The organism is Streptomyces sp. NPDC055099 (assembly GCF_053607685.1).
Genome location: NZ_JBSGUA010000014.1, coordinates 92679 through 148771 on the forward strand (window position 1 = coordinate 92679; position 56093 = coordinate 148771).

Here is a 56093-nt window from a genome sequence, read left to right on the forward strand (position 1 = left end):
CCCCTCGGTGCTGGGGTGGGGCTTTCTTACTGTCCCGGACCTGGCTTGCACCGGATTTTGCACGTTTGGGCCCATTTTTTTACACGGATTGCCCCCCCCCCCCCCCCCGCGGCGGACCAGGGTGGCGCTACCCGCTGCACGCACTTGCTGCAAGCACTTGCCAACCCATATGTGGCGGTGCCACCCTGACCGCCACCGACAACCGTGCAGCGGCAGGCGGGGCTTACTGACCCCAGGGGTGACGTGCGCCCGCACACGGACAAGCCCCCTTTCTCTTCAGCGTGTCCGCTTTAGCCATAATTGCAACTTAAGCCCCCTTCCCCTTTTCGCTCGGACCGTGAGGATTTCAGTGCCCTTACCCTCTTTCGACCACGATGGCCCACTGACCGACGTGCTCCGCGTCGTGGTCACTCAGTCCGAGCGAAGTGTCGCCACCTACCGCAGCGATCCGGGCCGCATTCAGGAAGACGCCAACGGGGAGCGCCGGATTACTCAAGGTGGCTACGGGGAACGGCAGTTGTACGAGCTGGTGCAGAACGGAGCGGACGAACTCCGTGACGGCCGGTCGCCCGGCCGCATCCACGTACTGCTCACGCAGAACCATCTGTACTGCGCCAACGAAGGCAACCCGATATCCCCCGAGGGCGCCGAGACCATTCTGCGTATGGGCGTCTCTCGTAAGCGCTCCGGGCAGATCGGTCGCTTCGGTGTGGGTGTCAAGTCCGTCCTGTCGGTGAGCGACACGCCTGAGTTCTTCAGCGTCACCGGAAGCTTCGGGTTCGATCGCGCATGGTCGGAACGTCTTATCCACGAGGTGCAACCGCAGGCGGCCGAGACGCCCGTCCTGCGCATGGCTCGCCCACTCGATGCGACCAAGGAGCGCCTGGCGGATCCGGTTCTCGACGACCTGCTCGGATGGGCAAGCACCGTGGTCCGACTGCCCTTGCTACCGGGCGCCGCACTGCGTCTGTCCAAGGACATTCGTGAATTCCCCAATGAGTTCCCCCTGTTCTCCCCGCATGTCAGCACCGTCGCCCTGGAGGACCGCCGAAGCACACCGGTCTACCACCGCCAGCTCCACGGTGCGCGTTCGGAACCGACCCACCACGAACTGCGCGTCGTCGACGGCCGCAGGGAAACCGGTCACGAGACCTGGCGTGTCTTCACCACCGATCACCCGCTCCCTGATCACGCCCGTGAGGCGGCCGGAGAGCTGCACGATCGTGCGGTCATCGAGATCGCGTGGGCAGTCCCCGCCACGCCCAGGCACGAACTCGGGAAGTTCTGGGCGTACTTCCCGACCAACTACCCGACGACGCTGCGGGGCATCCTGAATGCGGCCTGGAAGACCAACGAGGACCGCCAGCACCTGCTCGACAAAAGCCCGCTCAACAACGAGCTTCTCGCCGAAGCCGCACGCCTCGTCGTCACGTCACTTCCCGAGCTCACGACGCCCGGCGACCCCGCCTCCTACCTTCCCCTGCTGCCGGGGCGTTCCAAGGAACAGCGGAACTGGGCCGACGGAAAGATCATCGAGAACATCTGGAAGTCCGCCGCCGTCCTGCCCTCACTCCCCGACCAGAAGGGCTCGTTGCGGGTCCCCGCGGACCTACGCGTACATCCCGACGAGGTGCAGCCCGAGTGGCTCGACATCTGGGCGTCCCATGCCGGATGCCCGACACACTGGGTGCACAGGTCAGTGGAGGCGGACCGCGATCGGCGCGGCAAGATGGCCCACATCCTCGGCGCGGCGAAAGTCCAACGTGCCTCTTGTCAGGAATGGTTGGAAGCTCTTGTCGCGGATGGCTCCGCAGAGGCCTCCGTTCGCGCGCTTCGCATTCTGGCCGAAATGCTCCGGGCCGGAAGTCCGTACGCCGCCGAGGCACGTCGCGCCAAAATCCTCCTCACCGAGCAGCACGGGTTGGTGGCCCCCCGAGCCAACACTGTTTTCCGCCGAGTCATCGGGGACAGCCTCCCCAACGAGATGGTTTACCTCCACCCGACTCTCGCCGACGACCCGGCACTGTCGCGTGACTTGGACATCATCGGCATTCATGAGGCGGATGCACTCGGCCGCTTCGAGGCCGTTGTCGACCAAGGCTTCTTTGGCTACACCGACGCGTCCTGGGAAGAGTTCTGGGCTTTGGCCCGGCGCGCCGGCTCGGGGCAGGCGGCCCGCATTCTCACCGCCAAAGTAGGAGATGCCCCGAACAAGCTCAAGGTGCGAACAACCGGTGGCGCCTATCGATTCGTCGCGGACTGCCTGTTGCCCGGTCCCGTCGTCCCGTCCGATGGCTCGCGCGACAAGTTTGTCGCCATCGACACAACCTTCCACAGGGACGATCGCACCCTGTTGAAGGACCTCGGCGCCCTTGACGGCCCCGTTCTCGATCAGGATCCCAGGAGCGAGCCGTGGTACGACGAGTACCTCGACGCGATCCACAAGTGGTACTGCAAGCAACTGCCGGCCGACGCCAAGCGCCCCGCCAAGAGCACTTTGCGACTTGAGGGCGCCAAACCCGCCGGCCCCCTCGGCTTCCTCCCTCGGCTTAGTCAAGAGGGGCGCGCCGCATTCGTCACCGCGTTGCCCGAGCGCGCCATGGTCCGCAATTGGACGCTACAGATAGGGCAACAGGTCCGCACTCAGCAGCCGGTGATGTCACCTCTGCGCTGGATGGTGATGCGCGAGGGCAGGGCCATGACCAATCAAGGTGTCACCGACCTCCGCCTCTGTGTTGGCCCTCAACTGGACCGATACGCCAGGTTGCTCCCAGTGGCACACATGGGCGCACAGCACGCCCAGGCCCTCGAACTCCCCACCACGCTTCAGGAGATCCCGGCCCGAATCCTGGTCGCCCTTTTCAAGGAGATCACGGGAAGCGAGGACGACAAAACGGTCGGCTCCGGGTACGCGCTGCTGGCCCGAGCAGCCTTCGAGTTCCCGCCGGAGGCGGATTCCGGGACGCGGTGCCGAGTCGGGACCGAATGGACGTCACAGCCCGACAGCGAGATCGCGGTCACCGCGAGCGAGGAGGAATATTGTTCGCTGATCCGTGAGTCCGTTCCCGCCCTGTTGGTGGAAAGCGGCGAGGACGCCGACCTGATGATCGATCTCTGGCACATGCGCAGGCCGGACGAGATGATCGAGAAGGAGATCTGGTCGGCCTCGGAGACCGAACCCGAGCTACTGCTCAACCGGTTCCCCGCCCTAACCGTCCGAGTCGGGCAGCAAGCCAACGACTGCTGGTTCAGGCCTTGCACCGCGATCGAAGAGCGAACCCGTACGGCCAACGGAACCAGACCGGCTTCCCGCAAGAGCGCTCTCCAGGACCGCACTGCCCTCATTCTCAATCCAGAGGACGACCTGGAGATCCTTTTCGAGTCCGCCAAGGTCTTCCGTTGGAACCTCGACATCGACGCTTGCAAGCGCATCATCTCGCTGCGGGAACAGCAGAAGGCGAACGAGGAACTCCAGCGCATCGTCCACACCGACAGTGTCATCGACAAATTGCTGCTGCTCGTTGGCGCTGAGGACCTTCGAGCTGGCCTTGACCCCAGCCTGCTCGAGGACGAGTGGCTGACCCACGGAGCAGAACCGACCGACCGACGCATTGCGGAGATCGCCCACAACGCGTTCAAGGACGAAGTACTCCAGGAATACGCGAAGGTGATCTCGGCCCGCTGGACGGAGGCTCCGGGCAGCTTCCGTGGGGATTCCAACGCCCGACGTTTCGTCAATCAGCTTGGATTCCCGGAGTCGTACGCCGGTGTGCGCGCAGTCAATCCTGATCCGATGGAGACGGTCGGTGGGCCTACCGACTTCCCTCAACTACACCCATATCAGGAGCGGTTGGCGACAAACATGTACCTCCTGCTTACCGATCCGGAGCCGCGGAGGGCCATGCTCAGCCTGCCTACGGGGGCGGGAAAGACGCGCGTCGCCGCCGAGGCCGTAATCCGCACGATCAAGGAGAAACGCCCCGAGGGCCCCATCCTTTGGATCGCCCAGACCGAGGAGCTGTGCGAACAAGCTGTCCAGAGTTGGAGGTTCGTATGGTCGATGGTGGGGGCAAAGAACGAAAGCCTCACCATCAGCCGTCTGTGGAGCACGAATTCTGTGACTGATGTGCGGGCGAACACCCATCTGGTGGTGGCCACGGACGCCAAGTTGGAGAGGTGCTTGGCGACAGAAGACTACGACTGGCTCCGCGAGGCTGCCATGGTCATCGTCGACGAGGCGCACACTTCGCTCTCGCCCCGCTACACGGATATCTTCACCCAGCTGGGCATTGCTCGTGGCAGAACCGCTCGACCGTTGGTAGGTCTGACGGCCACTCCTTTCCGGGGCACCAGCACAGAGGAGACCCAGCGGCTCGTTAGCCGATACGGCGGCACGCGTCTGGATCGCGGCGTACTCGCCGAGTACCCCTACCCCGAGCTTCAAAGACTCAGGGTCCTGGCTCAGGTCGAACAGCGTGAACTGCCAGGGATGACACTCCAACTGACCGAGGACGAACGGCTATCGGCCGAGGCTTCCAGAAAGCTACCGGGTTCCGTGGAGCAGCGTATCGCGGACAACCGCGAGCGCAATCGCATGTTGGTCGAAGAGATCGCCGCGTTGCCGCCGGCGTGGCCCGTGCTGCTCTTTGCCACTTCGGTCGCCCATGCCCGCCTCATGTCGGTGAAACTCTCAGACGTAGGGATCCACTCCGAGTCGATTGATGCTTCTACTCCGACCCCGGTCCGACGAAAGCGCGTAAACGAGTTCCGTGAGGGACGTATCCGCGTACTCTCGAACTACGGCGTTCTGGCCCAGGGATTCGACGCCCCCGCGACTCGTGCCGTCGTCGTTGCCCGCCCGACGTACAGCCCCAACGTCTACCAGCAGATGATCGGGCGCGGTCTACGCGGACCACTCAACGGCGGCAAAGAGGAGTGCTTGATCCTCAACGTGCGCGACAACATCCAGAACTACGGACACGAACTGGCTTTCACGGAATTCGAGGAACTGTGGGGGAACAAGTGACCACCGCGTCGTTCACACCCACCGGCAGCTCTCCTCCGCACAGTCACCCACCCCTGACAGCGGAGCAGCGAGCCGTCGTGGACCTGCCCTGGAGCGCGAAGACATTGGTGCTGGCAGGGGCCGGTACAGGCAAGACGCACACCCTCGTGCAGCGCCTCGACACACTCGTCGACCGAGATGAACTGATACCGGGCGAAATCCTCGTCCTGAGCTTCTCGCGCGCCGCGGTGAAGGAGCTCCGCTCCCGCGTCGTAGGCCAAGCGCGGGCCGCACGGCGCATCCAGGTAAAGACGTTCGACGGCTGGGCGACGGGCATCGTACACGACCTCGACCCCGAAGGGGGTTGGCGCGCGGCGCCCTTCGACGATCGCATCAAAGGGGCGACCCTCGCCATCGAGTCCGGCCGTCTTGAGGAACTGTACGAGGACGGCATCAGTCATGTCGTCGTCGATGAGGTGCAGGATCTCGTCGGCGTTCGATGTCGGATGGTCGAGGCGCTGCTGGAGCATCTGCCCCGAGCTGGCTTCACCATGGTCGGTGACCCGGCACAGGCGATCTACGGATTCCAGCTCCCGGTGGAGAAACGCCCCGAAGAGGTCAACGCCTTTTTTCCCTGGCTGCGGAATACATGCTGCGACGACCTCACCGAGCTGCGCCTCACCCGTAACTTCCGAGCAAGCACGTCGACGGCACGACTCGCTCTGAACGAGGGCCCGTTGCTTCAGGCCGACAACCTCTCGGCAGCCGCTTACACGGAGATTCACGACAGGCTGCAGGGGACTCTCGCCCGCACCACCTTCAACTTCGGGCACCTCGACGACGACTTCGCGCTCGGCTCGCTCCGGGAGTTCACCGGGTCCTGCGCCGTGCTGTGCCAAAACAACGCGCAGGCACTCCAGGTGTCGGAGGATCTCTACACGGGCCGTGTTCCCCACCGGCTCCAGCGCTCCGCGCAAGAACGCGTAGTGCCCGCGTGGCTGGCCCTCCTGTTCGGCCTGTCGGAGGGCTCGGCGCTGAGTCGAGGCCGCTTCGAGGAGCTGCTGCCCCGGCTGGGCCTACCGGCCGGAAACGAGGCCGCGATAGTGTGGTCGGCTCTGCTTCGGGCCGACGGCCGTGGCGGTGACCGCAGGGGCATCGACCTCAATCGGGTCCGCAGGGCATTGATGGAGAGGCGGGTCCCGGACGAGCTCGCCGCACAGCCTCCCTCATCCTTGGTGGTGTCCACCGTCCACCGCGCCAAGGGCCTGGAGTTCGACCGCGTTGTCGTGACCGTCCCGAGCACGATCTCGGACCGCAAGAACGGGTGCGCCGACCCGGCCGGCGAAGCGAGGGCCCTGTACGTCGGCATGACCCGCCCGCGCAGCGATCTCTATCATCTCGACCTCCGCCCGGACTGGTACCTCGACAAGGACACGAAAGGCCCCTTTGCCACCAACCGTTGGTATCGAAGGGGCAAGGGTCACGACTCCAAGGGGCAGCGCTACGGGATGGAGGTGCTCGGCGGAGATGTCCTTCGGGAGCGTCCGGCCGGAGCCGACGACGCAAACGCCGACCCGGCGGTGCTCCAGGGCTACTTGGCCGATCGGGTCCGGACAGGGGACGCCGTGGAGCTGGCCCGCCTGGGGACCTTCACATCCTCCGATGGTGAGAGCCCGCGCTACGCCGTCCTCCACGAGGGACGCTGTATCGGTGAGGTCTCCGAGCAGTTCCGCCGTGCCCTATACAGCATCCGCCACGTCTCTCGTAGTTCCCAGGACATGAAGTGGCCGGTCCGGATGCGGCGGCTGCGCATCGACACGGTGGAGACTGTCGCGGGCAGCGACGCCGCAGCCGAGGCTGCGGGCCTGGGAGAACGCGGCATTTGGTTGGCCCCCCGGCTCATCGGCATGGCGAAATTCGAGTGGGAACGCAAGGACGCGGGGGAAGAGAAGAAGTGACCGACAGCCGCCACGAGGCCCACTACACGTTTCGCGGAGAACTGGAACAGCGCGTCGTACGCGATTTGTTCGGACCCACCGACAGCTCCGAGGAGCTGCTGGTCGACCCTCCTGTCACCACGTACCCGATCGGTGTTCTCTTCCCCAAGGAACAGCCCGAGGCGATGGCCGACGAGCCGGACGAGGATCAGGACGTCGACGAGACACTGGTCTCCGACGTCGTCAAGGCTCGTGCGAAGGACGAGGAGAACAACGAAGCCGGTGTGCCGCTGGCCAACCGTCACAAGCCGTCGGCCGCCGGCATCACCTTTGCCGTCGACACCCACCGTGTCGCCGAACTGAGCATCGACGTAGCGGCCGCCCGCTACGAGCCGGTCGACGAGCAGGGCAACAGGACAGAGGCGAAGCGTGCGCAGACGCGCACCACCGGCGACACGGGTGTGCGTTGGAAACGCAGTTACGCCCGGACGACAAGCATCCGCCTGCCTGTCGCCGAGCCCGACCCCCGGTGGCACCATCCAGTCATGAAGGGCCTGGAGCTCCAGGCCGTCATACGACCTGCCGATGCGTCCGGTGTGGCCGCGGTAACCCTCACCCTGGTCAACAAGGAAGACGCTCCTGCCGAGGGCATGCAGGACGAGTACTGCTTCTTCCAGCCCCGCCTGGTCGTCCGAGCACCGGAGGGTTCGCACGCCCTCGTCGAGCGTCGCCGACGGGGCAGGCATCACGACGCGGAGCTCGACGTAATGCGGCTCCTCTATCGCTACGCTCCCGCGTTCGCCACGGGACACGGTTGTGCGGCCGACTGGACGTGGCAGCCCCCGACCCCGAACCGAATGCCCGACCCTGAGGAGCGCACCGGTATCGACGAGGTGCGGATCGCTTTCGTCCCCTCGTACGAGGTGCTACTCACCGACTCCAATCCGCACATCGATACGGGTTCGCTCGGCATGCTGCGCCTCTCCGAGGCCACGTCGCATGATGTGGTCGCCACCCTGCGCACGCTGCTCGGCGGCTATGAGAAGTGGATCGGCGAGCGGGAGCGGGATGCCGAAGAACTGGCTGCCACCGAATTCGGCGACATGGCCCGGGAGCAGATCGCACTGTGCAAGCAGGTGCTGAAGCGCATGCACAGCGGCGTCGACCGCCTCGCCACCGACGCGACGTGCATGGAGGCGTTTCAGTTCGCCAATCGGGCCATGGCCGACCAGCGGGCACGAAGCGACTGGATCAAAGGCGATCGTCAGGGCACGCCGCAGCCCGAGAAGGGCGAGTGGCGTCCCTTCCAGATCTGTTTCGTGCTGCTCTGCCTCGACGGTGTGGCCGATCCCACCCACTCCGACCGCGAGGTCGCTGACCTGCTCTGGTTCCCGACCGGTGGTGGCAAGACCGAGGCATACCTCGGTCTGATGGCCTTCACGATCTTCCTGCGACGGCTGCGCCTGGGCCCGGCAGGTGGCGGTGTCACGGTCCTGATGCGCTACACCCTGCGGCTGCTCACCCTACAACAGTTCGAGCGCGCGACAGCCCTGATGTGTGCCATGGAGATGATCCGGCTGCGGGTGGGGCACCGACTGGGCACCGAGAAGATCACGATCGGTATGTGGGTCGGGCAGTCCGCCACTCCCAATCACCTCAAGGACGCCAGAAAGAACCTGAACAAGCTGCAAAACGGCCAGCCCGTCCCCAAGGAGAACCCCGTACAGCTGCGTGCCTGCCCGTGGTGCGGCACCGGTCTCGGGCCCGAGCACTACTCGGTCACCCACGTCGCGATGAGTGTCGAGTGCCCCAATACAACCTGCGATTTCCACTTCGGGCTACCGGTCCACGTGATTGACGAGACGGTTTACGCGGCACGCCCCACCCTCGTCATCGCCACCGTCGACAAGTACGCGATGGTGCCGTGGCAGGAGAGGGCCGCCGCCCTCTTCAATCGCAACCGTCCGGCGGACGACACCCCGCCGCCGGAGCTGATCATCCAGGACGAGTTGCACCTGATCTCCGGTCCCCTCGGTACCTTGACCGGTCTGTACGAGACCATGGTAGACCTCGCCGCGAACACGCCGAAGGTCATTGCCTCCACTGCGACCATCCGTCGCGCCAAGCAGCAGGGCCAGGCGCTGTTCCGCCGCGAGGTGCAGCAGTTCCCGCCCACCGGCCTCGACGCCCGCGACTCGTGGTTCTCCGTGGAGACCCCCAGCAAGGACAAGGCCTCGCGGAGATACGTCGGTCTGCTCGCGCCCGCCACCAGCCAGTCGAGCCTGCTGGTACGCGCCTATGCCGCACTGCTCCACAACGCCGCCGGTATCGAGGGCAACGAGGAGGTTCGCGACGCCTATCTGACTCTGGTCGGCTACTTCAACAGTCTCCGCATTCTGGCCGCCGCCGAACTCCAGGTCAGGGACGACGTCGACGACCGGCTGAAGCTGTTGGCCGAACGCGACGGGTGTGATCAGCGCGAACTCGACGAACCGACCGAGCTCACCAGCCGGGTGGACGCCAGCGACATCCCTACGTACCTCAAGGACCTGGAACGCGCCCACCCGCTCCGGAGTGTGGTGGACGTGCTGCTCGCCACGAACATGATCTCGGTGGGCGTCGACGTCGACCGCCTGGGCCTGATGGCCATCATGGGCCAGCCGCAGACGACCGCCGAGTACATCCAGTCCAGCAGCCGTGTGGGCCGAAAGCACCCCGGCCTGGTCGTGACCCTCTACAACTCGTCCCGATCCCGCGACCGTTCGCACTACGAGAACTTCACCGCGTACCACTCGGCGCTCTACCGGCAGGTGGAATCCACGAGCGTCACCCCGTTCTCCCCCCGAGCACGCGACCGGGCACTTCACGCGGTACTGATCGGTCTGGCCCGCGTCATGATCGAGAAGGCGCGCCCCAAGAGCGCCGCCGGCAAGGTGGAGCAGTTCGTCGACGCCCTGTACGAGTTGGCCGCCAGGATCGTCGACCGCGCCCGGGACATCGCTCTGGCAGAGTTCGACACTCCGGAGGACTCGAAAGCCGTGGAGGCCGCCGACGCGCTCGCAGCCGATGTCGAGTCCGAACTGCAGGCCATTATCGAAGCCTGGCGGGACTACGCCGAAGAGCAGAACGACTACTCCGAGGGCTTCGTCTACGAAGGGTGGCGGGGCGCACGCCCCGCGCTCCTCGCCCCCTATGCCGAAGCCGAGGAGGGCCAACTCCCCTTCGCCACGCTGACCAGCATGCGCGCCGTGGACGCCGAGTCCGACCTGTTCGAGGAGAAGTGAGATGACCAGCACCTCCCGCCCCGGTGACGGGGACTCCCGCTTCGCGCGCCTAGCCCGCCCCGCCGCCCCGCGGAGACGTGGATCCGCCCGCCGGTCCCAGGTGATCACGACGTACGGCGTCGGCTCGATGATCGCCATCGAGAGCGAGTCCTTCATCGTGCGCGGCATCGACTCCTGGCACGTGCCCGAGGAGTTCGGGCTGACCGAACCCCGTCTCCAACACGCGCTCCGCGTCGACGGCTTCCACCTTCCGCCGGCCTCGGCGGACAGCCATCCCCGCACAGACGGCGTACACATCGCGCGTTTCCCCCGGTGGTACTCCTGCCCCAAGTGCAAGGTGCTTGCCGAGCACGCGAAGCTCAAGGCGGACCGCAACAGCAACAAATGCTCCGGGGACGCATGCGGCCTGGCCGAGCTGACACCCTCCCGATTCGTGGCCGTTTGCGAGAACGGCCACCTCGACGACTTCCCTTACTGGAAGTGGGTCCACAAGGGAACCGGGCCCTCTTCTTCCGGCACGAGGCACGAGCTGACCCTCCATGCCACCGGCCGCACCGCCGCACTCCGCTCCATCGAGGTCCACTGTTCCTGCGGGAAGAAGCAGTCCATGGAGGGTGCTCTCGGCCGTGCGGCCCTCGAGTCCCTGGGTATCAAGTGCTCCGGAGCGCGCCCCTGGCTCAAGGGTGCCGACGCCGAGGACTGCCTCGCCAAAACTCGGGCCATCCAACGCGGTTCGTCAACGGCCTGGTTCCCCCAGGTCGCCTCTGCCCTGACGATCCCGCCGTGGTCCGAGGGCGCGAACAAGGTGATACGCCCGTACGTGTCCAGCCTCCTGGGACGCGGCGACGAGTTCATCCTCGAGTACGTCGACGCCACCACGCCGCTCCGCAAGAGCGGATACGAGGCGGCCGATCTGCTCGCCGCCCTACGCATCGCACAGCGCTCCATGGAGAAGAAGGACGCAGACGAGAACGACGCCGCTGTCGTATCGGAGGACCCGATACGCCGGGACGAGTACGAGCAGCTCCAGCGGGCCACTCGACCCGACCCTCACGGCGTCAAGCCCGACTTCGAATGCCTGGAGGCCGGCGAACTCGACAAGGTCACGAAGGATTTGGGCATCGAACAGGTCATGCTCGTCCCGCGTCTGAGGGAGGTCCGCGCGATGACTGCGTTCACCCGCCTCGACCCGCCGAACCGGGCCGCCCCCGAGAAAATGGCGAGCCTGGCCAAGAACCCCCAGGGATGGCTGCCCGCGATCGAGGTTATCGGTGAGGGTGTCTTCTTCCGCCTGTCGAGCGAGCAGGTCAAGACGTGGGAGGAGCGGGCCGCCGTGGCTGAGCGCGCGGAGAGCGTCCTGAAACACCACCAAGCACTCCTCGCGAAGCAGGCGGGTCCGGACGGCACGCCGGACGAATCCCCGGTAAGCGCACGGCTGCTGCTCCTGCACACTCTCGCGCACGTACTGATCAACGAGTGGAGCCTCGACAGCGGCTACCCTGCCGCGTCCCTGCGTGAGCGGCTCTACGTGGACGACGACATGCTGGGCGTTCTGATCTATACGGCAACCAGTGACTCCGCCGGAAGCCTGGGCGGCCTTGTGAAGCAGGGAGAGCCTGCTTCCTTCGCCGCATCGTTGGATGCGGCGCTGGCTCGATCGAGCTGGTGCTCCGCCGACCCTCTGTGCATCGAATCGACTGTTTCAGGTGCTGACAACGTAAATATCGCCGCCTGCCACTGTTGTGTGCTACTGCCCGAAACGAGCTGTGAGTCTTTCAATCGCTTTCTCGACCGGGTCATGCTGATCGGAACTCCGGCGAACCCTGAGTTGGGGCTCTTCAACACTCATTCCTGAGTCCACTCGCTGGACGCCCAGCGAGCCTGAAAGAGGGCCCGCTCCAGGCGGGCCCTCCTGAGGTGTGGCATGTGTCGCCAGTGCGTCAGTCCTCGTCGTGGTCGCCCTCGAAGTCGTGGTCGCCCTCGAAGTGGCCCGCGGCGTCGGTGATGCCCGCCGGGCCGCCCAGGTTTTCGTAGGCGAAGGCGCCGCGCATGCCGCCGTCGTGGTGGTCGCTGTCGAAGTGGCCTGCGGCCTCGGTGATGCCGGCGGGGCCGCCGAGGTTCTCGTAGGCGAAGCCGGCCCGCACGCCCTCGTGGTCGTCGTCGGCGAGGGCGGTGCCGCTGGCGCCCAACACGGCGGCGGCGGTGAGGGCGGTGACAGCCAGGGCGGTACGGATACGCATGGGGTCCCTTTCGGTGCGCGATCACGGGGTGTGTTCACTGCGGTCAGTGGTCCCGCAGTGGTCTGCGTGTTCAGTGTGTTCAGGTTTGCCCTATTTACTGATCGCGCAGACGTGGTCCGTCTCAATTCACTCGCACAGCGGCGGGCGCCCATGGACCTGCGCCCGCCTAACCCACCCGTTCGTCCCAGTCGATCCGGTGCTCGAACTGCCACGCACCCCACACCGCTCCCCCGCCCCCGCCCACCTTCGTCGCCACCGGCAGGACCGCGTCCCGCAGCGCGCGGCTCAAGGGCCCCGCCGGCTTTGGGGTGGCCGTGCGGGCCGCGGCTGACGTGGCCGTCGATGTCGCCGTCGCGTGTTTGAGGATGCGGTCCACCCTGGGGCGGCGCAGGGTCTCGTACGCCTTGAAGGCCTTGCCCGGGGGCAAGTCCCGTAGGCAGCGGGCCAGTTCGAATGCGCTTTCCGTGGCCAGCGAGACTCCCTGGCCCGATGTCGCCGGTGTCGCGTGCGCCGCGTCGCCGATCAGGATCATTCGGCCCCTGCTCCAGGAGGTCACCGGGGGCATCGTTTCTGTGGGGCCCGTGATCAGCAGGTCCTCGGGGGCCGTGTCCCGGACCAGGTCCGGTGCCGGAGTGCGGTCGTCCGCGAACGCCTCGCCCAGGCGCCGCAGCCACTCCCCCGCGCCCACCGCCTGCGCCTCCGCCGACGTCATCGGCTCGCGGTGCGGCAGGTTCACGAACCAGGCCGCCGAACCGTCGTCGAAGATCTGGTAGCCGAAGTAGGCCTTCTTGCCGTAGCACATGTACAACACCCCCTCGGTGGAGGGGAGTTGCGTCGCGCTTACGCGTGCCGTGAACGTCAGCACTCCCGCGTAGTGCGGCTTCGGCGTCGTCGGGTCGATGAGCGCGCGCACCGTCGAGCGCAGGCCGTCCGCGCCGATCAGGATGTCCGCCTTCGCCAGGGAGCCGTCCGAGAAACGCGCCGTCACCCCCGCGCCCGTGTCGGTCGCGTCCAGCAGGCGCTTGCCCCGGTGGAGAGGGACACCTCGGCGCGACGCCTCCGCGGTCAGCACCTCACCCAGTTCCGTGCGCCAGACGAAGCGCGTCGTCGGGAGGTCGGCGGGCGGGGTCAGCTGCGCCAGGTGCCTGCCCGTCCAGCTGCGCAGGCCGAGCGACGTCACCGGGGTGCCGATCGCGCTCACCGTCTCCGCCGCGTCGATCGCCTCCAGCGCCTGCATGCCGTTCGGGGCGATCGTCATCCCGCCGCCACGGCCACCGGACTTGGTGTTGTACGCGGCGTGCGCCTCACCCGCCCTCGCCTCGCCCGCCCGAGCCTCGCCGGCCCTCGTCTCGCCCGCCGTCGCCTCGTACACCGCCGCCTCGATGCCCGCCTTGCGCAGCGCCATCGCCGCCACCGGGCCCGCGACACCACCCCCGATGACCAGGGCTGTTCGGGTGCGGCGGTCAGTGGTGGCGGGCGTGGTTCGCGCGGTCATCTCTACTATCGGTCCCTCGTCGGCTGAGCCTTCGAGCGCGCCGCGGAGGCGCAGCGCACACCCTCACCAACCTACGCGGCACAGACCCCCTCGCCGCAAGGCTTTCCCGGCGCGTTAGCCTCGGGAGACCCGGGCCGAAAGCCCATAAAGAACGTTTCGGCCGGAAGCATTCACTGCAGGCCGGGGAAGCGAGGCAGGCATGGCCGGCGAGGCAACCATGGCGAAGGTACCGGCAGCCGTCGTGGCCGCGAGCGGACTCGTCGGCGGGTACGCCGTCGCCCGCTGGACCAAGAAGCGGCCCCTCGGCGGCCTCGTCCTCGCCGCCGCGGGAACCGCCGCCGCTCAGCAGTGGCGCGCCACGGCCGGGGGCAAGACCGCTGCCGCGCTCACCGCCACGTACGTCGCCGCCTTCGCCGGGTCCCACCCGCTCGCCAAGAAGGTCGGCGCCTGGCCCGCCGTCTTCAGCGTCGCGGGCGGGGTCGGTCTCGCGTCGTGGGTACTCGCCGACCGACGCAAGTAACCCCCCGGGCCGACCGACACAAGTAACCCCCGCCCGGACCCCCCAAACCCCCCAAACCGCCCGGACCGCCCGGACCGACCGGACCGACCGCACGCGGTGGTTCAGTCCTCGTCGGCCCTGAACAGCCGCGCGAAGCCCGCCACCGCGAGCACCCCCGCCCCCATCACGAGCACGAAGAACCCCCACGCCAGCGGCCACACCGCCGCGTCCGGCTCCGGATGGCTGTCAAAGGAGACGTACATCAGCGTCGCCGGCGGGCCCGCCACGAGGAGCAGCGCCCACGCCAGGCGGTCCCGGAAGCCGAAGTAGGCCGCCAGGGCCAGCATCGAGACGGTCAGGGCGGCTATCCCGAGCGCCGTCACCGGCGATGTCTCGTTGAGCGCGCCGGGCGTCTCGGGGCGGTTGCGCAGGTCCCAGGGCAGGCACAGGAGGTACGCCGCCGCCGCGAGGCCCGCGCCCAGCAAGCGCGTCACCCAGCGCCGCAGCGGCGGGCTGCCGGGCAGGGACGTCAGCAGGTTCCGCGGAGTCATGAAGCTCAGTTCATGTCCGGAGCCGCGCGGGCTCATCTTCATGCCCATGCGCGCCCTCACGCCGCGCGGGCTCATCCGCACGCCCACGCGCCGGCTCATCCGCGGGCTCATGTTCATCGACTTTGCCGTCATGCGTACGAGCCTGTCGACCTCCCCGGGGGCGCGACAGAGTACGCGTACTCAGACCGGCCCCTGGGGAAGTCAGCCCCTCAGGCAGGCCCATCCCTCTGCCCCCGCCCCCTGAACGTCACCCGATAGGCCCCCGGCGACACCCCGACCCCCGCCTGGAAGTGCTGCCTCAGCGACGCGCCCGTGCCGAAGCCCGCCTCCGTCGCGATGCGGTCGACCGTGCGGTCCGTCTCCTCCAGGAGCTCCCGCGCCCGGTCCACGCGGCGCTGCGTCAGCCACTGCATCGGCGTCAGGCCCGTCTCCTCGCGGAAGCGGCGGCTGAAGGTGCGCACGCTCATCGACTCCTGCCCGGCAAGATCGGCCAGCGTCAGGGGCTCCCCCAACCGCTTCTGGGCCCACTCCCTGGCCCGGCCCGTGGACGTCAGCCGCGGCTCGGCCACCGGGCGGCGGATGTACTGGGCCTGGCCGCCCTCGCGGTGCGGGGGTACGACGGTGCGGCGGGCCACCTCCGCCGCCACCGCCGCGCCGTGGTCGCCGCGGATCATGTGCAGGCACAGGTCGATGCCCGCGGCCTCGCCCGCGGAGGTGAGGACCTGGCCCTCGTCGACGTACAGGACGTCGGGATCGACCGTCACGGCAGGGAACGTACGGGCGAAGAGGTCCGCCGACAGCCAGTGCGTCGTCGCCCTGCGGCCGTCCAGGAGGCCCGCTGCCGCGAGGACGAAGGCGCCGGTGCAGATGGAGGCGATACGGGCATCGGCGGCGGATCGCAGCACGTCCGCCAGGGCCGGCGGCAGCCCGCCCGGCGCCAGCGACTCGTCCTCCTCGTGCGAGGCGGGGACGATCACCGTGTCCGCGGCGGCCACCGCCTCGGGGCCGTGCTCGGCGAGGACGGGGAAGTCCGCGTCCGTGCGGACGAGGCCGGGGGTCAGGGCGCAGGTCGTCAGGTCGTAGAGGCGCGCGCCCCGTGCCGAGCGCGCGTTGCCGAACAGCTGGTGGACCAGGCCGAGTTCCATGGGCAGCACGCCGTCGCGCACGAGCACGGCCACCCGGTGGACACCCACGACACTCACGCCTCCCTCTCCGCTCATGCCCCGGATCTTCCCACCCGGCTCAGCCGCTCAGCCGCTCAGCCGGAGGCCTTCGCCTCCGACAGCGGGCTCGCGATGTCCTCCAGGGAGCGCCGTTCCGCCTTCACCGCGAACACCGCTGCCACCAGACCCGCCGCGCACATCAGCCCCGCGCCGATCTGGAAGGCGAGGACCGTGTCGCCGACGACGCCCGACTCGGTCAGCTTGGCGAAGATCAGCGGACCGCTGATGCCGCCGGCCGCCGTGCCGATGGCGTAGAAGAAGGCGATCGCCATGGCGCGGGTCTCCATGGGGAAGATCTCGGAGACCGTGAGGTAGGCGCTGCTCGCGCCCGCCGAAGCGAAGAACAGGACCACGCACCAGCAGGCCGTGAGCGTCGCCGCGCTGAGCGAACCGCGGTCGAAGAGCCAGGCCGTGCCGAAGAGCAGGACGCCCGAGATGATGTACGTCGACGAGATCATGATCCGGCGGCCGACCGTGTCGAAGAGCTTGCCGAGGAAGAGCGGGCCCAGGAAGTTGCCCGCGGCGATGACGGCGAAGTAGTAACCCGTGTTGCCCGAGGGGACGTCGAAGAACTTGGTGAGGATCGCGCCGAAGCCGAAGGTGATCGCGTTGTAGAGGAACGCCTGGCCGATGAAGAGGGACAGGCCGAGCACCGCGCGCTTGGGGTAGTCGCGGAAGACGGTCTTGGCGATGAGTCCGAAGCCGATGCTCTTGCGCTGGTGGATGGTGATCTCGCGCTCGGGCGGCGGCAGGCGTTCGCCCTTCTCCTCCTCGATCTCCCGCTCCACCGACGTGACGAGGGCGTCCGCCTCCTCGCCGCGGCCGTGGATGAACTGCCAGCGCGGGCTCTCCGGGACGTGCCGGCGTACGAGGAGGATCACCAGGCCGAGTACGACGCCGAGGGCGAAGGTGAGCCGCCAGCCGAGGTCCTTGGGGAAGATGCTGGTGTTCAGCATGACGACCGAGAGCAGCGAGCCGCCGATCGCGCCCAGCCAGTAGCTGCCGTTGATGATCAGGTCCACGCGCCCGCGGTACTTGGACGGGATGAGTTCGTCGATGGCCGAGTTGATGGCCGCGTACTCGCCGCCGATGCCGAAGCCGGTGAGGAAGCGGAAGAGGAAGAACCACCAGGCGTCGAAGGACAGCGCGGTGAGGGCGGTGGCGCCGAGGTACACCGCGAGGGTGACCATGAAGAGCTTCTTCCGGCCGAATTTGTCCGTGAGGCGGCCGAAGAAGAGGGCGCCCGCGCAGGCTCCCGCGACATACAGGGCCGCCGCGGTGCCGGTCACCTGGGCGGAGCTGATGGCGAGGCCGCTGCCCTCCTCGGAGAGGCGGCTCGCGATGTTGCCGACGGTGGTGACTTCCAGGCCGTCGAGAATCCAGACCGTGCCGAGGCCGATCACGATCATCCAGTGCCAGCGGGACCAGGGCAGCCGGTCCAGGCGGGCGGGCACGGCCGTGGTGACGGTGCCGGTCCCGCCGTCGGCGCGCTCGGGGTCGGGGGGCGGCGGCGAGGCGGGCGTGGACGACGCGGTCATGGCGGGCGGCTCCTTCCGCTGCTCCCACGTCGCCGGGTTGCTGCCGCGGTCTGCTCCCGCGGCTCGGGCGACGGCCCTCTCGGCGTCGGGAGAGCTCCTCCAGAGTGCCCGGCAAAGGCGCCTTCACGCGCGTTGGAACCACCGGAAGGCCCCCCGGCCGGGAGCCATCCCTCTACGCCCCCAGCAGCCGCGACACCGAATAGATCGCGAGTCCCGCCAGCGCCCCCACCACCGTGCCGTTGATCCGGATGAACTGGAGGTCGCGGCCGATGTGGGCCTCGATCTTCTTCGACGTGTGCTCGGCGTCCCAGCCCGCGACCGTGTCGGTGATGAGGGAGGTGATCTCGTCGCGGTACGTCGTCACCACGTACACCGCGGCGCCCTCGACCCAGCCGTCGACCTTCTGCTGGAGCCGTCCGTCCGTCGCCATCCGCGAGCCGAGCGAGAGCAGCGCGGCCCGCACCCGCAGGCGCAGCTCGCTGCGCTCGTCCTCGGCGGCGGCCACGATCATCCCTCGTACGGCCGACCAGGCGGAGGCGATCAGGTCCTGCACCTCGCCGCGGCCGAGGACCTCGCGCTTGAGGCGCTCCACGCGCTCGCGGGTGTCCGAGTCGGACTGGAGGTCGGCGGCGAAGTCCGCGAGGAAGCGGTCGACGGCTCCGCGCGCGGGGTGCTCGGGCATGTCCCGCATCTCGGTGAGGAAGCGCAGGAGCTCCTTGTAGACCCGCTCGCCGACCTTCTTGTCGACGAACCGCGGGGTCCAGCCGGGGGCACCGCCCTGCACGGCGTCCATGACCGACTCGTCGTGCTCGACCAGCCAGTCGTGGGCGCGTACGCAGACCAGGTCCACGACTCGTTTGTGGCCGCCGTCCGCGACGACCTTCTCCAGCATCTTTCCGATGCCGGGAGCGATCTCCTGGGCGTCGGCACGGCGCGTGATGGCCTCGCCGACAACCGCCTGGACGTCGGAGTCGCGCAGGACCGTCAGGGCGCCGCGCAGGGCCGTGGCCAGCTCGGCGGTCACCCGGTCGGCGTGATCGGGGTCCGCGAGCCAGGTGCCGAGGCGGCTGCCGATGCCCACCGCGCGCAGCCGTCCCCGTACGACATCCGATGAGAGAAAGTTCTCGCCCACGAAGTCGCCCAGGGAGGCGCCCAGTTGATCCTTCTTGTTCGGGATGATCGCCGTGTGCGGGATGGGCAGGCCCAGCGGGTGGCGGAAGAGCGCCGTCACGGCGAACCAGTCGGCGAGCGCGCCGACCATGCCTGCCTCGGCCGCCGCGGCGACATAGCCCGCCCAGGCTCCGGCGCCGGAGTTCTGGGCCCATTTGGCGAGGACGTAGACGAGGGCGACGAAGACGAGGAGGCCCGTCGCGGTGATCTTCATCCGGCGGACGCCGCGCCGCTTCTCCTCGTCGGCGGGGCTGTACGTGAACCCGCCCCCGCCGCCGGCCGGAGCGGAGCCGCCGGAGCCCGTCAGGACGCCGCTTGAAGGGCCCTGCTCACGGGAATGCTGCCCGGAAGCACCCCCTTCGGACGCATCCTCCGGAATTGAACGATTCGTACGTTCCACTCACTCCACCTGACCCGTTCGCGTGGTTCGCGGCGTCCTCATACGTATTGTCCCTGCCGCTCTGCGTCCCTTCCTGACCGACTCCTGGAACGGACCACAAGTTCCCGGCGTCTCAATGGTCGGAGGGGGGCAGTGTCGGCCGCCTCACGGCCCATGACGCATCATGGGGTGATCACATCGGAGCCTCGATCAGGCTCCCCCTGCTCGAGGAGACACAGCCCGCATGACCAAGCGTCACGGTTATGCCCTGCTTGCCGCGGTCCTCGCGGTAATAGTGGTGATTTCCGCCGCCATATACCTCGGTGTATCCACGGACGACGGATCTCAGGACACCATCAGCGCGGGGCCCCGAGGCCCGCGCAACTCCGCGGCGCCCGCATCGGCCGGCACCTGGGTCGGCTCATGGGCCGCATCCCCCGCGGCAGCCGAACCAAACACGCACCGCAACGGCTTCGCGGGCCGCTCCATCCGCAATGTCGTGCACACCAGTGTCGGCGGCGACAGCGCCCGCATCACCCTGTCGAACCTGTACGGGCAGCAGCCGCTGAGCATCACCCACGCCTCCATCGCCGTCGCCGCGGGGTCGAACAACCCGGCGGCCGCACCGGGCACCCTGCGCCGCCTGGCCTTCAACGGCAACACCTCCGTGGTGATCCCCGCCGGTCAGCAGGTCATGAGCGACGCGGTCCGGCTGCGCGTGCCCCACGACGGCGACCTCCTGGTCTCGACGTACTCGCCGACCCCTTCGGGCCCGGTCACCTTCCACCCGCACGCCCGCCAGGTCAGCTACGTCGCCGAGGGTGACCGCACCGAGGACCCGAACGGCGCCGCGTACACCCAGCAGAGCACCTCCTGGCGCTACCTCTCGGCCGTGGACGTGCTGAGCAACGAGTCGGACGGCACCGTCGTCGTCTTCGGTGACTCGCTCACCGACGGCATCTCCTCCACGATGGGCGCCAACGCCCGCTGGACCGACACCCTGGCCGACCGCCTGCGCGACGAGTCGGGCGCCCCGCGCTACGGCGTCGTGAACGCGGGGATCAGCGGCAACCGCGTCCTCTCGGACGGCAACGGCACACCCGCGGACAACCCGAGCGGCCTCTCGCGCTTCGACCGCGACGTGCTCGACCGGACGGGCGTCAAGGCCGTCGTCGTCGCCCTCGGCGTGAACGACATCCTGCGCAACCCGCACCAGAACGACCCCGACCGCATCGTGGAGGGCCTGCGCGAACTGACGCGCCAGGCGCACACGCGCGGCCTGCGGGTCGTCGGGGCGACGCTGATGCCGTTCGGCGGCCACCGGGGGTACGAACCGGCGCTGGAGAACGTGCGCCAGGCGGTGAACGAGCAGATCCGCGACGGCAAGGTCTTCGACGAGTTCGTCGACTTCGACAAGGCCCTGCGCGACCCGTACGACCCCCGCAAGCTGCGCGGTGCGTACGACTCGGGCGACCACCTGCACCCGAGCGACCTGGGCTACCGCAAGATGGCCGAGACGTTCAACCTGACGCACCTGCGGGGCTCCGCGGCCGCCGAGCTGTAGCGGCAGCCCACACCACCGGGGGCGGGCGCTAGTCGGCGCCCCCGGGGCCGTAGTCCCCCGGCGCCGGGTGCGAGGAGTCCGAACCCCGGTGGTGTCCCCCGTGGCCCCCGTGCCGCCCCCGGAGCCGCTCGCCGCGCTCAAGCTGCGCCGCACGCCGTTCCTCGCGCCGCTCCAGCTTCTCGCGGCGGCGCTCCTCCTTGATCCGCAGGCGCTCCGCCCGCGGCAGCTTGCGGTCCACGCCGACCCCGCCCATCAGGGCGAACCCCGTGACCGTCACGCGCGGGGAGCCGGGCGTGCCCTCGCCGGTGGCCTTGTCCTCGAAGCCGCCCATGATCCCGAAGCCCTTGACCCGGACGTCCAGTTCGGGCGGCACGGTCACCTGGATCCCGCCCATGATCGTGAAGCAGCGGATCTCGACGTCACGGTCCGCGAACCGCGCCTCGCGCAGGTCGATCTCGCCGCCGCCCATCAGCGCGAACGCGGTGAACCGCGAGCCCACCGTCCAGGTGCCCTTGCGCATGAACCCGCTCCAGAACGCGAAGCCGCCCGTGGAGGTCGGCTCGCCGCCCATGCGGGACGGCCAGTCGATGCCGCCCTCACCCGCGGCGCCCGGCTTCACCATGGACACCTTGGCGCCCACCGCCGGCAGATCCCGCGTGATCGGCTCCAACTCGCCGTACGTACGCGCCTTGTACGTCGCGTCCAGGCGCTCCTCGAACTCCGCCATGTCCAGTCGGCCCTCGGCCACGGCGTCACGGAGTCGTTCGGCGACACGTTCACGGTCGGCGTCGGCGGCCCGGAGATCCGGGAGATGAGGCTGCTCGTCGGTCATGTGAAGCAGCCTACGAGGTCGCCTTCTCCGCGTACATCTTGGCGATGACCGCCTCGATGTCGGGTTCCCTGACCGACAGGTCGACCATCGGATACCGGGCCGCGACCCGGGCGACAAGTGGAGCTGCCGACTCCGCGGCGGGGAAGGCGAGCCACTGCCGCGGCCCCTCCACCTTCACCACCCGCGCCGACTCCACCTCGATGGGCGGCAGTTCACGCTCCAGGTCCACGACCAGGGTCCGCTCGCTCTCGCCCACCTCGTGCAGCCCCGCCAGCGGCCCGTCGTACATCAGCCGCCCGTGGTCGATGACCATCACCCGCTTGCAGAGCTGCTCGATGTCGGTCAGGTCGTGCGTGGTGAGCAGGACCGTCGTCCCCGCCTCCGCGTTCAAGTCCCGCAGGAACTCCCGGACCTTGGCCTTGCTGATCACGTCGAGACCGATCGTCGGCTCGTCCAGGTAGAGCACCTCCGGATCGTGCAGAAGCGCCGCCGCGATGTCACCGCGCATCCGCTGGCCGAGCGAGAGCTGACGCACGGGGACGTCCAACAGTGCGCCCAGCTCCAGGAGTTCCACACAGCGCTCCAGGTTCTCCTTGAAGCGGGCGTCCGGGATGCGGTACATGCGGTGCATCAGGCGGTAGGAGTCGATCAGCGGCAGGTCCCACCACAGCGTGGTGCGCTGCCCGAAGACCACACCGATGCGCCGCGCGAGACGGGCCCGCTCGCGGGAGGGATCGATCCCCGCGACCCGCAGCCGGCCGCCGCTCGGCGTCAGGATGCCGGTCAGCATCTTGATCGTCGTCGACTTGCCGGCGCCGTTCGGGCCGATGTAGCCGACCATCTCGCCGCGTGGCACGGTGAAGCTGATGCCGTCGACGGCACGCACCTCGTGCCTCTCACGCCGCATGAAGCCGGTCTTCTTGCGTACGTCGAAGACTTTCTCGACCCCGTCCAGCTCGATGAGGTCCGGTCCCAGAGGTTCCATGGCGGTTCAGCTCCCTGTGCTGCGGTACGAACGAAGGCCCGTGCGCCAGGCGAAGCCCGCGAGCGCGAGTAGGAGGGCGGCCACGAGCGGCGGCGTGAACGCCACCCACGTCGGCAGGTCCAGCGGATAGGGGCGCCCCAGGACGTACAGCGCGGGAATCCAGTTCACGAAGGCCAGCGGCAGGATGAAGGTGACGCCCCGCACCAGGTCCTTGGCGAAGACGGTCGGCGGGAACTGGAGCAGCGTGGTCCCGCCGTACGTGAAGGCGTTCTGCACCTCGGCCGCGTCCTGCGCCACGAACTGGAAGGCCGCGCCGCCCACGAAGACGGCCGCGAAGATGCCCGCGCCGCAGAGCAGCATCAGCGGGACCATCAGCGCCTTCAACGGGGTCCAGGCGATGTCCAGAACCACCAGGGCGTACACGAGGACGAGCGCGCCCTGCAGCAGGCGTCCGACCCTGTGCAGCCCGAAGCGGTCGGCGGCGACCTGCGCGATCACCGGGGCGGGCCGCACCAGGAGCGTGTCGAGCGTGCCGTCGCGCACCCGCTTCCCGAGCCGGTCCATGGACCCCAGGGAGAGGTCGGCGAGCCCGAACGACGTGCACGTGGCCCCGTACAGGAAGGCGATCTCGGAGAGTGAGTAGCCGCCGAGGCGGTCCACCTGGGAGAACATCAGCAGGATCGCCGCGAAGTCGAAGGCGGTCACCGCGAAGTTGCCGAACGCGGTCATCACGAAGGACAGCCGGTAGGCCATCAGGGAGCGAATCCACATGGCGGAGATCAGCCGGTAGGCGCGCAGCCCGTCCCGCACCTGCGTAAGCCCTCCCCGCGCGCGCGTCAGGTCAGCCACCCTGGACCACCACCCGACGCGTGGCCACGGCCTGAAGGAGCCGCCCGGCCGTGAGCAGCGCCGCCGCCCAGCCGATCTGGAAGGCGTACGTCCGCAACAGGTCCACGCCCGTGTGCTTGCCGAGAAACACGTCGGCGGGCACCTGGAGCAGCGCCGACCAGGGCAGCGCGCGGGCGAACTCGCCGAGCGCGCCCGGGAAGACGTTCAGCGGGAGCAGCATCCCGGAGAAGAAGGTGCCCGCGAGCATCGCCACCTGGGTGGTGCCCGCGCCGTCCATCAGCCAGAACGCGGAGAGCGCCACCAGGAAGCGGATCGCGAAGCTGACCAGGGCGCCGAGGATCACGGCGAGCAGGAAGGCGAGCCAGCGCAGCGGTTCGGTGGGCAGGGCCAGGTCGAAGACGAGCGCGCCGACCACCATCGGCACGACACCGCGCCCGAGCAGCTGGAACAGGGCGCGGCCCAGGTCGGTCGCCAGCCACCAGAGCTGCAGGTCGGCGGGGCGGTACAGGTCGACGGCGATGTCCCCGGTGCGGATGCGCTCGATCAGCTCGCCCTCGAAGCCGCCGCCCATCAGCGCCATCACCGTGAGCAGCGCCTGCCCCAGCCAGACGAACGTCAACGCCTGGGACTGGTCGTAACCGCCGAGTCCCGGCCGCTCGTCCCACAGCGCGATATAGGTGTAGGCGAGGATCAGCCCGAAGACCGTGTTGGTGAACACTCCCGCCAGGGTCGCCGTCCGGTAGGTCGCGTACCGTCTGAAGCCTCCCTGGGCGACGGCCGCGTACAAGCGGAACCGTCCTGTACGCACACGCATCCCCTTTAACGAGAGCCTTGACGAATTTACGAGAGCCTTGACCGAAGCCCTGCCCGGCCTGGGCCAAAGGGACGGAGCCTAGTGCGGACGTCATCGCTCGTGCCAGGCATTTTCCGCACGCGGCGCGTGCCTGGCGGGGAACGCATGAAGCGACAGTGTGCAATGGGTCGTACGAGGCGTACGTGACGTGCGACGCGAACCGGGAGTTCCACGAGACATGAGCAGCGAAGAGCCGCAGCAGCAGGGCGCCGGGAAACCCGAGGGATGGGCGCCCCGCGAACCCGTGGACACCCCGGCCGACACGGCGTCCGACACCCCGGCAGGTGCCCCGGCCGGCACTCCGGAGGCCGCGGACGCCGAAGGCAGCACCGGCAAGAACGGCAAGAAGAAGCGCCCCAAGCGCAAGGGCTGGCGGCGGATCTTCCCCACCTGGCGCATGGTCCTCGGCGGTTTCATCCTGCTGATCCTGCTCTGCGTCGGCGGCTTCGTCGCCGGCTACATGATCGTCGAGATCCCGCCCGCCAACGCTGCGGCCACCGCCCAGAGCAACGTCTACCTCTACGCCGACGGCAGCCAACTGGCCCGCGACGGCGAGGTAAACCGCGAGAACGTCCCGCTGAGCCAGATCCCCAAGGAAGTCCAGCACGCCGCGCTCGCCGCCGAGGACCGCGACTTCTACAGCGAGTCCGCGGTCGACCCCAAGGCGATGATCCGCGCCGCCTACAACACCGTCACCGGCAAGGGGAAGCAGTCCGGTTCGACGATCACCCAGCAGTTCGTGAAGAACTACTACCTCGGCCAGGAACAGACGATCACCCGTAAGGCCAAGGAGTTCTTCATCTCCATCAAGCTGGACCGCGAGGTGAGCAAGGACGACATCCTCGCCGGATATCTGAACACCAGCTACTTCGGGCGCAACGCGTACGGCGTCCAGGCCGCGGCCCAGGCCTACTTCGGCGAGGACGTCAAGGACCTCGACACCGCCCAGGGCGCCTACCTCGCGACGCTCCTCAACTCCCCCAACGCCTACGACGTGGCCACCCACCCGGAGAACAAGCAGCGCGCCGAGGGCCGCTGGAACTACGTCCTGGACGGCATGGTCAAGGAGGGCTGGCTCAGCGCCGCCGAACGGGCGAAGACCAAGTTCCCCGCACCCAAGGAGGCCAAGGGCGCCTCCGGCCTCTCCGGCCAGCGCGGCTACCTCGTACAAGCCGTCGAGGACTACCTCACGTCCAACGACATCGTCGACGAGGACACCCTGGCCAAGGGCGGCTACCGCATCACCACGACCCTTCAGAAGGACCGCCAGGACGCCTTCAAGGAAGCCGTCGACGAGCAGGTGATGTCCAAGATCGACAAGAAGGCCCGCAAGGTCGACCGCAACGTACGCGCGGGCGGCGCCTCGATCGACCCCAAGACCGGCAAGGTCGTCGCGATGTACGGCGGCATCGACTACACCAAGCAGTACGTCAACAACGCCACCCGCCGCGACTACCAAGTGGGCTCCACCTTCAAGCCGTTCGTCTTCACCTCGGCCGTGGAGAACGGCTCCGTCACCCAGGACGGACAGCTCATCACCCCCAACACGATCTACGACGGCACCAACAAGCGCCCCGTGCAGGGCTGGGATGGCGGGGCGTACGCCCCCGAGAACGAGGACGACGTCGACTACGGCGACATCACCGTCAGGACCGCCACCGACAAGTCCGTCAACTCCGTGTACGCGCAGATGGCCGTCGACGTCGGCTCGGACAAGGTCAAGGACACCGCCGTCGCCCTCGGCGTCCCCGAGAGCACCCCCGACCTGACCGCGTCCCCCTCCATCGCGCTCGGCCCGTCCACGGCCTCCGTCCTGGACATGACCGAGGCGTACGCGACGCTCGCCAACCACGGCAAGCACCCCACGTACACGATGGTCGAGAAGGTCACCAAGGGCGGCCAGGAGGTCGAACTGCCCGAGCCGAGGACCGCGCAGGCCGTCAGCCGCGAGGCAGCCGACACCACCACCTCGATCCTGCAGAGCGTCGTCGACGGCGGCACCGGCACGGCCGCCCAGGCCGCGGGCCGCCCCGCCGCCGGCAAGACCGGCACCGCCGAGGAGGACAAGGCGGCCTGGTTCGCGGGCTACACCCCCGAACTCGCCACCGTGGTCTCCGTGATGGGCCAGAACCCCGACACCGGCGCGCACACCCCGCTCTACGGGGCGCTCGGCCAGGCCCGCATCAACGGCGGCGGCTACCCCGCGCAGATCTGGGCCCAGTTCACCAGGGACGCCCTGGAGGGCGAACCGGTGCAGGACTTCGACCTGGAGCTGGAGGACGGCGCCGACGTGCCGCCGGTCCCGGACCCCACGGACGTCGAGGAGGACCCGGCCACCGGCGGGGCCGTCACGGGCGGCGACGACACCACGCAGGGCCAGGACCAGGGGCAGCCCCAGGGTCAGGATCAGGGCCAGACCGAGGGCCAGGACCAAGGGCAGACCGAGGGTCAGGACCAGGGCCAGATCGAGGGCCAGGACCAAGGGCAGACGCAGGGCGGCCCGACGGACGGCGGCACCACCGACGGCTCGACGGCCGACGGCGGCGCCACCGCCGACGGAGGCGCCGCCCAGGGCGGCCAGACCGACGGCACCACCGCGGACGGCGGAACAGGCGTCGACGAGGGAGCCCTGGGCGGCGGCTTCACGGAAGGCACGGCGGCCAGAAGGGAGGGCGAGGGCAGCCCGGCGTACTACGACTACTAGCGCGCCGGGCACGAGCGCCCTGACTGCCGGCGCCCCCGCAGCAGTGCCCGTACTAGTGCCCCGAGGTCGCCTTCAGGCCCACCACGGCGACCAGCAGCAGCACCACGAAGAAGATCCGCGCGGCGGTGGCCGGCTCACCGAGGACCATCATCCCGACCACCGCCGCACCGGCGGCACCGATGCCGACCCACACCCCGTACGCCGTACCGATCGGCAGCGTCTTGGCGGCATGCGAGAGCAGCATCATGCTCGCGACGATCCCGAGACCGGTGAACACGCTCGGCCACAGCCGCGTGAACCCCTCGGTGAACTTCATCCCGATCGACCAGCCCACCTCGAGCAGACCGGCGACGATCAACAGAACCCAGGCCATGACGGCACCTCCGACACGTGAGACGCGCGATCGCGTCACTTGAATGGGGGTGCGTCGTCTTTGCGGAAACCCGGTACGGCGCGTCTCGTCGGGGTCCTTCCAAGGTAGCAAAGGACACGCGTAAGGGGCTGGTGACCATGGTCACCAGCCCCTTGCCGACACCTTCTGAACGGCCTGAACGGCTACAGATACAGCCCCGTCGAATCCTCGGAGCCCTCGAACCGGTCGGCGGCCACGGCATGCAGATCGCGCTCACGCATCAGCACGTACGCCACACCCCGCACCTCCACCTCGGCCCGGTCCTCCGGGTCGTAGAGCACCCGGTCACCCGGCTCCACCGCCCGCACGTTCTGCCCCACGGCGACGACCTCCGCCCAGGCCAGACGCCTGCCGACAGCGGCGGTCGCGGGAATCAGGATGCCGCCGCCGGACTTGCGCTCGCCCTCGGCGGTGTCCTGCCGCACGAGCACACGGTCGTGCAGCATCCGGATGGGCAGCTTGTCGTCGTGGGGGCTGTGTCCCCGGCTCTTGGCGCTCACGCCCCGAACCTACCTGCCCACGGCCCGCACGGACGATGCCGGGTCAGCCCTTGCGGCGCCGCGTGCTCACCGCGAGCATCCCCACCAGACCCACGACCACCAGCGCCACCGGCACGATGCGCTCCAGACGCGGCGCACCGTCCTCGTGCACCAGCTGGGCCCGCACATCGGACACCACGCGGTTCGCACCGACGTACGCCCGCCCGAGGGAGTTGTCCACACTCGCGACGACCTTGGCCTTCGCGTCACCCACGATCGTCTTCGGGTGAACCCGCACCCCGATCTCGTCGAGCGTCTCGGCGAGCGTCACGCGACGGCGCTTGATGTCCGCCTCGATCTGCGCCGGGGTCCTGATATCCGACGTGTCCGACACCGCGCTGCCTCCGTGGTCGTGTCCGGCTGTCTGATCCTTCAGTACGTCTCGCCGACAGTCTGTCAGCTCCACGCGCACAGCACCCCACGGCACCCCTATTACGCTCGACTCCGTCACCAGACGTTTCACGAACACCCCGTTACGAGCACCTGCGCGAGGAGACCGAAGATGAGCGAGCGACTCACCCCCGGCGACACGGCCCCGGCCTTCACCCTGCCGGACGCGGACGGCAACGAGGTCTCCCTCGCCGACCACAAGGGCCGCAAGGTCATCGTCTACTTCTACCCGGCCGCCCTCACCCCCGGCTGCACCAAGCAGGCCTGCGACTTCACGGACAACCTCGACGCCCTCGCCACCGCCGGGTACGACGTCATCGGCGTGTCCCCCGACAAGCCGGAGAAGCTGGCCAAGTTCCGCGAGCAGGAGAACCTCAAGGTCACGCTGGTCGGCGACCCCTCCAAGGAGACCCTGGAGGCCTACGGCGCCTTCGGCGAGAAGAAGCTGTACGGCAAGACCGTGACCGGCGTCATCCGCTCCACGGTCGTCGTCGACGAGGCGGGCAAGGTCGAGCACGCCTTCTACAACGTCAAGGCGACGGGCCACGTAGCCAAGATCATCAAGGACCTGGGCATCTGACCCGGACCCACTCCCCCCGGCGACTGTGACGAACGCCCCCTTCAAGGGGGCGTTCGTTTGCGTCGGCCAACTTCGAGCAAGTGATGCCAGGAGGATTGTTCGCAGAACGGAAGGACTACCCATGGCGGCCCACGACGAGGCAGCGGCCGACGCCGACGCGGTCAAGCGGCACCGCACCCTGTTCCGGGCCGTCAAACGGCGCAAAGACCCCCCGCTGCGCCGCACCGACATCACGGTCACGGACGAGGCCGCGGTCAAGCGAGCGGTCAAGGCCGCGTCGCTCGGCAACGCCATGGAATGGTTCGACTTCGGCATCTACAGCTACCTCGCCGTCACCATCGGCCACGTCTTCTTCCCTTCCGGGAACGACACGGTCCAGCTCATCTCGTCGTTCGCGACCTTCGCGGTGTCCTTCCTCGTACGCCCCATCGGTGGCATGGTCTTCGGCCCAATGGGCGACAAGATCGGCCGCAAGAAGGTCCTCGCCCTCACGATGATCCTCATGGCCATCGGCACCCTCGCCATCGGCCTGATCCCGTCCTACGCCACCATCGGCTTCTGGGCCCCGGTCCTGCTGATCTTCTTCCGTCTCGTCCAGGGCTTCTCCACCGGCGGTGAGTACGGCGGCGCCTCCACCTTCATCGCCGAGTACGCCCCCGACAAGCGCCGCGGCTTCTTCGGCAGCTTCCTGGAGATGGGCACCCTGGCCGGCTACACCGGCGCCGCGGGCCTCGTCCTCATCCTCAACAGCGCACTCGGCGCGGACACCATGGAGCAGTGGGGCTGGCGCGTCCCCTTCCTCGTCGCGGGCCCGCTCGGCCTCGTCGGCCTCTACCTGCGGCTGAAGCTCGACGAGACACCCGCGTTCCAGAAGATGGAGGACGCCACCTTCCACGCGGCGTCCGAGGGCGCCTCCACCGTCGAGACGACGGCCAAGGGCGACCTCGCCAAGATCTTCCGCGAGCACTGGCCGACGCTGATCCTCTGCATCGCCCTCGTCGGCGCGTACAACATCACCGACTACATGCTGCTCTCCTACATGCCGACGTACCTCTCCGACGAACTCGGCTACGACGACTCGCACGGCCTCCTTATCCTCATCGGCACCATGATCGTCCTGATGCTGCTCATCACCCAGGTCGGCAAGCTCTCCGACCGCTTCGGGCGCAAGCCGCTCCTGATGACGGGCATGGTCAGCTTCTTCGTCATCTCCATCCCGGCGTTCCTCCTGATCAAGCAGGGCAGCCTGATCGCGGTCTCCGCCGGCATGCTCCTCCTGGGGCTCTCCCTGCTCTGCCTCCTCGGCACGATGTCGGCGACGCTCCCGGCCCTGTTCCCGACCTCGGTCCGCTACGGCTCCCTGTCGGTGGGCTACAACATCTCCGCCTCCCTCTTCGGCGGCACGGCTCCCCTGGTCATCACATCCCTGATCAGCGTCACGGGCACGGACATGATCCCGGCGTACTACTCGATGGCGGCGGCGCTGGTGGGCATCATCGCGGTCTCCTGCATGAAGGAAACGGCCCAGAAGCCGTTGTCGGGCTCCCCGCCGTCGGTAGGAACGAAGGAGGAGGCCGCGGAAATGGTCGAGGCAGCGGCCCCGGTGCCCCGCTTCTGACCCCTCCCACCCCTACCCGGCTTGGAACGGCCTGCCCCGCTTAAGTGGGGCAGGCCGTTCCGCATTTCGGGCGTGACTGTCCGATAAGCGGTTCGTTAGCCCGTACGAGGCTGCAACAGGCGGCCGGAACGGGAGGGCTACATGGCGGTTCGGTACACCCGCGCGCTGCTGGAGGAAGCAGCCCGGGAGACATCAACGTGGGACGAGGCGGTGCTGTGGTGCGGGGGCGTTCCCACGCCCGGCAGCCGGCGCTATCTGCGCCGGGTAATGGAGGTTGAGGGAATCGACACTTCGCACTTCCCGAAACAGTGGGTGCGGCATACGGAGGAACAGCTCCGTGCGGCAGTGGCACGGTCCGCCACCATGCGGGAGGTCGTGCGCAACCTCGGCATCAGCAACGTGGGCGGCAACCATGCGCACATCAGCCGCCGGGTAGCCGCTCTCGGAATCGACATATCGCACTTCGTCACTCCACGCGGCAGGCCCAAGGGATCTCTTGGCCCCGTGCTCGCCCTGAGATCTCCTGATGAAGGGAGAATCCCCGGCACGCGGCTTCGCCGGGAACTGCTGCGGGCCGGGGTGACCGACGAGTGCGCGGAGTGCGGCGTCGGCGACGAATGGAACGGCGAGCCACTTCGGCTCGAAGTCGATCACATCAACGGAGACTGGTGGGACAACCGCCGCGGGAACCTTCGCCTCGTCTGCCCCAACTGCCACGCGGTGACAGACACTTACCGGGGGCGTAAGAGGAGTACCGCATGAGCCAGGTCAAGTATCCGCGCACGACGCTGGACCGGCTGGCCCCCTCCTGCGCCAGCCTGGTGGACTTGATGCGACGGCTGGGCATGCCGATGGGGGCAGGGCCCCGCAGGTACCTTCGTGACCGCCTCCAGCACTACGGGATCGACACCACGCATTTCCGCGAGGAGCCACTACCCGAACGCCCGCCCCGCTCCTATGCGAAGGACACTCTGGCGGAAGCCGCAGCCCGGTCCTCCAGCATCCGAGAGATGTTCCTGCACATGGGCATCCCACCGGAGGACGGCCCGTACGCACACGTCAAGAAGAAGCTGGCCCAGTTCGGAATCGACACAAGCCACTTCACCTGGCGGCGCGGCGAGGCCGCCGACAGTCTCTTTCCACGCGAAGACCTCGCACGCGCCGTTGCCGAGTCTCACGGATTGGCCGGAGTGATGCGGGCGTTGGGCTGCTCCTCGCTCGGTGGCGCCGGGCGCGCAAAAGCCATGCGCAGCATCGAGGCCTACAAGCTTTCGACCGACCACTTCGTCGGTCAAGGGCACAACATCGGTCGACCCGGGGCCAATCGCAAAAGCGCCGATGAGATCCTGGTCCAGCTTCCCCCGGACGTGGGCCGTATCCGGACCACCATGCTGCGGCGGGCTCTCGACGACATCGGCGCACCGCGCATCTGCGGGGCATGCGGCTTGGGCGAGATCTGGCGGGGCAAGCGACTCGTCCTGGAGATCGACCACATCAACGGCGATCGTCTGGACAACCGCCGCGAGAACATTCGCTATCTGTGCCCCTCATGCCACAGCCAGACCAGAACCTTCTCGAACCGTCGCCGCCCGACGCAGTAGAGTGGCGCGACGGGCCCGTATCCCAGCTGGTAAAGAGGATGCCGGTTTAGATCCGGTATGTCGTGGGTTCGAGTCCCACCGGGCCCACACGATGAAAGGGCGCGACGTACGAACGACGCGCCCTTTCACGCGCCCTCTCAGCCCAACAGCTCCCGCACCACCGGCACCAGCGCCCGGAACGCCTTCCCCCGGTGGCTGATCGCGTTCTTTTCCGCTGCGGAGAGTTCCGCGCACGTCCGCGTTTCCCCCTCCGGCTGGAGGATCGGGTCGTAGCCGAAGCCGCCCGTGCCGGATGCGGTGTGGCGGAGGGTGCCGCGGAGTTGGCCCTCCACCACCCGCTCCGTGCCGTCCGGCAACGCGAGGGCCGCCGCGCAGGCGAAGTGGGCGCCCCGGTGGGTGTCCGCGTCGATGTCCCCCAGCTGGGCCAGCAGCAGCTTCAGGTTCGCGGCGTCGTCGCCGTGCTTGCCCGCCCAGCGGGCGGAGAAGATGCCGGGGGCTCCGCCGAGGACGTCGACGCAGAGGCCGGAGTCGTCGGCGACGGCGGGGAGGCCGGTGGCCTTGGCGAGGGCGTGGGCCTTGAGGAGGGCGTTCTCGGCGAAGGTGACGCCGGTCTCCCTGACGTCGGGGATCTCGGGGTAGGCGTCCGCGCCGACGAGCTCGTGGGTGAGCCCTGCGTCGGCGAGGATCGCCTTGAGTTCCGTGATCTTGCCGGCGTTGCGGGTGGCGAGGATGAGGCGGGTCATGGCGTCCAGTATCCAAGCCTCAAGAAGTTACGGCGTGCAGACCTTGGTCAGCTCGCTCGTGGCGTCCACGATCGGCTTGAGGTCGGGTGTCGCGTCTCCGTTGTTGATGGAGTCGCGGACGTTGCCGACGGCCTTGTCGAGGTCGTCGACGGCCTTGTTCACGTCGGTGTCGTCGGTCTTGTCGCCGATCTCGTCGATGTTCTTGTCGATCTTGTCGAGTGCTTCGTCCGCCTGCGTGGGGTCGTCGCCGGCCTTCTCGACGGCCTGCTGGAGGTCGGTGACGCTGTCGGCTATGGCGTCCGCGGTCTGGACGCAGTCGAGCGCCTTGTTGACGGCGTCGCAGCCGACGAGTCCTACGCCCGCCGGTACGGCGATCAGAACTGACGTGATGGCGATGGCGATACGGCGGTGGCGCGCGGCCATGGATGGGTCCCTCCCCGAGTGCTGTCACGGGCGCACGGCTTTGCCCGTGCGCCCGTATCGGTAAGAACGCTTGTGGAGGGCTTGATGGTTGCTTGCCGAGCCGTCCGGTTGGCGGCCGCGCGGGCCGGCGGTCCTACTTGGTCGCTTCGAGTGCTTCGCGCTGGAACGCGGCGAGGTCCTCGCAGCCGCCGACGGCGAGGTCGAGCAGTGCGTTGAGTTCCTTGCGGTCAAAGGGCTCGGCCTCGGCGGTGCCCTGGACCTCGACGAAGCGGCCGTCGCCGGTGCAGACGACGTTCATGTCGGTGTCGGCCTTGACGTCTTCCTCGTAGCGGAGGTCGAGGAGGGGTACGCCGTCGACGATGCCGACGGAGACGGCAGAGACGGTGTCGGTGAGGGGCTTGCGGCCGGCCTTGATGAGCTTCTTGCCCTGGGCCCAGGCGACGGCGTCGGCGAGGGCGACGTAGGCGCCGGTGATGGCGGCGGTGCGGGTGCCGCCGTCGGCCTGGAGGACGTCGCAGTCGAGGACGATGGTGTTCTCGCCGAGTGCCTTGTAGTCGATGACGGCGCGCAGGGAACGTCCGATGAGGCGGCTGATCTCGTGGGTGCGGCCGCCGATCTTGCCGCGTACGGATTCGCGGTCGCCGCGGGTGTTGGTGGAGCGCGGGAGCATCGAGTATTCGGCGGTGACCCAGCCTTCGCCGCTGCCCTTGCGCCAGCGGGGGACGCCCTCGGTGACGGAGGCGGTGCAGAAGACCTTGGTGTCGCCGAAGGAGATGAGGACGGAGCCTTCGGCGTGCTTGCTCCAGCCGCGTTCGATGGTGACCGGGCGGAGCTGTTGGGGGGTGCGGCCGTCGATGCGGGGCGCGGTGAGCGGCGTGGAGGAAGGCGTGGAGGACATGCGGTCGAGCCTATCGGCACATGGCTGAGGGCCCTGACCGGTTGTCGGCAGGGCCCTCGGCGGTGGATCCGGCTGGGTTCAGCTGAGTGTCAGCCGAGTTCAGCTGCTCACATCATGTCTTCGATGTCGGCGGCGATGGGGTCGGCGTCGGTGCCGATGACGACCTGGATCGCGGTGCCCATCTTGACGACTCCGTGGGCGCCTGCGGCCTTCAGGGCGGCGTCGTCGACGAGGCTCGGGTCGTGGACCTCGGTGCGGAGGCGGGTGATGCAGCCCTCGACCTCTTCGATGTTCTCGATGCCGCCGAGCCCGGCGACGATCTTCTCAGCCTTGCTGGCCATGGTGTTCTCCCTGTTCTCAAAGGACGCGGCCTCACCACACCGTGGGTCCGCTTTGTCACGGTAACGCACGGTTGGAGCATCTTCGCGGGCGGCTACGGCACTCGTACCCAATGATGGCGATCAAGGTGCCATCCCTCACGGCGATCCTCGTGCCACTCCTGCCGGGACGGCACCGCACTCGTTCCGCAACTGGTCTACACCAGTTTTCAACGCCCGCCAAACCTGGCTTGTTCCGGAGGGGACGCCGATGAGTACCGACGCAGCAGCGGTGCCGCAGAAGAAGTGGTGGAACGGCCTGTTCCAGGGCCTCCAGAAGATGGGCCGCAGCCTCCAGCTCCCCATCGCCGTGCTGCCCGCCGCCGGCATCCTCAACCGTCTCGGACAGCCGGATGTCTTCGGCGCGGACGGTCTCGGCTGGGACAACGTCGCCAAGGTCTTCGCGGCGGCGGGTGGTTCGCTCCTGGACTCCACGCTCGGTCTGCCCCTGCTGTTCTGCATCGGTGTGGCGATCGGCATGGCCAAGAAGGCGGACGGTTCCACGGCGCTCGCGGCGGTGGTGGGCTTCCTCGTGTACTACGCGGTGCTGCGGGCCTTTCCCGACGACTGCCCGGCGGACACCACGTTCGGGGCGGCGGGCATGTGGAGCGGGGTCTGCATCGCGGAGGACGGAACGCCCGCGCAGGCCGCGTACCAGAATCCAGGGGTCTTCGGCGGCATCGTGATGGGGCTGCTCGCCGCGTGGTTCTGGCAGCGCTATCACCGCGTGAAGCTGGTCGACTGGCTGGGCTTCTTCAACGGCCGCCGGCTGGTGCCGATCATCATGGCCTTCGTCGGTCTGGTCTTCGCGGGGCTGTGCGTGTGGATCTGGCCGCCGATCGGTGACGCGCTGACCAGCTTCTCCAAGTGGCTCGTGGACCTGGGGTGGCTGGGCTCCGGGATCTTCGGCGTGGCCAACCGCGCGCTGCTCACGATCGGCCTGCACCAGTTCCTGAACACGTTCGTCTGGTTCCAGTTCGGTGACTACGAGAAGCCCGACGGCACGATGGTGCACGGCGACATCAACCGGTTCCTGGCGGGCGACCCGACGGCGGGTCAGTTCACGTCGGGCTTCTTCCCGATCATGATGTTCGCGCTGCCCGCGGCGGCCCTGGCGATCACCCACGCGGCCCGGCCGGAGCGCCGCAAGGTGGTCGGCGGTCTGATGCTGTCGGTGGGCCTGACGTCGTTCGTCACCGGCATCACCGAGCCGATCGAGTACTCGTTCCTGTTCATCGCGCCCGCGCTGTACGCGATCCACGCGGTGCTCACCGGTGTCTCGATGGCGGTGACGTGGGCGCTGGGGGTCAAGGACGGCTTCAGCTTCTCGGCGGGTCTCATCGACTACGTCATCAACTGGAGTCTGGCGACCAAACCCTGGCTCATCATCCCCATCGGGCTCGTGTTCGCCGCCGTGTACTACGTCCTGTTCAGCTTCGTGATCCGCAAGTTCGACCTGCATACGCCGGGTCGTGAGCCGGAGGAGGAAGCGGAAGCGCAGGACGCGGAGCAGACGAAGGCGTAGCCGCTGGCAGGGCCGTCGTCCCGGCCTGCTGCCGCGTCACACCGGAAGGCTCCAGGACCCTTTGGTCCTGGGGCCTTTAGGCGTTGATTTCGCGTTATGGCGGACCCCACAAAACTCGTGGGTTCCTTACGTCACCTTCACCGTGCTACAACAGGTCTACACCACTAAATGGTGTAGACCACGCGGCCGTCCGCCGCGACCCCCGGAGACGCCGCCGTCACCCACTTCCCTGTCCCCAGGCGGCGCCTTGCCCACTGGAGGAAGTTGTGTCCACGGCCAGTGCCGCCCCCGCGGCCGACAAGAAGAAGGGCTCCGGCGCGATGGCTGTCATGCAGCGCATCGGCCGCAGCCTCATGCTGCCGGTCGCCGTGCTGCCCGCAGGCGCCCTGCTCGTCCGGCTCGGCAACCCCGACATGCTCGGACGCCCGTCGTTCCCGGACTTCATCACGAAGATCGCCGGCTTCATGGCCGCGGGCGGCAACGCCATTCTCGACAACATGGCGCTGCTGTTCGCCGTCGGCATCGCGATCGGCTTCGCCAAGAAGTCGGACGGCTCGACGGCCCTGGCCGCCGTCACCGGCTACCTGGTCTTCAAGAACGTGCTCGCCACGTTCACCGACCCGAACCTCGACAAGATCGCCAAGGTCGTCGACGGCAAAATAGTCATGACCGAGGCCCCGGTGGACGCCAAGGTCCTCGGCGGTGTCGTGATGGGCATCGTCGTCGCCCTGCTCTACCAGAAGTTCTACCGGACCAAGCTGCCCGACTGGGCCGGCTTCTTCGGCGGCCGCCGCCTCGTCCCGATCCTGTCGGCCTTCGCGGGCCTGCTCCTCGGCATCGTCTTCGGCTACATCTGGCCGGTCCTCGGCACGGGTCTGCACAACTTCGGCGAGTGGCTCGTCGGTTCGGGCGCCGTGGGCGCGGGCATCTTCGGTGTCGCCAACCGCGCGCTGATCCCGGTCGGCATGCACCACCTCCTGAACTCCTTCCCGTGGTTCCAGGCCGGTTCGTACGAGGGCAAGAGCGGCGACATCAACCGCTTCCTCGCGGGTGACCCGACCGCCGGACAGTTCATGACCGGCTTCTTCCCGATCATGATGTTCGCGCTTCCCGCGGCCTGCCTCGCGATCGTCCACTGCGCCCGTCCCGAGCGCCGCAAGGTCGTCGGCGGCATGATGTTCTCGCTCGCGCTCACCGCCTTCGTGACCGGTGTGACCGAGCCGATCGAGTTCACGTTCATGTTCATCGCCCCGGTCCTGTACGCGATCCACGCGGTGCTCACCGGTGTCTCCATGGCGCTGACCTGGGCGCTCGGCATGAAGGACGGCTTCGGCTTCTCGGCGGGAGCGGTCGACTTCTTCCTCAACCTCGGCATCGCCAGCAACCCATGGGGCCTGGCCCTGGTGGGCCTGTGCTTCGCGGCGGTCTACTACGCGGTCTTCCGCTTCGCGATCACCAAGTGGAACCTCCCGACGCCGGGCCGCGAGTCCGACGAGGAGCTCGCCGAGATCCTCAAGGCCGAGGCGAAGTAGCCTCCCGCCCCCTTGCGTGACGAAGCCCCGCACCGTTGAGACCAACGGTGCGGGGCTTCGTCATGTCCGCGGCTCGCGTGCCGCGCTAGATCTCGTACGTCCGGCCGGGCGCGGCGAGTTCGGTGGGGCCGTCGTACACCGAGCGCGCGTCCGCCAGGTTGACCTGCGGGTCCGTCCACGGCGGGATGTGGGTGAGGACCAGGCGCCCGGCGCCCGCGCGGCGGGCGGACTCGCCCGCCTCGCGGCCGTTGAGGTGCAGGTCGGGGATGTTCTCCTTGCCGTGCGTGAAGGCCGCCTCGCAGAGGAACAGGTCGGTTTCGGCGGCCAGTTCGTCGAGCGCGCCGCACGCCCCGGTGTCTCCCGAGTAGGTGAGGGACCTGCCCCCGTGCTCGACGCGGATGCCGTACGCCTCGACGGGGTGGCACACCTTCTCCGTGCGCACCGAGAACGGGCCGATGTCGAACGAGGCCGGCTTCACGGTGTGGAAGTCGAAGACCTCGCTCATCGAGGAGGCCGATGGGGTGTCGGCGTACGCGGTGGTCAGGCGCTGTTCCGTGCCCTCGGGTCCGTAGACCGGGATGGGGGCGCAGCGGCCGCCTTCGTGCCGGTAGTAGCGCGCCACGAAGTAGGCGCACATGTCGATGCAGTGGTCGGCGTGCAGGTGGCTGAGGAAGATCGCGTCCAGGTCGTACAGACCGACGTGGCGCTGCAGCTCGCCGAGGGCGCCATTGCCCATGTCGAGCAGCAGCCGGAAGCCGTCGGCCTCTACGAGGTAGCTCGAACAGGCCGAGTCCGCGGACGGAAACGACCCCGAGCAGCCGACGACGGTGAGCTTCATGGAGCGGAAACCTCCGGGGGCGAAACGGGGGTTGTGCGGGGGCCTTGCGGGGGCTCGCGAAGGGCCTGCGACAGGCTCTTCGAGGAGTGCTGCGGTCCGTCGAGCGTAAGGCGCAAAAGGTCCGGTCGCTCCTCCGTCGTGGGCCGTTGTGGGAGAACTCACCTGCTCTGTCACCGGTTCGGGGGGCGCGCGGGGCGGGGAGCGCCCCGGTACCGTCTGCGGTATGGATACGTCATGGTGGCTCGCCCTGGCCGCCGTGGTGGTGCTCGCGGCGGTCGCCGCGTTGGTGGACGGCCGGGGTCGCAGCGACCGCGGTCCCCGCGGGCGTACCACCCGGCCGCCGGGCCGTCCGCGCGGCCCGCGGCGCAGGCTGCCCGCGCCGAGACCGGCGGAGATCTGGTGGGCGCGGGTGCCGTACGAGGACGGCCCTGGGGCGAAGGACCGGCCGTGTCTGGTGCTTTCGGTGCGGGGCGAGAGCGCGGTCGTCGCGAAGATCACCAGCAAGTACCACGACGAGCGGGCCGGGGTGATTCCCCTGCCGCCCGGGTCGGTGGGGGACGCGCGGGGCCGCCCGAGCTTCCTGGAGACGGACGAGCTGCGGGACGTGCCGGTGTGGGAGTTCCGCAGGCGGGCGGGGATCGTGGATCCGGCGTTGTGGGATCAGGTGCGGTATCTGGCGGGCTGAGCGGCAACGGAAAGCGCGGGGCGGGCCGGAGGTATCCGGCCCGCCCCGCGTTTTTCTGTGTCTGCTTCTAAGCCCACAGCTGTCCCTGCACCGTGTCGATGGCCTCCTCGGTCGTCGCCGCGGTGTAGACGCCGGTCGAGAGGTATTTCCAGCCACCGTCGGCCACCACGAACGCGATGTCGGCGGACTCCCCCGCGGCCACGGCCTTCTTGCCGACGCCGATCGCCGCGTGCAGTGCGGCGCCGGTGGAGACCCCGGCGAAGATGCCCTCCTGCTGGAGGAGCTCACGGGTGCGGGTCACCGCGTCCGCCGAGCCGACCGAGAAGCGGGTGGTCAGGACGGACGCGTCGTACAGCTCGGGCACGAAGCCCTCGTCGAGGTTGCGCAGGCCGTACACGAGGTCGTCGTAGCGGGGCTCCGCGGCGACGATCTTGATGTCCGGCTTCTGCTCGCGCAGGAAGCGGCCCACGCCCATGAGCGTGCCCGTCGTGCCGAGGCCCGCCACGAAGTGGGTGATGGAGGGCAGGTCGGCGAGGATCTCGGGGCCGGTGCCCGCGTAGTGGGCGCCCGCGTTGTCCGGGTTGCCGTACTGGTAGAGCATGACCCAGTCCGGGTGCTCGGCGGAGAGCTCCTTGGCGACGCGTACGGCCGTGTTGGAGCCGCCGGCCGCCGGGGACGAGATGATCTCCGCGCCCCACATGGCGAGGAGGTCGCGCCGCTCCTGCGAGGTGTTCTCCGGCATGACGCACACGATGCGGTAGCCCTTGAGCTTGGCCGCCATCGCGAGCGAGATGCCCGTGTTGCCGGACGTCGGCTCCAGGATCGTGCAGCCGGGCGTCAACCGCCCGTCCTTCTCCGCCTGTTCGACCATGTGCAGCGCCGGGCGGTCCTTGATGGAACCGGTGGGGTTACGGTCCTCCAGCTTCGCCCAGATGCGGACGTCCTCGGACGGAGAAAGGCGCGGCAGGCGGACGAGGGGCGTGTTGCCCACGGCCGCCAGCGGGGAGTCGTAGCGAGGCATCCGCGATCAGACCATGCCGCCGGCCACGGCCGGGAGGATCGTGACGTTGTCGCCGTCCGTGAGCTTGGTGGAGATGCCGTCCAGGAAGCGGACGTCCTCGTCGTTCAGGTACACGTTCACGAAGCGGCGCAGCTTGTCGCCGTCCACGATGCGCTCGGCGATGCCCGCGTGCCGCGAGTCGAGGTCGCTGAAGAGCTCGGCGAGGTTGTCGCCGCTGCCCTCGACGGCCTTGGCGCCGTCGGTGTAGGTGCGGAGGATGGTCGGGATGCGGACCTCGATGGCCATGGCTTGGGCTCCTGTCGGGAGAAGTCACGTGGGTGGGCGCGCGGCGGCCCGGTCGTGCGGGTGCGTAAGTGCGGGTGCATGAGGTGCGGGTGCGTAGGCGTTACGCGGGGACGGCGCCGCGGCTCACGGCCGTACGGCGGCGGCTGTCAGCGCGAACAGATCGCGCTGGAGAGCCTGCACAAATCGACGTGCAGACGCGCAACGAGCAGCATGCCCGGCATCTTGTCGCTCACGTCGTGGGGAACCATGCGGTCATCGTATCGATTCCCGGTCCGGGTTCTGGAATGTGATCTCACATGGTGGATGGTTTGCGTCCATCACGTGGATGGGGGGAGGTAGGTGACCGTCGGCGCCCCGGTCGCGGGGTGCACCGAGACCTCTGCCGTGACCCCGTACACCTCGGCGAGGAGCTCGCTGGTCAGGACTTCTTTGGGCGGTCCCGACGCGACGAGGGTGCCGGCGTGAAGGACGTACAGGCGGTCGCAGTAGTAGGCCGCCAGATTGAGGTCGTGCAGGGCCAGCACATTCGTCGTGCCGAGGTCGCGGACCAGGGCGAGGATCTCCAGCTGGTAGCGGATGTCCAGATGATTGGTCGGCTCGTCGAGGACGAGGACCGCGGGCTCCTGCACCAGCGCCCTCGCCACCAGGGCGCGCTGGCGCTCCCCGCCGGAGAGCCCGGCGAAGACGCGGTGCGCGAGGTCCGCGGCGCCCACCCTCTCCAGCGCCTCGCCGACCAGGACGTCGTCCCGGGCGGTGTCCGCCTCCCAGAAGCGTTTGTGCGGCGAGCGGCCCATGGCGACGATCTGCCGGACGGTGAGCTCGAAGCCGGTGTGCCCGTCCTGCGGGACGGTGGCGATGCGGCGGGCGCGGTCCTTGGCCGAGCGGCCCGCCAGGTCGTCACCGTCCAGGAGGACACGGCCGCCGGTGGGCGCGAGGGTGCCGTAGACGCAGCGCAGGAGGGTGGTCTTGCCGCTGCCGTTGGGGCCGACGATGCCGATGGTCTCGCCGGGGGCGGCGTGCAGGGTCACGTCGTCGACGAGGGTCTTCTCGCCTGTGCGGTAGGTGAGGGACTCGGTGGTCAGGGTCGCCGCCGGGTTACTCATGCGCTTGCCTCCGTACGGTTCCTTCGCAGCATCCACAGGAAGAACGGGCCGCCCGTCAGCGCGGTGAGGACGCCGACCGGGATGTCCTGCGGCGCCGCGACCGTGCGCGCGGCGAGGTCGGCGGCCACCAGGAACACCGCGCCCATCAGGGCCACCACCGGCAGCAGCGTCCGGTGGGCGGCGCCGACCAGCATCCGGGCCGCGTGCGGCACCATCAGGCCGACGAAGCCGATGGCCCCGCTGTACGCCACGAGTACGCCGGTCAGGAGCGAGGCGAGGAGGAAGACGGCGGCGCGGAAGCGGGCCGTGTCGAGGCCGAGGACGGTGGCGCCCTCCTCGCCCACCAAGAGGAGATCCAGGGGCCTGGCGAGGGCGACGAGCAGTGCCGTGCCGAGGATGAGCGCGATGCCGGGCAGGGCGAGCATGTCCCAGCGGGCACTGCCGAGGCCGCCGAGGGTCCAGTACAGGACTTCCTTGAGGTGGTCGGTGCTGTCGGCGGTGATCAGGATCAGGCTGGTCAGGGCGGACAGGATGTACGAGACCGCCACTCCGGCCAGGATCAGGCGCCCGGTGGCGAAGCCGCCGCCCCCTGACCTCGCCAGGGTGTAGACGACGAGGAGCGAGAGCAGGGCGCCCGCGAAGGCCGCGGCCGGGATGGTGACGGTGGTGGCGAGGCCCGCCCCCAGGCCGAAGACGCTGCCGAGGACGATGACGGCCACGGCTCCGGCGGAGGCGCCGGAGGAGACTCCCAGCAGGAACGGGTCGGCCAGGGGGTTCCTCACCAGGGCCTGGAGGACGGTGCCGATGACGGCCAGTCCCGCGCCCACGGCTGCGCCGAGCAGGACCCTGGGGAGTCTCACGTCCAGCACGATGGTGCGGAACGGGGAGGGTTGCGCACCTCCCGTCAGGATCTCCAGGACGTCGGCGGTGGGGATGCGTACCGAGCCCAGAGCGAGGCCGGCCATGACCACCGCGGCGAGAGCGAGAAGGAGCCCGGCGACGACGGCGCCGTACATCACCGGCTTCGCCGAGTTCGTCCTCAAACGCCGGACGGGCTGAAGTACCCGGCGCACGGGCTGAGCCCGGCCCTTCACAGCTGAGCCGCCAGCTTCCCCACCGCAGCCGGTGCCCGTACCCCCACCACCGTGTCCGACAGCGGAAGTACCGCGAACCGCTTGTGCTTGATGGCGGGTACGTCCGCCAGGACCGGGTCGTCCAGGAGGCGCTTCTTCTTCTGGGCCACCGTCGTGCCGCCGTAGTCGAGGATCACGATCACCTCGGGCTTGCGGTCGACCACCGACTCCCAGGACGCGTCGCCGAAGGACTTGTCCAGGTCGGCGAAGACGTTGCGGCCGCCCGCCCGTTCGATGATGTCGTTGCCGATGCCCCGGCCGCCCGCCGTGAAGGCCGTCTTGTCGCCGCTGTCGTAGACGAAGACGGGGACGGGCTTCTTCGGCTTCGCCTCCGTCCGCGCCAGTTCACGCTTCGCCGCGGCCACCCACTTGTCCGCCCGCGCCCGCACCCCGAACGTGCTGCCGACCTCGCGGACCTCCTTGTAGACGTCGTCCATCGACACCGCCCGCTTCGCGCAGCCCTCGACGTTCAGGCGGCTCTCGATGCCGGACTTCGCCAGGGCCCCGCGGCTGCGGCCCTCGCCCGCCAGGAAGGCGCTCGCGTAGCCGCCGTAGACGAAGTCGGGGTTCGCGGCCAGGAGCTTCTCGTACGAGGGGTACTCCTTGGCCAGGACCGGGGTGTCCGCGTACGCCTTCGCGTACTTCGGCAGGACCTTGTCGTCCAGGTACGCCGTGCCCGCGATGCGGTCCTTGAGGCCCAGCTCCAGCATCACCTCCGTGACGTGCTGGTTCATCGTCACGGCGCGCTTCGGGGGTGCTTCGTACGTCGTCTTCACGCCGCAGTTCGTGACCGTGTACGGGAAGCCGGGGGCCTTGGACTCCGGCTTGGCGTCGGTGCCGCCGGAGGACGAGCACGCGGCGAGCGGGAGCAGCAGGGCCGCGGTCATGAGCACGCGTATGGGGCGGGGCATGGCTGAGCGCCTCCTCCAGGGGATTTCCGCGTCCCCTGCGTCGTGGGAGAAGAAGGCGGCAGGTCAGTTCCTGACTGCCCCACCCGTGATGGGTGGGGTCACAGTGGCGGGACCGTGCCGGACTCGCACCGGCTTCCTGGGTCCTGCCGCCTCAAAGGTGAAGCTCAGTATGCCTGGACGACCTTCACCTCTTCTTCGGTGACCTCGCCGTCCACGATCCGGTAGGAGCGGAACTGGAACTCGCCCGCGCCGTCGGTGTCGGCCGTGGAGACCAGGACGTAGTGCGCGCCCGGCTCGTTGGCGTACGTGATGTCGGTGCGCGAGGGGTAGGCCTCGGTCGCCGTGTGCGAGTGGTAGACGATCACCGGCTCCTCGTCGCGGTCGTCCATCTCGCGGTAGAGCTTGAGGAGGTCACCCGAGTCGAACTCGTAGAACGTGGGTGAGCGTGCCGCGTTCAGCATCGGGATGAAGCGCTCGGGGCGGCCGGTTCCCTCCGGGCCCGCGACCACACCGCAGGCCTCGTCGGGGTGGTCCTGGCGCGCGTGCGCGACGATCTGGTCGTGAAGGGCCTGGGTCAGGGTCAGCATGGCAGCCAGGATAAGCAGAAGGGCCGGCCCGTACCGAAGAGTGGTACGGACCGGCCCACATGCTGGGATCAGGCGGTGAATCGAGGTGCGTCAGCCGGTGATCAGGACTTCGCGAGGTCCTTCTGGCCCGCCTCGCCGCCACCCGTCGACTGCGTGTCGTTGCGCTTCTGCATGACCAGGTAGCCGATGCCCAGGATCAGGGCCCAGACCGGAGCCGCGTAGAGCGAGATCCGCGCGTCCTCGTCGATGCCCATCATGACGATGACCATCGCGATGAAGGCGAGCGCGAACCAGCTCGTGTACGGGGCGCCCGGCGCCCGGAAGGTGGACTGCGGCAGCTCGCCGCGGTCGGCCTTGCGGCGGTACTTGATCTGGCAGATCAGGATCATGATCCAGGCCCACATGCCGGAGATGGTCGCGAAGGAGACGACGTAGTTGAACGCCTCGCCCGGCCACTGGTAGTTGATCCAGACGCCGACCAGCATCAGGGTCGCCGAGAAGGTGGTGCCGACCAGCGGCAGGCCGTTCTTCGTCAGCTTGGTGAAGAACTTCGGGCCCTGGCCGTTGAGCGCGAGGTCGCGCAGCATGCGGCCGGTGGAGTACATGCCCGAGTTGCAGGAGGAGAGCGCGGCCGTCAGGACGACGAAGTTGACGATCGCGGCCCCGATGCCGAGGCCCATCTCCTGGAAGGCCGCCACGAACGGCGAGACGCCCGGCTCGAACGTGGTCCACGGCACGACGGAGAGGATCATGATGAGCGCGCCGACGTAGAAGACGGCGATGCGCCACGGCACGGTGTTGATGGCCTTGGGCAGGACGGTCTTCGGGTCCTTGGACTCGCCCGCGGTGACGCCGACGAGCTCGACGGCGAGGAAGGCGAACATCACGATCTGCAGCGTCATCAGCGTGGAGCCGATGCCGTTCGGGAAGAAGCCGCCCTGGTCCCACAGGTGGGAGACGGACGCGGTGTCACCGGCGTCGGAGAAGCCGATGGTGAGGATGCCGGCGCAGATGAGGATCATGCCGATGATCGCGGTGACCTTGACCATCGAGAACCAGAACTCGAGCTCACCGAAGAGCTTCACCGAGATCAGGTTGGCGCCGTACAGGATGACCGTGAAGATCAGCGCGTACGCCCATTGCGGGATGGCGTCGTGTGTCCAGTACTGCATGTACTGGGCCGCTGCCGTGACTTCCGTGATGCCGGTGACGACCCAGAAGAGCCAGTACGTCCAGCCGGTCACGTACCCGAAGAACGGGCCGATGAATTCACGCGCGTACTCCGAGAAGGAGCCCGAGACGGCGCGGTACATGAGCAGCTCGCCCAGGGCGCGCATGATGAAGAAGATGACAAGGCCGGCGATGGCGTACGCCAGGATGAGGCTCGGACCGGCCTTGTGAATGGCCTTGCCCGCGCCGAGGAACAGGCCGGTGCCGATGGCACCGCCGATCGCGATCATCTGGATCTGCCGGGCGCCGAGCCCGCGCTGATATCCCTCGCCTGACGTACCGGACGAACCGCCCGCTCCGTCGGCCTCATTGCCGTCGTGATGCTCTTCGACCTGCACTGAGGTCATGGTGACGCCTTTCTCCACGCTGATCCGTGCCCGCAGTCTGCGTATGGCCACGGATCAGGTCCTGATCCCCCCGGATATGGATGGAGTGCTACCGGCGGTCTGCCGGCCCGAGCGCCATCGGTGACATGGGTGGCGTCACCGAGTGGTCGTGAAGATTTATCACGCCCGCAACAGTGATCGGCCGTGGCACGTGTGGCCCATGCCACGAGAAGAACCGGACAAAATTCCCTTGACGCGTCAAAAGTGTGCATTGAAGTGACGCGATCGTTATCCGGATTTGAGCGTCCGATGAGCGAACGAGGGGTAACGCTGCTACATACATCGACTTTGCGGATGCACCGGTCGGCCCGCGTGTGACTCGCGCGACTCCCCGGGGGACCCCGCGCGGGAGTTCTAGCCGATCAGCGTGGAGACGAGCGTCTCCTGGAGGCCGCCGAGCCAGAGGTAGGCCATCACCATCGGTTTGCGGGCGTCGGAGTCCGGCAGCTGGTAGAGCAGGTCCGTGTCGTCCTCGTCGGTCACCTCGAGGCGGGCGCCGATCGCCAGGCGCAGGTCGTTGAGCGCGCCGAGCCAGTGCTTCGACTCGTCGGCCGACAGCTTCAGGACGGCGCCGCCCTCGCCCTTGGACGTCATGGAGTCCAGGGAGCGAATCACCACCAGGGCGTCGTCGCGCTTCTTGGCCCGCAGGTCGTTCTCGGTGAAGCGCCTGAACTCCGAGGAGTACGCGCGCAGTTCGTCGGCATCGTCCTTCTCGCTGCCGGGGCCGCCGTACGCGTCCGGGAGGAGCCGCTGGAGGACCGGATCGGTGGGCGGCTCGCTCGGGCCCTCCGCGAACAGCTCCGCGAGGGGGTCGTCGGAGGCGTCCTCGGCCGGACCCGGGCCGATCAGCTCCAGGAGCTGCACGGCGAGGGAGCGGATGATCGAGATCTCGACCTCGTCGAGCGCGACGGCCGCGCCGCCCCCGGGGATCGCTTCAAATTGTCCTGGCATCAGATGCGTCGCTACTTCCGGTCCTGCTGGAGGGTGGCCCACAGACCGTATCCGTGCATGGCCTGTACGTCGCGCTCCATCTCCTCGCGGGAGCCGGTGGAGACGACCGCGCGGCCCTTCTGGTGCACGTCCATCATGAGCTTCGTGGCCTTCTCCTTCGAGTACCCGAAGTAGGACTGGAACACGTAGGTCACGTAACTCATCAGATTGACCGGGTCGTTGTGGACGAGCGTGATCCAGGGAACGTCGGGCTCCGGGACGGCGAACGTCTCTTCGGCCGATTCCGGGCGGGTGATCTCTGCGGGAGCCGTACTCACTTGTCCCATGCTGCCACCCGCAGGGGGCCCTCGCACAAATGGACTCAGGAAATCGTCAGAGTGACGAGATGCGGGGTAGCATCCTTCATATGAACACAGCGGACCTTGGGCTGCCGGTGGATGTTCCGTCGACCGCGCTCTTCACGGATCACTACGAGCTCACGATGCTGCAGGCCGCGCTGAAGGCCGGCACGGCCGACCGGCGCTCCGTCTTCGAGGTCTTCACGCGCAGACTGCCCGAGGGGCGCCGCTACGGAGTGGTGGCCGGGACGGGCCGGGTCCTGGACGCCGTGGAGAACTTCCGCTTCGACGCCGACGTCATCGGCTTCCTGCGCGAGCGCCGCGTCGTCGACGAGGAAACCCTCCGGTGGCTGTCCTCGTACCGCTTCAGCGGCGACATCTGGGGCTATCCGGAGGGCGAGGTCTACTTCCCCGGCTCTCCCCTCCTGCGGGTGGAGGGCTCCTTCGCGGAGTGCGTGCTCCTGGAGACGGTGATCCTCTCCATCCTCAACCACGACTCGGCGATCGCGGCCGCCGCTTCCCGCATGGCCTCGGCCGCCGGGGAGCGCCCGCTGATCGAGATGGGCGCCCGGCGCACGCACGAGCTGGCGGCCGTGGCCGCCTCGCGCGCCGCGTACGTCGGCGGTTTCACCACCACGTCCGACCTCGCGGCCGGGTTCCGCTACGACATCCCCACGGTCGGCACGTCGGCCCACGCCTTCACCCTGCTGCACGACAACGAACGTGACGCCTTCCAGGCCCAGGTCGACTCGCTCGGTCCCGGCACGACCCTGCTGGTCGACACGTACGACGTGACGGAGGCCGTGCGCACCGCCGTCGAGGTCGCCGGGCCCGAGCTGGGCGCCGTGCGCATCGACTCCGGTGACCTGCTCCTGGTCGCCCACCGGGTGCGCGACCAGCTGGACGAGCTGGGTGCGGCCAACACGAAGATCGTCGTCACCTCCGACCTCGACGAGTACGCCATCGCCTCGCTCGCGGCGGCGCCCGTGGACGCGTACGGCGTGGGCACGCAGCTCGTCACCGGTTCCGGGCACCCGACCTGTTCGATGGTCTACAAGCTGGTGGCCCGCGCGCACTCGGCGGACCCGAAGGCCCCGCTGGAGCCGGTCGCCAAGAAGTCCCTCGGCGCCAAGTCGTCGGTCGGCGGTCGCAAGTGGGCCGCGCGGCGGCCCGACGAGCACGGGGTCGCCGAGGCCGAGGTGATCGGCACGGGAGCGGTGCCGGTGGAGCTCGCCGACCACCAGCTCCAGGTCGAGCTGGTCAAGGGCGGTGAGGTGGTGGCACGTGAACCGCTGGACACCGTGCGCGAGCGGCACGCGGCGGCGCGGGCCCGGCTGCCCCTGTCGGCCACGCAGCTGTCGAAGGGCGAAGCCGTCATCCCGACGGAATACATCTGATTGTGCGCCGGAGCGGAGAAGGGGCGTTCGAACGCCCTCTCCCGCTTCGCGTTCGAAGTCTCTACGCTCGGTTCATCCGGCCGAGTCCCCCACTCCCACGAGTCTTGCCGAGCCGAAGGACACCCGATGCGCCGCGCCCTGATCGTCGTCGATGTGCAGAACGACTTCTGCGAGGGCGGCAGCCTCGCGGTCGCGGGGGGTGCCGATGTGGCCGCCGCGATCACCGAGCTGATCGGCCAGGCACCCGCGGGCTACCGGCACGTGGTGGCCACCCGTGACCACCACATCGACCCCGGCGACCACTTCTCCGACCAGCCGGACTACGCCCGCTCCTGGCCGCCGCACTGCGTGGCGGGCACGGAGGGGATCGGCTTCCACCCGAACTTCGCGCCGGCCGTGGCCTCCGGGGCCATCGACTCGGTCTTCGACAAGGGGGCCTACTCGGCCGCGTACAGCGGCTTCGAGGGGGCCGACGAGAACGGCGTCTCGCTGGCCGACTGGCTGCGGGCCCGGAAGATCACCGAGGTGGACGTGGTGGGCATCGCCACGGACCACTGTGTGCGCGCCACGGCCCTCGACGCGGCCCGGGAGGGCTTCGGCACGACGGTCCTGCTCGACCTGACCGCCGGCGTCTCCAAGGAGACGACAGAGCGGGCTGTGGAGGAGCTGCGGGCGGCGGGCGTCGAGCTGACGGGCAAGCCGGTGGTCTAGGCCCGCAAGAGCCGCGGGCCTCCAAGGGGCGCGGGGCTGTGACATGTGCGGCTCCGCCGCGTGGGCGCGATCAGCCCCCACCGGCCCGCAGGGGCAGATCAGACGGTCTCTGCCCTTGAAGCGTCTGCCGCTTCAAGGCCCTGATCGGATGCCAAAGCTCAGCCGCAGCGTCCGGCGCCGTACGCCATATGAGCCCGTCCGGGTGATGCAGGACCGCCGTGATCTCGTCCGGCGTCGGCGGCTCCGCGTTGCCCCGCAGATAGACGGCCCGCAGGCCGAGGTTCCGCAGGCGTGTCAGCGCCCTCGCGCGGTTCACCGCATGGACGATCATGCGGACGCTGCCGCCGCCCAGAGCCGGGTTCGGCAGGGTCAGGGCCACCACCACGCTGCCGTTCGGCAGCTTGCTGAAACCTCCTGCGGACATGGCTGGTCACACCCCCGTGAGACGTCGCACGGCGCCCCTGGCCGGACGCCGTGTCAATAAGAAATCCACAGGACGCACCTAAACACGATCGGCCGCCGCCCGCTAGGGGGCGACGGCCGATCATGCTTTGACCTGCGAAAACGCTGATTACTTCTTGGAGGGGCCGACCTGGACCGTGATCGAGGAGCCATCCTTCGGCTGCTTCACGATCTTGATCTGGGTGTTGGTGTCAGTGACCTTGACACTTCCCGTGGGGTTCTCCTTGAACCAGTAGGTGCCCTTGTGGTCGTCGAAGACCGGGACGCCCTTCTGGGACTTGATCTTCAGCGCGACGTCCGCGTTGTGGAGCGTGAACTTGTCCGTCGCGTACTTGCTGAAGGGCGCGTCGAACGGCTGGATCTTGTTCCGCAGCAGGGTGCCGTCCGCCCACTTGAGCGGCTTGGCGTGCGCGTCCACCGGAAGGATCAGGCCCTCGCCGGGGTGCGCGCTGGTGTTGTTGTCCTTCTGCGAGGTGTCCCACTGCCAGACCATGAGGCCGGTCTGGTACGCGTAGTGCTCCACCCAGTCCGGACGGGACTTGGAGAAGCCGAAGTTGTACGGGCCGACCTTCAGGGTCTTGTCGTACGACACGTACTGGCGGTTCTCGGCGAGGTAGTACTGGTCGTACTTCTTGGTGAAGGACTCGCCGATGCGCGAAAAGCCCTTCGCCGTCCAGCCGTTGTCGTCGCCCTCGGCGCCGTCCTCGAAGACCTTGGCGCCGTCCGCGGTGATCGCGAGGGCGTCGGCCGCGAAGCCCTTGCCGCCCGCGCCGCCGTCCGTCGAGTAACGGAACCGGACGTCGATCTTCTTGCCGGCGTACGCGTCGAGCGAGAACGCGAGCTTCTTGTACGCGCCCGAGGCACCCGTCAACGCGGGCTTGTCACCGGCGTCGCGCGTGATGGGCTTGCCGTCCGCGGTCCCGTCCACGGGCGTCCAGTTGGCGCCGCCGTCCGTCGACACCTCGGTGTAGAGGTAGTCGTAGTTGGCCTCGATGTCCCACCAACCGTCAAGGGAGAGCGCGGCCTTGGACTTGCCGGTCAGGTCGACCGAGCGCGTCAGGGTGTTCTTGAGGTCGTCGCCCTGGTCGCTCCACCACTGCTTGGAGCCCTCGGTGGGCTTGGTGACCGTGGTGGTGACGGCCTTCTTGGGCAGGTCGACGACGAGCGCCTGGCGGTGGCGGGTGTTGTACTCCGCGACGCCCAGCTTGTGCTCGGACGTCGTCGCGGCCTTGGCCTTGGCGTAGTCGAGCCAGCCCAGCTGGAACTTGTCCCAGGCGGTCATGTCGCCGGGCAGGTCACCGATGGCGTCCTTGCCGGTGCCGAGCCAGGAACCGGCCGACATCAGCGACCAGAAGCCGACCGAGTTCTCGCCCTTGCCCGTGGTGTCGTACAGGTCGGGCAGGCCCAGGTCGTGGCCGTACTCGTGGGCGAAGACGCCGAGGCCGCCGTTCTCCGGCTGCATCGTGTAGTCGCCGACCCAGATGCCCGAGTCGCCGATCTGCGTGCCGCCCGCCTTGTTCTCGGCCGGACCGGTCTTGCCGGCGTCGCTGCCGTACGCGTACCAGCGGTGCGCCCACAGCGCGTTCTCGCCCTCGGCGCCGCCGCCCGCCGACTCGTCCTCGCCCGCGTGGACGATCTGGAAGTGGTCGATGTACCCGTCGGGCTCGTTGAACTCGCCGTCGCCGTCGAAGTCGTAGCGGTCCCAGAGGTCGTACTTGGCGAGGTCCGCCTTGATCTGGGCGTCCGTGCGGCCCTGGGCCTTCTGGTCCTTGGTCCACGCGGTGACGCCGTCCTTCACCGCGTCCCAGACGTTGGCGCAGTTGGAGTCGCCGCAGTAGTTGGAGCCGTACCGCGCCTCGTTGTAGTCGACCTTGACCCAGTCGGAGACCTCGCCGTCGACCGAGTAACGGCCGGAGGAGGTCTTCTCGTAGTAGGTCTTCAGGGAGTGCTTGGTCTTGCCCTTGGCGTCCTTGCCCTCACCGAAGTAGAGGTCCTGGAAGTGCTTCTGGTTGTAGTCCTTCTGCCAGGCCGTGCTGTTGTCCTTCGCACGGTCCGGCTCGGCTATCTGGTTGTGCGCGGGGCCGGGCTTGCCGCCGTACTTCTTGACCGGCGCCTCGGGTCCTTCCGGGCCGTCCGGGTCGTACATGGTGGTGTCGTCCACCTTGTCGCCGAACTCGACGAGGATCGTGAAGATCTTGTCGGTCTTCTCCCGGCCGAGCTCGACGTACTTCTTGTCGTCGAGCTTCACGACCTGGGAGCCGCCGCGCTTCTGCACCTTGGCGTCGCCCTCGATGACCTGCTGAAGGGCGGCCTTGCGCTGCTGGGCCTGCTGCTTGCTGAAGGGCCCCTCGAGGTCGTGGTCGACCTGCGCCTTGGCCCTGCTCGGGTCCTGCCGGTCGATGGCGGGAGCCCCGCTCGGCCCACTCTCCTCGGCCGACGCGGTGGCTGCCGAGAACGTGGCGGCTGCCGCGGCCATGGCCACGGCGGCCGCGGTGGCTCTGAACGTCCGTCTGCTGACTGTCACTTGATGATGTCCTCCCCCGCGTCCGCGCGAAGGCGGGCCGAGGTCCCGGTCGGAGGAGGTCCGCGCGCGATACGCGTCACAAGTGACGACATTGGACCGGAGATACGGAAGAAAAGACAGACCTTGACTTGAACAGGCCAAGTACACTATGCAGGTTCGGCGATCCGGTATCCGGACGTGCACGCCCGCTTGCCCGCATGGTCAACAGGCGCGTCCCACCGTCCACTTGATGGACGCCATGAACCCGTGCGCCCCCTGTGCTGCCGCACCGTGGGTTAGGTCACGCTTACCGCCCGTTCCCGTCGGGCATGCAGCGGAATAGAGTCAATCGACGGTGCGCTACTGCGCGAGGCGGCACTTCTCAAGTCGCCGCAGCCAGGCACCCTTTGATTCGTATACAGCTTGATATTGGGCTAGACCACAGCTCCACACCGGGCACGACCACCCCCGCATCCGCTGTCCCGAGGACGGATTACGCCATGCCTCGTCCCATGCCGCTGCCTCGTCCGACCCCTGCTCAAGTCACCTACGGCACGCTGACGGTCATTTTCTCGACGCTCGCCATGCTGCTGCTTTCCCAGACGAGTTCGGGCCTCGCGGTCGCGGTGATAGCCGTCGCCGCCCTCGGCCTCGGCTTACTGGTGGCGATGACGGTCCCCCAGCCGAAACCCGCGGCCGCGCCGGGCGAACGCGTCGCTCCCGCCGCCAGGGCCACCGAGGAGCGCGTCCCCGTCCAGCGAACCTCCGCTCCCGTGCTCGCCGAGTCCGTGCGCGAGCCGGCGGGCCCGTGAGGATCACGAGCCCGCCCGAACCACCGATGTCCCTGCCGCCGCGGCGGTCTGCCGCGGTCAGCCGGTGCTGACCACCACCGTCTTGGCCGCCTTGTCGTGCAGGCCCTGCTTGTAGGGCTTGTCGAAGAAGCTCCAGCCGCCGCAGATCGCCGTCCAGATGCAGGCGCAGCAGAACGCGAACGGCAGCCAGAGGACGGCCGCGCGGACGAGCGCGGTCTGTAGGGTGGGGGTCGCCCCGTCGTTGAGGTTCGCGACCCGCAGCCCCAGCCACTTCTTGCCCAGGGTCTGGCCCGTCCTGGAGATCATGAAGCTGTCGTACGCGATGTAGAGCACGGCGGCGAGCAGCGACTGCCCGAAGCTCTTCCCGTACTCGACCTTGTCCGGGTCGACGTCGAACTCGCTCGTGCCGAAGCCCCACGAGAGCAGCCAGACGACCACGCCGACGAGGATCATGTCGAGGATGCGGGCCAGCACACGCTTGCCGCTCTCCGCCAGGGGCGGCATCCCGGCGAGAGGGTCGTTCCCTCCGCCGTACATGCCTCCGCCGCCGCTCCCCCCGTAGGGATCTCCACCGCCGCCGTACGGCGGGGGCGGCGGCGGTGTGCCATAGGGCGAGCCGGAGCCGCTGCCGGGCGGTGGCGCGCCGTAGGGAGAGCCGCCATCCTGCGGGGGCTGCTTCCTGAAGGGGTCGTTGTCGTCGGGGGGCGGCGGGTACTGCGGCGGTTCGGTGCTCATGGGCCGAGTCGACCGCGAGTGCGCCGGTGGCGCATCCGGCGAGCGGCTGTCCGGGTTAAGGGGCGCCCGGTGGGCTAACCCGCCACAAACGTTCCGGCGGCCTTGTCGTGCCAGCACTGCCGCCAGGGCCGGTCGAACAGGCCCCACAGGACGCCGACGACCCCGATGACCAGGACTCCCGGCACCGCGTAGACGAGCCAGCGCTTGAGCGCCGAGCCGAACGACGGCGTCTCGTGCTCCTCCATGTCCCGCACCTGGAGCCCGAGGACCTTCTTGCCGAGGGTCCGTCCCCACTTGGCCGTGGGCAGCACCTCGTAGAGCACGCCGAAGAGGAGCAGTACGGCCAGGACCATTCCCAGATATCCCGCCGTGGTGCCGTCGAGCAGCCACACGGTGACCTTCTCGCCGGACATCTTCGCCGCGTCGATCTTGCTGTCGACGTGGTCGGCGGCCTTCGCGCCGAGCGGCAGCGCGGCGGCGCCGGTCACGGCCACCAGGACCAGGGTGTCGATGAGCCGGGCTGCGAACCGCTTGCCGAGCCCCGCGGGGCGTCCCGCCGCCTGGTTCTGCGCCATCGCGAGGAACGGGTCGCTGGCCACGGGCTTCCACGGCACGACGGGCTGCTGCTGTCCGTCGCCCTCGGCGAGCTGGTGCACCTGCTGCGCCCACGAGGGCGAGCCGCCGCCGGGCCCCGAGGTCACGGGCGTGGCCGCACCACCGGGCGAACCGCCCTGCTGCGGGACGGTGGGCTGCACGGGAGCGGGCGCGGGCGCGGGTGCCGGAGCGGGGGCGGGCGCCGGGGCGGGCGCGGCGGCCTGCGGGGGTACGACGGCCTGCGGAGGTACGGCGGTCTGCGCGGGCGCCGGGGTCTGCGCGGGCGCCGGGGTCTGCGCCGCCGCACCGGAGGATTTCGGGCGCAGGGCCCGGATCGCCATGGTGCCTTCGGTGCCGGGCGAGGCCGCGGTGGGCCGCACCGGACCCGAGGGCCTGCGGAACGTCACGGTGCCCTCCGTCGAGGGCTGCTCCTGCTCGGGCGGTGTGCCCGCCCCCGGCTTGACCGCGCGGATCTGCACGGTGCCGGGCCCGTTCCCCTCCGGGGAGGGGGACGCGGAGGAAGGCACCCGCGGGTCCCGCGGACTGCCGGCCGCCTGCGAGGCGTCCCGCTGCTCGGGCTCGGGTTCGGACTCGGGCTCGGGCTCGCCCCAGGAAACGCGCCGGTCCTGCTCACCGCCGAGCCCCGTCTGCCGGGCCGCGTCCGCCTGCCACGCGGAGGCGGGTTCGGGCCTGGCCCCGTGCTGCGAGACCTCGGCGTCCGCCGTACCGCCCGCCGCTCCGCCCGTCGCGCCGGACCCCGGCATGGGCTCCTCGTCGAAGAAGTGCGGCCCGGTCTCCTCCGCGGGTGCGGGCGCCGCGGCCCCGGTCCCCGCCCCCGGAGGTGCCGGGAGCGATTCGCCGTCGGTCGGGGCGGGACGACTGGTCCCGGGCACCCAGGCCGCGCCGTTCCAGTACCGGACATATCCGGGAATGGACGGATCGGGGTAGTAGCCTTCGCGGGGCCTGTCGTCGCCTGCGGCCGGAGTTGGGGCGCTCATGTCCGTCGTCCCGTATCTGCTCGGGGGTCTTTTTGAGGCTACACATCTATCAGACCCTCGCGTCCGCCTGGGCTACTCCTGCCCTACAGACCACTTTCCGGGCACAGTTCAACCACGTACGAAAAAAGTTTCCGGAACCCGCGTAATGCTCGGCGTCCACCGCGCTCTCTCCTTGCACGGGCCCGCTCCAGGGCCCAGGACAAGGAAGGAACAGCACCGACATGCACACCGTGGTGGAACGCGAGCTCGAGCTCAAACTCGTCCTGTCCCCGGAACGCGCGATCGCCGTACCGGCCCGCCTCAGCTACCGCACCGACGACCCCTACGCCGTCCACATCGCCTTTCACATCGGCTCCGAGCACCCCGTGAACTGGACGTTCGCCCGCGAACTGCTGGTCGAGGGGGTGTTCAGGCCCTGCGGACACGGCGACGTACGGGTCTGGCCGACCAAGGTCGAGGGGCGCAGCGTCGTCCTGATGGCGCTGAGTTCACCCGACGGGGACGCCCTCCTGGAGGCGCCGGCGCCCGCCGTGTCCGCCTGGCTGGAGCGCACCCTGCGGGTGGTCCCTCCGGGCTCTGAGGCCGAGCGGCTCGGCATCGACGACGGCCTCGCCGAGCTGCTCACGCCGACCACGGGCCGCGCCGACGACCTGTGGCTGCGGGACCC

50 protein-coding genes, 1 tRNA gene and 2 riboswitches (1 of these 53 only partly in view) are annotated in these 56093 nt (G+C 68.7%); of the genes, 19 read left to right on the forward strand and 32 right to left on the reverse strand.

What is annotated here, in order from left to right; genetic code table 11:
- Window positions 1–337 precede the first annotated feature (337 nt).
- From ACWFRU_RS30125 to drmB, 4 genes are read left to right on the forward strand one after another with little or no spacing between them, the layout of a single operon-like run.
- Window positions 338–5026 carry a DEAD/DEAH box helicase gene (locus ACWFRU_RS30125; RefSeq protein WP_453691268.1) on the forward strand — a complete coding sequence of 1563 codons (4689 nt, stop codon included), beginning with the start codon at window positions 338–340 and terminating at the stop codon, window positions 5024–5026.
- Window positions 5023–6963 (forward strand): UvrD-helicase domain-containing protein, encoded by a 1941-nt coding sequence (locus ACWFRU_RS30130; RefSeq protein ID WP_453691269.1) that lies wholly within the window; start codon window positions 5023–5025, stop codon window positions 6961–6963. Before ACWFRU_RS30125 ends, ACWFRU_RS30130 begins: the two co-directional genes overlap by 4 nt.
- Complete coding sequence (locus tag ACWFRU_RS30135; protein ID WP_453691270.1) at window positions 6960–10226, forward strand: helicase-related protein; 3267 nt, start codon at window positions 6960–6962, stop codon at window positions 10224–10226. Before ACWFRU_RS30130 ends, ACWFRU_RS30135 begins: the two co-directional genes overlap by 4 nt.
- A 1-nt stretch (window position 10227) precedes the next feature.
- Window positions 10228–12081 (forward strand): DrmB family protein, encoded by a 1854-nt coding sequence (gene drmB, locus ACWFRU_RS30140; RefSeq protein WP_453691271.1) that lies wholly within the window; start codon window positions 10228–10230, stop codon window positions 12079–12081.
- An 85-nt stretch (window positions 12082–12166) separates the two neighbouring features.
- On the opposite strand, the gene ACWFRU_RS30145 is transcribed toward drmB, so the two are convergent.
- Both ACWFRU_RS30145 and ACWFRU_RS30150 read right to left on the reverse strand, forming a co-directional pair.
- Window positions 12167–12466, reverse strand: a complete 300-nt coding sequence (locus tag ACWFRU_RS30145) for a hypothetical protein (RefSeq protein ID WP_453691272.1) — start codon at window positions 12464–12466, stop codon at window positions 12167–12169.
- Between the two features lie 166 nt (window positions 12467–12632).
- A complete protein-coding gene (locus tag ACWFRU_RS30150; RefSeq protein WP_453691273.1) occupies window positions 12633–13961 on the reverse strand; it encodes an FAD-dependent oxidoreductase in 1329 nt (442 codons plus the stop codon).
- Window positions 13962–14178: 217 nt separating this feature from the next.
- On the opposite strand from ACWFRU_RS30150, the gene ACWFRU_RS30155 reads away from it, so the two are divergent.
- Window positions 14179–14481: a hypothetical protein gene (locus ACWFRU_RS30155; RefSeq protein ID WP_453691403.1), complete on the forward strand. Its 303-nt coding sequence runs from the start codon at window positions 14179–14181 to the stop codon at window positions 14479–14481.
- 101 nt (window positions 14482–14582) lie between these two features.
- Here the strand turns inward: ACWFRU_RS30155 and ACWFRU_RS30160 are convergent, their stop codons facing one another.
- The 4 genes from ACWFRU_RS30160 to ACWFRU_RS30175 all read right to left on the reverse strand — a co-directional run bounded on the left by ACWFRU_RS30160 (window position 14583) and on the right by ACWFRU_RS30175 (window position 19342).
- The gene (locus ACWFRU_RS30160; protein ID WP_453691274.1) at window positions 14583–15143 is read right to left on the reverse strand and encodes a hypothetical protein; all 561 of its coding nucleotides are present in this window, start codon (window positions 15141–15143) and stop codon (window positions 14583–14585) included.
- Window positions 15144–15220: 77 nt separating this feature from the next.
- Window positions 15221–16231: a GlxA family transcriptional regulator gene (locus tag ACWFRU_RS30165; RefSeq protein ID WP_453691275.1), complete on the reverse strand. Its 1011-nt coding sequence runs from the start codon at window positions 16229–16231 to the stop codon at window positions 15221–15223.
- Window positions 16232–16269: 38 nt separating this feature from the next.
- On the reverse strand, window positions 16270–17772 hold the full coding sequence (locus ACWFRU_RS30170) for an MFS transporter (RefSeq protein WP_453691276.1): 1503 nt from the start codon (window positions 17770–17772) through the stop codon (window positions 16270–16272).
- 172 nt (window positions 17773–17944) lie between these two features.
- Complete coding sequence (locus ACWFRU_RS30175; RefSeq protein WP_453691277.1) at window positions 17945–19342, reverse strand: DUF445 domain-containing protein; 1398 nt, start codon at window positions 19340–19342, stop codon at window positions 17945–17947.
- Between the two features lie 223 nt (window positions 19343–19565).
- Between ACWFRU_RS30175 and ACWFRU_RS30180 the strand changes: the two genes are divergently transcribed.
- Complete coding sequence (locus ACWFRU_RS30180; protein WP_453691278.1) at window positions 19566–20885, forward strand: SGNH/GDSL hydrolase family protein; 1320 nt, start codon at window positions 19566–19568, stop codon at window positions 20883–20885.
- Between the two features lie 28 nt (window positions 20886–20913).
- Here ACWFRU_RS30180 and ACWFRU_RS30185 read toward each other — a convergent pair whose 3' ends face one another.
- From ACWFRU_RS30185 to ACWFRU_RS30200, 4 genes are read right to left on the reverse strand one after another with little or no spacing between them, the layout of a single operon-like run.
- Entirely contained in the window at window positions 20914–21717 is an 804-nt protein-coding gene (locus tag ACWFRU_RS30185; RefSeq protein ID WP_453691279.1) for a DUF1707 SHOCT-like domain-containing protein, read from the reverse strand.
- A gap of 10 nt (window positions 21718–21727) precedes the next feature.
- Window positions 21728–22702, reverse strand: coding sequence for an ABC transporter ATP-binding protein (locus tag ACWFRU_RS30190; protein WP_453691280.1), 975 nt, complete (start codon window positions 22700–22702; stop codon window positions 21728–21730).
- A 6-nt stretch (window positions 22703–22708) separates the two neighbouring features.
- Window positions 22709–23551 carry an ABC transporter permease gene (locus tag ACWFRU_RS30195; RefSeq protein ID WP_453691281.1) on the reverse strand — a complete coding sequence of 281 codons (843 nt, stop codon included), beginning with the start codon at window positions 23549–23551 and terminating at the stop codon, window positions 22709–22711.
- Window positions 23544–24365: an ABC transporter permease gene (locus tag ACWFRU_RS30200; protein WP_453691282.1), complete on the reverse strand. Its 822-nt coding sequence runs from the start codon at window positions 24363–24365 to the stop codon at window positions 23544–23546. The genes ACWFRU_RS30195 and ACWFRU_RS30200 overlap by 8 nt, the downstream gene beginning before the upstream one ends.
- 217 nt (window positions 24366–24582) lie before the next feature.
- Between ACWFRU_RS30200 and ACWFRU_RS30205 the strand changes: the two genes are divergently transcribed.
- Complete coding sequence (locus ACWFRU_RS30205; protein ID WP_453691283.1) at window positions 24583–27108, forward strand: transglycosylase domain-containing protein; 2526 nt, start codon at window positions 24583–24585, stop codon at window positions 27106–27108.
- A gap of 52 nt (window positions 27109–27160) precedes the next feature.
- Here the strand turns inward: ACWFRU_RS30205 and ACWFRU_RS30210 are convergent, their stop codons facing one another.
- The 3 genes from ACWFRU_RS30210 to ACWFRU_RS30220 all read right to left on the reverse strand — a co-directional run bounded on the left by ACWFRU_RS30210 (window position 27161) and on the right by ACWFRU_RS30220 (window position 28393).
- Window positions 27161–27481, reverse strand: coding sequence for a DMT family transporter (locus ACWFRU_RS30210; RefSeq protein ID WP_160505255.1), 321 nt, complete (start codon window positions 27479–27481; stop codon window positions 27161–27163).
- A gap of 48 nt (window positions 27482–27529) precedes the next feature.
- Window positions 27530–27600, reverse strand: a riboswitch (guanidine-III (ykkC-III) riboswitch).
- Between the two features lie 63 nt (window positions 27601–27663).
- The gene (locus tag ACWFRU_RS30215) at window positions 27664–28020 is read right to left on the reverse strand and encodes a GroES family chaperonin (protein WP_363309366.1); all 357 of its coding nucleotides are present in this window, start codon (window positions 28018–28020) and stop codon (window positions 27664–27666) included.
- Between the two features lie 43 nt (window positions 28021–28063).
- Window positions 28064–28393, reverse strand: a complete 330-nt coding sequence (locus tag ACWFRU_RS30220; RefSeq protein ID WP_453691284.1) for a DUF3618 domain-containing protein — start codon at window positions 28391–28393, stop codon at window positions 28064–28066.
- 168 nt (window positions 28394–28561) lie between these two features.
- On the opposite strand from ACWFRU_RS30220, the gene bcp reads away from it, so the two are divergent.
- The 5 genes from bcp to ACWFRU_RS30245 all read left to right on the forward strand — a co-directional run bounded on the left by bcp (window position 28562) and on the right by ACWFRU_RS30245 (window position 32335).
- Window positions 28562–29029 (forward strand): thioredoxin-dependent thiol peroxidase, encoded by a 468-nt coding sequence (gene bcp / locus ACWFRU_RS30225; RefSeq protein ID WP_363211422.1) that lies wholly within the window; start codon window positions 28562–28564, stop codon window positions 29027–29029.
- A 121-nt stretch (window positions 29030–29150) separates the two neighbouring features.
- Entirely contained in the window at window positions 29151–30647 is a 1497-nt protein-coding gene (proP, locus tag ACWFRU_RS30230) for a glycine betaine/L-proline transporter ProP (RefSeq protein ID WP_453691285.1), read from the forward strand.
- 141 nt (window positions 30648–30788) lie between these two features.
- Window positions 30789–31409: an HNH endonuclease signature motif containing protein gene (locus ACWFRU_RS30235; RefSeq protein ID WP_453691286.1), complete on the forward strand. Its 621-nt coding sequence runs from the start codon at window positions 30789–30791 to the stop codon at window positions 31407–31409.
- Window positions 31406–32248 carry an HNH endonuclease signature motif containing protein gene (locus ACWFRU_RS30240; RefSeq protein ID WP_453691287.1) on the forward strand — a complete coding sequence of 281 codons (843 nt, stop codon included), beginning with the start codon at window positions 31406–31408 and terminating at the stop codon, window positions 32246–32248. Before ACWFRU_RS30235 ends, ACWFRU_RS30240 begins: the two co-directional genes overlap by 4 nt.
- Window positions 32249–32259: 11 nt before the next feature.
- Window positions 32260–32335, forward strand: a tRNA-Leu gene (locus ACWFRU_RS30245).
- Between the two features lie 50 nt (window positions 32336–32385).
- On the opposite strand, the gene rdgB is transcribed toward ACWFRU_RS30245, so the two are convergent.
- The 4 genes from rdgB to ACWFRU_RS30265 form a co-directional block, all read right to left on the reverse strand.
- Window positions 32386–32991, reverse strand: coding sequence for an RdgB/HAM1 family non-canonical purine NTP pyrophosphatase (gene rdgB, locus ACWFRU_RS30250; RefSeq protein WP_453691288.1), 606 nt, complete (start codon window positions 32989–32991; stop codon window positions 32386–32388).
- Window positions 32992–33018: 27 nt separating this feature from the next.
- Window positions 33019–33414, reverse strand: coding sequence for a hypothetical protein (locus ACWFRU_RS30255; protein ID WP_453691289.1), 396 nt, complete (start codon window positions 33412–33414; stop codon window positions 33019–33021).
- Between the two features lie 133 nt (window positions 33415–33547).
- The gene (gene rph / locus ACWFRU_RS30260) at window positions 33548–34312 is read right to left on the reverse strand and encodes a ribonuclease PH (RefSeq protein ID WP_453691290.1); all 765 of its coding nucleotides are present in this window, start codon (window positions 34310–34312) and stop codon (window positions 33548–33550) included.
- A 107-nt stretch (window positions 34313–34419) separates the two neighbouring features.
- Window positions 34420–34653 (reverse strand): glucose PTS transporter subunit EIIB, encoded by a 234-nt coding sequence (locus tag ACWFRU_RS30265; RefSeq protein WP_409057923.1) that lies wholly within the window; start codon window positions 34651–34653, stop codon window positions 34420–34422.
- Between the two features lie 247 nt (window positions 34654–34900).
- Between ACWFRU_RS30265 and ACWFRU_RS30270 the strand changes: the two genes are divergently transcribed.
- On the forward strand, window positions 34901–36214 hold the full coding sequence (locus ACWFRU_RS30270; RefSeq protein ID WP_453691291.1) for a PTS transporter subunit EIIC: 1314 nt from the start codon (window positions 34901–34903) through the stop codon (window positions 36212–36214).
- Between the two features lie 266 nt (window positions 36215–36480).
- The gene (locus ACWFRU_RS30275) at window positions 36481–37746 is read left to right on the forward strand and encodes a PTS transporter subunit EIIC (protein WP_453691292.1); all 1266 of its coding nucleotides are present in this window, start codon (window positions 36481–36483) and stop codon (window positions 37744–37746) included.
- An 85-nt stretch (window positions 37747–37831) separates the two neighbouring features.
- Here ACWFRU_RS30275 and ACWFRU_RS30280 read toward each other — a convergent pair whose 3' ends face one another.
- A complete protein-coding gene (locus tag ACWFRU_RS30280) occupies window positions 37832–38584 on the reverse strand; it encodes an MBL fold metallo-hydrolase (protein ID WP_453691293.1) in 753 nt (250 codons plus the stop codon).
- Window positions 38585–38807: 223 nt separating this feature from the next.
- On the opposite strand from ACWFRU_RS30280, the gene ACWFRU_RS30285 reads away from it, so the two are divergent.
- Complete coding sequence (locus ACWFRU_RS30285; protein WP_453691294.1) at window positions 38808–39269, forward strand: type II toxin-antitoxin system PemK/MazF family toxin; 462 nt, start codon at window positions 38808–38810, stop codon at window positions 39267–39269.
- Window positions 39270–39336: 67 nt separating this feature from the next.
- Here the strand turns inward: ACWFRU_RS30285 and ACWFRU_RS30290 are convergent, their stop codons facing one another.
- From ACWFRU_RS30290 to clpS, 10 genes are all read right to left on the reverse strand, one after another.
- Window positions 39337–40290, reverse strand: coding sequence for a PLP-dependent cysteine synthase family protein (locus tag ACWFRU_RS30290; RefSeq protein ID WP_453691295.1), 954 nt, complete (start codon window positions 40288–40290; stop codon window positions 39337–39339).
- A gap of 6 nt (window positions 40291–40296) precedes the next feature.
- A complete protein-coding gene (locus ACWFRU_RS30295; RefSeq protein WP_363211437.1) occupies window positions 40297–40575 on the reverse strand; it encodes a MoaD/ThiS family protein in 279 nt (92 codons plus the stop codon).
- Between the two features lie 146 nt (window positions 40576–40721).
- Complete coding sequence (locus ACWFRU_RS30300; protein WP_336605789.1) at window positions 40722–40823, reverse strand: putative leader peptide; 102 nt, start codon at window positions 40821–40823, stop codon at window positions 40722–40724.
- A gap of 69 nt (window positions 40824–40892) precedes the next feature.
- A complete protein-coding gene (locus ACWFRU_RS30305) occupies window positions 40893–41678 on the reverse strand; it encodes an ABC transporter ATP-binding protein (RefSeq protein WP_453691296.1) in 786 nt (261 codons plus the stop codon).
- On the reverse strand, window positions 41675–42694 hold the full coding sequence (locus tag ACWFRU_RS30310) for a FecCD family ABC transporter permease (protein ID WP_453691404.1): 1020 nt from the start codon (window positions 42692–42694) through the stop codon (window positions 41675–41677). Before ACWFRU_RS30310 ends, ACWFRU_RS30305 begins: the two co-directional genes overlap by 4 nt.
- 74 nt (window positions 42695–42768) lie before the next feature.
- A complete protein-coding gene (locus ACWFRU_RS30315) occupies window positions 42769–43722 on the reverse strand; it encodes an ABC transporter substrate-binding protein (protein WP_453691297.1) in 954 nt (317 codons plus the stop codon).
- A 44-nt stretch (window positions 43723–43766) separates the two neighbouring features.
- Window positions 43767–43884, reverse strand: a riboswitch (cobalamin riboswitch).
- 2 nt (window positions 43885–43886) lie between these two features.
- A complete protein-coding gene (locus ACWFRU_RS30320; protein WP_453691298.1) occupies window positions 43887–44309 on the reverse strand; it encodes a Mov34/MPN/PAD-1 family protein in 423 nt (140 codons plus the stop codon).
- A 101-nt stretch (window positions 44310–44410) separates the two neighbouring features.
- Window positions 44411–45886: an amino acid permease gene (locus tag ACWFRU_RS30325; RefSeq protein ID WP_453691299.1), complete on the reverse strand. Its 1476-nt coding sequence runs from the start codon at window positions 45884–45886 to the stop codon at window positions 44411–44413.
- A gap of 393 nt (window positions 45887–46279) precedes the next feature.
- On the reverse strand, window positions 46280–46876 hold the full coding sequence (locus ACWFRU_RS30330; protein ID WP_453691300.1) for a DUF2017 domain-containing protein: 597 nt from the start codon (window positions 46874–46876) through the stop codon (window positions 46280–46282).
- A gap of 11 nt (window positions 46877–46887) precedes the next feature.
- Window positions 46888–47202, reverse strand: coding sequence for an ATP-dependent Clp protease adapter ClpS (gene clpS / locus ACWFRU_RS30335; RefSeq protein ID WP_453691301.1), 315 nt, complete (start codon window positions 47200–47202; stop codon window positions 46888–46890).
- Between the two features lie 80 nt (window positions 47203–47282).
- Between clpS and ACWFRU_RS30340 the strand changes: the two genes are divergently transcribed.
- A complete protein-coding gene (locus ACWFRU_RS30340; protein ID WP_453691302.1) occupies window positions 47283–48611 on the forward strand; it encodes a nicotinate phosphoribosyltransferase in 1329 nt (442 codons plus the stop codon).
- A 126-nt stretch (window positions 48612–48737) separates the two neighbouring features.
- The gene (locus ACWFRU_RS30345; protein WP_453691303.1) at window positions 48738–49322 is read left to right on the forward strand and encodes an isochorismatase family protein; all 585 of its coding nucleotides are present in this window, start codon (window positions 48738–48740) and stop codon (window positions 49320–49322) included.
- Window positions 49323–49392: 70 nt separating this feature from the next.
- Here the strand turns inward: ACWFRU_RS30345 and ACWFRU_RS30350 are convergent, their stop codons facing one another.
- On the reverse strand, window positions 49393–49746 hold the full coding sequence (locus tag ACWFRU_RS30350; protein WP_453691304.1) for a hypothetical protein: 354 nt from the start codon (window positions 49744–49746) through the stop codon (window positions 49393–49395).
- A 147-nt stretch (window positions 49747–49893) separates the two neighbouring features.
- The gene (locus tag ACWFRU_RS30355; RefSeq protein ID WP_453691305.1) at window positions 49894–52308 is read right to left on the reverse strand and encodes an immune inhibitor A domain-containing protein; all 2415 of its coding nucleotides are present in this window, start codon (window positions 52306–52308) and stop codon (window positions 49894–49896) included.
- 497 nt (window positions 52309–52805) lie between these two features.
- On the opposite strand from ACWFRU_RS30355, the gene ACWFRU_RS30360 reads away from it, so the two are divergent.
- Window positions 52806–53099, forward strand: a complete 294-nt coding sequence (locus ACWFRU_RS30360; protein WP_453691405.1) for a hypothetical protein — start codon at window positions 52806–52808, stop codon at window positions 53097–53099.
- A 57-nt stretch (window positions 53100–53156) separates the two neighbouring features.
- On the opposite strand, the gene ACWFRU_RS30365 is transcribed toward ACWFRU_RS30360, so the two are convergent.
- Window positions 53157–53834 (reverse strand): RDD family protein, encoded by a 678-nt coding sequence (locus ACWFRU_RS30365; RefSeq protein WP_453691306.1) that lies wholly within the window; start codon window positions 53832–53834, stop codon window positions 53157–53159.
- Between the two features lie 74 nt (window positions 53835–53908).
- Window positions 53909–55426 (reverse strand): RDD family protein, encoded by a 1518-nt coding sequence (locus ACWFRU_RS30370; protein WP_453691307.1) that lies wholly within the window; start codon window positions 55424–55426, stop codon window positions 53909–53911.
- Window positions 55427–55647: 221 nt separating this feature from the next.
- On the opposite strand from ACWFRU_RS30370, the gene ACWFRU_RS30375 reads away from it, so the two are divergent.
- Window positions 55648–56093, forward strand: partial view of an SsgA family sporulation/cell division regulator gene (locus ACWFRU_RS30375; protein WP_363211451.1) — the 5' portion only. 34 nt of this gene lie beyond the right edge of the window; the window shows 446 of its 480 coding nt (coding positions 1–446); its start codon is at window positions 55648–55650; its stop codon lies beyond the right edge, outside the window.

What these genes read in the sequence shown, in the direction of transcription:
- ACWFRU_RS30185 (WP_453691279.1), bottom strand. Translation starts at nt 21,717, where the DNA reads ATGACCGACGAGCAGCCTCATCTCCCGGATCTCCGGGCCGCCGACGCC.
- ACWFRU_RS30205 (WP_453691283.1), top strand. Translation starts at nt 24,583, where the DNA reads ATGAGCAGCGAAGAGCCGCAGCAGCAGGGCGCCGGGAAACCCGAGGGA.
- ACWFRU_RS30170 (WP_453691276.1), bottom strand. Translation starts at nt 17,772, where the DNA reads ATGACCGCGTCGTCCACGCCCGCCTCGCCGCCGCCCCCCGACCCCGAG.
- ACWFRU_RS30145 (WP_453691272.1), bottom strand. Translation starts at nt 12,466, where the DNA reads ATGCGTATCCGTACCGCCCTGGCTGTCACCGCCCTCACCGCCGCCGCC.
- ACWFRU_RS30270 (WP_453691291.1), top strand. Translation starts at nt 34,901, where the DNA reads ATGAGTACCGACGCAGCAGCGGTGCCGCAGAAGAAGTGGTGGAACGGC.
- ACWFRU_RS30160 (WP_453691274.1), bottom strand. Translation starts at nt 15,143, where the DNA reads ATGACGGCAAAGTCGATGAACATGAGCCCGCGGATGAGCCGGCGCGTG.
- ACWFRU_RS30370 (WP_453691307.1), bottom strand. Translation starts at nt 55,426, where the DNA reads ATGAGCGCCCCAACTCCGGCCGCAGGCGACGACAGGCCCCGCGAAGGC.
- ACWFRU_RS30290 (WP_453691295.1), bottom strand. Translation starts at nt 40,290, where the DNA reads ATGCCTCGCTACGACTCCCCGCTGGCGGCCGTGGGCAACACGCCCCTC.
- bcp (WP_363211422.1), top strand. Translation starts at nt 28,562, where the DNA reads ATGAGCGAGCGACTCACCCCCGGCGACACGGCCCCGGCCTTCACCCTG.
- ACWFRU_RS30265 (WP_409057923.1), bottom strand. Translation starts at nt 34,653, where the DNA reads ATGGCCAGCAAGGCTGAGAAGATCGTCGCCGGGCTCGGCGGCATCGAG.
- ACWFRU_RS30325 (WP_453691299.1), bottom strand. Translation starts at nt 45,886, where the DNA reads ATGACCTCAGTGCAGGTCGAAGAGCATCACGACGGCAATGAGGCCGAC.
- ACWFRU_RS30300 (WP_336605789.1), bottom strand. Translation starts at nt 40,823, where the DNA reads ATGGTTCCCCACGACGTGAGCGACAAGATGCCGGGCATGCTGCTCGTT.
- ACWFRU_RS30320 (WP_453691298.1), bottom strand. Translation starts at nt 44,309, where the DNA reads ATGCTGACCCTGACCCAGGCCCTTCACGACCAGATCGTCGCGCACGCG.
- ACWFRU_RS30305 (WP_453691296.1), bottom strand. Translation starts at nt 41,678, where the DNA reads ATGAGTAACCCGGCGGCGACCCTGACCACCGAGTCCCTCACCTACCGC.
- ACWFRU_RS30150 (WP_453691273.1), bottom strand. Translation starts at nt 13,961, where the DNA reads ATGACCGCGCGAACCACGCCCGCCACCACTGACCGCCGCACCCGAACA.
- ACWFRU_RS30255 (WP_453691289.1), bottom strand. Translation starts at nt 33,414, where the DNA reads ATGGCCGCGCGCCACCGCCGTATCGCCATCGCCATCACGTCAGTTCTG.
- ACWFRU_RS30310 (WP_453691404.1), bottom strand. Translation starts at nt 42,694, where the DNA reads ATGTACGGCGCCGTCGTCGCCGGGCTCCTTCTCGCTCTCGCCGCGGTG.
- clpS (WP_453691301.1), bottom strand. Translation starts at nt 47,202, where the DNA reads ATGGGACAAGTGAGTACGGCTCCCGCAGAGATCACCCGCCCGGAATCG.
- ACWFRU_RS30240 (WP_453691287.1), top strand. Translation starts at nt 31,406, where the DNA reads ATGAGCCAGGTCAAGTATCCGCGCACGACGCTGGACCGGCTGGCCCCC.
- ACWFRU_RS30315 (WP_453691297.1), bottom strand. Translation starts at nt 43,722, where the DNA reads ATGCCCCGCCCCATACGCGTGCTCATGACCGCGGCCCTGCTGCTCCCG.
- proP (WP_453691285.1), top strand. Translation starts at nt 29,151, where the DNA reads ATGGCGGCCCACGACGAGGCAGCGGCCGACGCCGACGCGGTCAAGCGG.
- ACWFRU_RS30280 (WP_453691293.1), bottom strand. Translation starts at nt 38,584, where the DNA reads ATGAAGCTCACCGTCGTCGGCTGCTCGGGGTCGTTTCCGTCCGCGGAC.
- ACWFRU_RS30285 (WP_453691294.1), top strand. Translation starts at nt 38,808, where the DNA reads ATGGATACGTCATGGTGGCTCGCCCTGGCCGCCGTGGTGGTGCTCGCG.
- ACWFRU_RS30340 (WP_453691302.1), top strand. Translation starts at nt 47,283, where the DNA reads ATGAACACAGCGGACCTTGGGCTGCCGGTGGATGTTCCGTCGACCGCG.
- rph (WP_453691290.1), bottom strand. Translation starts at nt 34,312, where the DNA reads ATGTCCTCCACGCCTTCCTCCACGCCGCTCACCGCGCCCCGCATCGAC.
- ACWFRU_RS30165 (WP_453691275.1), bottom strand. Translation starts at nt 16,231, where the DNA reads ATGAGCGGAGAGGGAGGCGTGAGTGTCGTGGGTGTCCACCGGGTGGCC.
- ACWFRU_RS30330 (WP_453691300.1), bottom strand. Translation starts at nt 46,876, where the DNA reads ATGCCAGGACAATTTGAAGCGATCCCCGGGGGCGGCGCGGCCGTCGCG.
- ACWFRU_RS30295 (WP_363211437.1), bottom strand. Translation starts at nt 40,575, where the DNA reads ATGGCCATCGAGGTCCGCATCCCGACCATCCTCCGCACCTACACCGAC.
- ACWFRU_RS30180 (WP_453691278.1), top strand. Translation starts at nt 19,566, where the DNA reads ATGACCAAGCGTCACGGTTATGCCCTGCTTGCCGCGGTCCTCGCGGTA.
- ACWFRU_RS30345 (WP_453691303.1), top strand. Translation starts at nt 48,738, where the DNA reads ATGCGCCGCGCCCTGATCGTCGTCGATGTGCAGAACGACTTCTGCGAG.
- ACWFRU_RS30210 (WP_160505255.1), bottom strand. Translation starts at nt 27,481, where the DNA reads ATGGCCTGGGTTCTGTTGATCGTCGCCGGTCTGCTCGAGGTGGGCTGG.
- ACWFRU_RS30190 (WP_453691280.1), bottom strand. Translation starts at nt 22,702, where the DNA reads ATGGAACCTCTGGGACCGGACCTCATCGAGCTGGACGGGGTCGAGAAA.
- drmB (WP_453691271.1), top strand. Translation starts at nt 10,228, where the DNA reads ATGACCAGCACCTCCCGCCCCGGTGACGGGGACTCCCGCTTCGCGCGC.
- ACWFRU_RS30235 (WP_453691286.1), top strand. Translation starts at nt 30,789, where the DNA reads ATGGCGGTTCGGTACACCCGCGCGCTGCTGGAGGAAGCAGCCCGGGAG.
- ACWFRU_RS30350 (WP_453691304.1), bottom strand. Translation starts at nt 49,746, where the DNA reads ATGTCCGCAGGAGGTTTCAGCAAGCTGCCGAACGGCAGCGTGGTGGTG.
- ACWFRU_RS30200 (WP_453691282.1), bottom strand. Translation starts at nt 24,365, where the DNA reads ATGCGTGTGCGTACAGGACGGTTCCGCTTGTACGCGGCCGTCGCCCAG.
- rdgB (WP_453691288.1), bottom strand. Translation starts at nt 32,991, where the DNA reads ATGACCCGCCTCATCCTCGCCACCCGCAACGCCGGCAAGATCACGGAA.
- ACWFRU_RS30365 (WP_453691306.1), bottom strand. Translation starts at nt 53,834, where the DNA reads ATGAGCACCGAACCGCCGCAGTACCCGCCGCCCCCCGACGACAACGAC.
- ACWFRU_RS30155 (WP_453691403.1), top strand. Translation starts at nt 14,179, where the DNA reads ATGGCGAAGGTACCGGCAGCCGTCGTGGCCGCGAGCGGACTCGTCGGC.